53 protein-coding genes, 1 tRNA gene and 3 pseudogenes are annotated in these 55,880 nt (G+C 57.5%); 30 read left to right on the top strand and 27 right to left on the bottom strand.

The features are described 5' to 3' along the window. Positions 1–12: 12 nt before the first annotated feature. From dinB to RHIBUN_RS0125830, 3 genes are all read left to right on the top strand, one after another. A complete protein-coding gene (dinB, locus tag RHIBUN_RS0125840; protein ID WP_025661785.1) occupies positions 13–1,113 on the top strand; it encodes a DNA polymerase IV in 1,101 nt (366 codons plus the stop codon). A 93-nt stretch (positions 1,114–1,206) separates the two neighbouring features. Continuing rightward, positions 1,207–1,602, top strand: coding sequence for a hypothetical protein (locus RHIBUN_RS0125835; protein ID WP_025661784.1), 396 nt, complete (start codon positions 1,207–1,209; stop codon positions 1,600–1,602). Between the two features lie 387 nt (positions 1,603–1,989). Beyond that, on the top strand, positions 1,990–2,763 hold the full coding sequence (locus RHIBUN_RS0125830) for an SOS response-associated peptidase (RefSeq protein WP_025661783.1): 774 nt from the start codon (positions 1,990–1,992) through the stop codon (positions 2,761–2,763). Between the two features lie 436 nt (positions 2,764–3,199). Here RHIBUN_RS0125830 and RHIBUN_RS33980 read toward each other — a convergent pair. The 3 genes and pseudogenes from RHIBUN_RS33980 to RHIBUN_RS0125815 all read right to left on the bottom strand — a co-directional run bounded on the left by RHIBUN_RS33980 (position 3,200) and on the right by RHIBUN_RS0125815 (position 8,355). Then, positions 3,200–4,173: pseudogene (locus RHIBUN_RS33980) on the bottom strand (IS110 family transposase). Positions 4,174–4,327: 154 nt separating this feature from the next. Further along, positions 4,328–4,741: a L,D-transpeptidase gene (locus RHIBUN_RS33975; RefSeq protein WP_025661782.1), complete on the bottom strand. Its 414-nt coding sequence runs from the start codon at positions 4,739–4,741 to the stop codon at positions 4,328–4,330. 209 nt (positions 4,742–4,950) lie between these two features. Beyond that, complete coding sequence (locus RHIBUN_RS0125815; protein WP_025661781.1) at positions 4,951–8,355, bottom strand: autotransporter outer membrane beta-barrel domain-containing protein; 3,405 nt, start codon at positions 8,353–8,355, stop codon at positions 4,951–4,953. A gap of 645 nt (positions 8,356–9,000) precedes the next feature. On the opposite strand from RHIBUN_RS0125815, the gene RHIBUN_RS0125810 reads away from it, so the two are divergent. After that, complete coding sequence (locus RHIBUN_RS0125810; protein WP_025661780.1) at positions 9,001–9,333, top strand: hypothetical protein; 333 nt, start codon at positions 9,001–9,003, stop codon at positions 9,331–9,333. 564 nt (positions 9,334–9,897) lie between these two features. On the opposite strand, the gene RHIBUN_RS33970 is transcribed toward RHIBUN_RS0125810, so the two are convergent. Then, positions 9,898–10,095 (bottom strand): hypothetical protein, encoded by a 198-nt coding sequence (locus RHIBUN_RS33970; RefSeq protein ID WP_245271721.1) that lies wholly within the window; start codon positions 10,093–10,095, stop codon positions 9,898–9,900. A 359-nt stretch (positions 10,096–10,454) separates the two neighbouring features. On the opposite strand from RHIBUN_RS33970, the gene RHIBUN_RS0125800 reads away from it, so the two are divergent. From RHIBUN_RS0125800 to RHIBUN_RS0125780, 4 genes and pseudogenes are all read left to right on the top strand, one after another. After that, positions 10,455–10,868, top strand: coding sequence for a response regulator (locus RHIBUN_RS0125800; RefSeq protein ID WP_025661779.1), 414 nt, complete (start codon positions 10,455–10,457; stop codon positions 10,866–10,868). Between the two features lie 436 nt (positions 10,869–11,304). Further along, positions 11,305–12,221 (top strand): annotated as a pseudogene (locus RHIBUN_RS33965) (Ku protein). Positions 12,222–12,233: 12 nt separating this feature from the next. Then, a complete protein-coding gene (locus RHIBUN_RS0125785) occupies positions 12,234–13,046 on the top strand; it encodes a Ku protein (protein WP_025661778.1) in 813 nt (270 codons plus the stop codon). A 3-nt stretch (positions 13,047–13,049) separates the two neighbouring features. Further along, positions 13,050–13,313: a hypothetical protein gene (locus RHIBUN_RS0125780; RefSeq protein WP_025661777.1), complete on the top strand. Its 264-nt coding sequence runs from the start codon at positions 13,050–13,052 to the stop codon at positions 13,311–13,313. A gap of 81 nt (positions 13,314–13,394) precedes the next feature. Here RHIBUN_RS0125780 and RHIBUN_RS0125775 read toward each other — a convergent pair whose 3' ends face one another. The 5 genes and pseudogenes from RHIBUN_RS0125775 to ligD form a co-directional block, all read right to left on the bottom strand. Next, positions 13,395–13,892, bottom strand: a complete 498-nt coding sequence (locus tag RHIBUN_RS0125775) for a DUF995 domain-containing protein (protein ID WP_025661776.1) — start codon at positions 13,890–13,892, stop codon at positions 13,395–13,397. A gap of 132 nt (positions 13,893–14,024) precedes the next feature. Next, positions 14,025–15,245 (bottom strand): helix-turn-helix transcriptional regulator, encoded by a 1,221-nt coding sequence (locus tag RHIBUN_RS0125770; RefSeq protein ID WP_156932752.1) that lies wholly within the window; start codon positions 15,243–15,245, stop codon positions 14,025–14,027. A gap of 389 nt (positions 15,246–15,634) precedes the next feature. Beyond that, entirely contained in the window at positions 15,635–16,306 is a 672-nt protein-coding gene (locus RHIBUN_RS0125765) for a DUF938 domain-containing protein (RefSeq protein WP_025661774.1), read from the bottom strand. Between the two features lie 316 nt (positions 16,307–16,622). Further along, positions 16,623–17,198 (bottom strand): hypothetical protein, encoded by a 576-nt coding sequence (locus tag RHIBUN_RS0125760; protein ID WP_025661773.1) that lies wholly within the window; start codon positions 17,196–17,198, stop codon positions 16,623–16,625. Between the two features lie 545 nt (positions 17,199–17,743). Further along, positions 17,744–20,397 (bottom strand): annotated as a pseudogene (ligD, locus tag RHIBUN_RS33960) (DNA ligase D). A 408-nt stretch (positions 20,398–20,805) separates the two neighbouring features. On the opposite strand from ligD, the gene RHIBUN_RS36535 reads away from it, so the two are divergent. Then, positions 20,806–21,261, top strand: a complete 456-nt coding sequence (locus RHIBUN_RS36535; protein ID WP_025661772.1) for a hypothetical protein — start codon at positions 20,806–20,808, stop codon at positions 21,259–21,261. A gap of 848 nt (positions 21,262–22,109) precedes the next feature. Here the strand turns inward: RHIBUN_RS36535 and RHIBUN_RS0125735 are convergent. Next, positions 22,110–22,406 (bottom strand): PRC-barrel domain-containing protein, encoded by a 297-nt coding sequence (locus RHIBUN_RS0125735; RefSeq protein WP_025661770.1) that lies wholly within the window; start codon positions 22,404–22,406, stop codon positions 22,110–22,112. A gap of 270 nt (positions 22,407–22,676) precedes the next feature. Here RHIBUN_RS0125735 and RHIBUN_RS0125730 point away from each other — a divergent pair, with 270 nt between their 5' ends. Genes RHIBUN_RS0125730 through RHIBUN_RS0125705 form a run of 6 tightly spaced genes read left to right on the top strand, consistent with a single transcriptional unit; the run spans position 22,677 to position 29,787 of the window. Then, complete coding sequence (locus tag RHIBUN_RS0125730) at positions 22,677–25,670, top strand: AAA family ATPase (RefSeq protein ID WP_025661769.1); 2,994 nt, start codon at positions 22,677–22,679, stop codon at positions 25,668–25,670. 12 nt (positions 25,671–25,682) lie between these two features. Then, complete coding sequence (locus tag RHIBUN_RS0125725; protein ID WP_025661768.1) at positions 25,683–26,834, top strand: YcaO-like family protein; 1,152 nt, start codon at positions 25,683–25,685, stop codon at positions 26,832–26,834. Continuing rightward, positions 26,824–27,591 carry a TfuA-like protein gene (locus RHIBUN_RS0125720; RefSeq protein ID WP_025661767.1) on the top strand — a complete coding sequence of 256 codons (768 nt, stop codon included), beginning with the start codon at positions 26,824–26,826 and terminating at the stop codon, positions 27,589–27,591. The genes RHIBUN_RS0125725 and RHIBUN_RS0125720 overlap by 11 nt, the downstream gene beginning before the upstream one ends. A gap of 39 nt (positions 27,592–27,630) precedes the next feature. Beyond that, entirely contained in the window at positions 27,631–28,848 is a 1,218-nt protein-coding gene (locus RHIBUN_RS0125715; RefSeq protein WP_025661766.1) for a hypothetical protein, read from the top strand. 19 nt (positions 28,849–28,867) lie between these two features. Then, positions 28,868–29,350: a hypothetical protein gene (locus RHIBUN_RS0125710; protein ID WP_025661765.1), complete on the top strand. Its 483-nt coding sequence runs from the start codon at positions 28,868–28,870 to the stop codon at positions 29,348–29,350. A gap of 11 nt (positions 29,351–29,361) precedes the next feature. Continuing rightward, positions 29,362–29,787 carry a hypothetical protein gene (locus tag RHIBUN_RS0125705; RefSeq protein WP_025661764.1) on the top strand — a complete coding sequence of 142 codons (426 nt, stop codon included), beginning with the start codon at positions 29,362–29,364 and terminating at the stop codon, positions 29,785–29,787. A gap of 109 nt (positions 29,788–29,896) precedes the next feature. On the opposite strand, the gene RHIBUN_RS0125700 is transcribed toward RHIBUN_RS0125705, so the two are convergent. The 3 genes from RHIBUN_RS0125700 to RHIBUN_RS37515 form a co-directional block, all read right to left on the bottom strand. Further along, the gene (locus RHIBUN_RS0125700; RefSeq protein ID WP_025661763.1) at positions 29,897–31,045 is read right to left on the bottom strand and encodes a hypothetical protein; all 1,149 of its coding nucleotides are present in this window, start codon (positions 31,043–31,045) and stop codon (positions 29,897–29,899) included. Between the two features lie 50 nt (positions 31,046–31,095). Beyond that, a complete protein-coding gene (locus RHIBUN_RS37520; RefSeq protein ID WP_245271720.1) occupies positions 31,096–31,554 on the bottom strand; it encodes a hypothetical protein in 459 nt (152 codons plus the stop codon). A gap of 68 nt (positions 31,555–31,622) precedes the next feature. Further along, complete coding sequence (locus tag RHIBUN_RS37515; protein ID WP_245271719.1) at positions 31,623–32,255, bottom strand: hypothetical protein; 633 nt, start codon at positions 32,253–32,255, stop codon at positions 31,623–31,625. Positions 32,256–32,893: 638 nt separating this feature from the next. Between RHIBUN_RS37515 and RHIBUN_RS33950 the strand changes: the two genes are divergently transcribed. After that, entirely contained in the window at positions 32,894–33,067 is a 174-nt protein-coding gene (locus tag RHIBUN_RS33950) for a hypothetical protein (RefSeq protein WP_037217609.1), read from the top strand. A 36-nt stretch (positions 33,068–33,103) separates the two neighbouring features. Here the strand turns inward: RHIBUN_RS33950 and RHIBUN_RS0125685 are convergent, their stop codons facing one another. Continuing rightward, positions 33,104–33,928, bottom strand: coding sequence for a hypothetical protein (locus RHIBUN_RS0125685; RefSeq protein WP_025661762.1), 825 nt, complete (start codon positions 33,926–33,928; stop codon positions 33,104–33,106). A 96-nt stretch (positions 33,929–34,024) separates the two neighbouring features. Then, the gene (locus RHIBUN_RS0125680; RefSeq protein ID WP_025661761.1) at positions 34,025–34,336 is read right to left on the bottom strand and encodes a hypothetical protein; all 312 of its coding nucleotides are present in this window, start codon (positions 34,334–34,336) and stop codon (positions 34,025–34,027) included. A 596-nt stretch (positions 34,337–34,932) separates the two neighbouring features. Between RHIBUN_RS0125680 and RHIBUN_RS0125675 the strand changes: the two genes are divergently transcribed. From RHIBUN_RS0125675 to RHIBUN_RS0125635, 8 genes are all read left to right on the top strand, one after another. Then, positions 34,933–35,316: a Rap1a/Tai family immunity protein gene (locus RHIBUN_RS0125675; RefSeq protein ID WP_156932751.1), complete on the top strand. Its 384-nt coding sequence runs from the start codon at positions 34,933–34,935 to the stop codon at positions 35,314–35,316. After that, complete coding sequence (locus RHIBUN_RS0125670; RefSeq protein ID WP_025661759.1) at positions 35,313–35,840, top strand: hypothetical protein; 528 nt, start codon at positions 35,313–35,315, stop codon at positions 35,838–35,840. Before RHIBUN_RS0125675 ends, RHIBUN_RS0125670 begins: the two co-directional genes overlap by 4 nt. A 5-nt stretch (positions 35,841–35,845) precedes the next feature. Beyond that, positions 35,846–36,112, top strand: a complete 267-nt coding sequence (locus RHIBUN_RS0125665) for a hypothetical protein (protein WP_025661758.1) — start codon at positions 35,846–35,848, stop codon at positions 36,110–36,112. Between the two features lie 120 nt (positions 36,113–36,232). Next, a complete protein-coding gene (locus RHIBUN_RS0125655) occupies positions 36,233–36,445 on the top strand; it encodes a hypothetical protein (protein WP_025661757.1) in 213 nt (70 codons plus the stop codon). A 180-nt stretch (positions 36,446–36,625) separates the two neighbouring features. Beyond that, positions 36,626–37,108 (top strand): hypothetical protein, encoded by a 483-nt coding sequence (locus RHIBUN_RS34865; RefSeq protein ID WP_025661756.1) that lies wholly within the window; start codon positions 36,626–36,628, stop codon positions 37,106–37,108. Next, on the top strand, positions 37,108–37,320 hold the full coding sequence (locus tag RHIBUN_RS0125645) for a hypothetical protein (protein ID WP_025661755.1): 213 nt from the start codon (positions 37,108–37,110) through the stop codon (positions 37,318–37,320). Before RHIBUN_RS34865 ends, RHIBUN_RS0125645 begins: the two co-directional genes overlap by 1 nt. A 39-nt stretch (positions 37,321–37,359) precedes the next feature. Beyond that, positions 37,360–37,656, top strand: coding sequence for a hypothetical protein (locus RHIBUN_RS0125640; protein ID WP_025661754.1), 297 nt, complete (start codon positions 37,360–37,362; stop codon positions 37,654–37,656). Positions 37,657–37,967: 311 nt separating this feature from the next. Further along, complete coding sequence (locus RHIBUN_RS0125635; protein WP_156932750.1) at positions 37,968–38,132, top strand: hypothetical protein; 165 nt, start codon at positions 37,968–37,970, stop codon at positions 38,130–38,132. Between the two features lie 1,000 nt (positions 38,133–39,132). On the opposite strand, the gene RHIBUN_RS0125625 is transcribed toward RHIBUN_RS0125635, so the two are convergent. The 7 genes from RHIBUN_RS0125625 to RHIBUN_RS0125595 all read right to left on the bottom strand — a co-directional run bounded on the left by RHIBUN_RS0125625 (position 39,133) and on the right by RHIBUN_RS0125595 (position 45,939). Beyond that, a tRNA-Lys gene (locus RHIBUN_RS0125625) sits at positions 39,133–39,208 on the bottom strand. A 124-nt stretch (positions 39,209–39,332) separates the two neighbouring features. Then, positions 39,333–40,244: a PhzF family phenazine biosynthesis protein gene (locus RHIBUN_RS0125620; protein WP_018858636.1), complete on the bottom strand. Its 912-nt coding sequence runs from the start codon at positions 40,242–40,244 to the stop codon at positions 39,333–39,335. A gap of 68 nt (positions 40,245–40,312) precedes the next feature. Beyond that, positions 40,313–41,059, bottom strand: a complete 747-nt coding sequence (locus RHIBUN_RS0125615) for an NUDIX hydrolase (RefSeq protein ID WP_025661751.1) — start codon at positions 41,057–41,059, stop codon at positions 40,313–40,315. Next, a complete protein-coding gene (locus RHIBUN_RS0125610; protein ID WP_018858638.1) occupies positions 41,056–42,165 on the bottom strand; it encodes an endonuclease/exonuclease/phosphatase family protein in 1,110 nt (369 codons plus the stop codon). Before RHIBUN_RS0125610 ends, RHIBUN_RS0125615 begins: the two co-directional genes overlap by 4 nt. A gap of 68 nt (positions 42,166–42,233) precedes the next feature. Next, complete coding sequence (locus RHIBUN_RS0125605) at positions 42,234–43,262, bottom strand: ABC transporter ATP-binding protein (protein ID WP_025661750.1); 1,029 nt, start codon at positions 43,260–43,262, stop codon at positions 42,234–42,236. Continuing rightward, entirely contained in the window at positions 43,250–44,944 is a 1,695-nt protein-coding gene (locus tag RHIBUN_RS0125600; RefSeq protein ID WP_025661749.1) for an iron ABC transporter permease, read from the bottom strand. Before RHIBUN_RS0125600 ends, RHIBUN_RS0125605 begins: the two co-directional genes overlap by 13 nt. A gap of 17 nt (positions 44,945–44,961) precedes the next feature. Further along, complete coding sequence (locus RHIBUN_RS0125595) at positions 44,962–45,939, bottom strand: ABC transporter substrate-binding protein (RefSeq protein WP_025661748.1); 978 nt, start codon at positions 45,937–45,939, stop codon at positions 44,962–44,964. A 163-nt stretch (positions 45,940–46,102) separates the two neighbouring features. On the opposite strand from RHIBUN_RS0125595, the gene RHIBUN_RS0125590 reads away from it, so the two are divergent. Beyond that, positions 46,103–47,161: an aldo/keto reductase gene (locus RHIBUN_RS0125590; RefSeq protein WP_025661747.1), complete on the top strand. Its 1,059-nt coding sequence runs from the start codon at positions 46,103–46,105 to the stop codon at positions 47,159–47,161. A gap of 26 nt (positions 47,162–47,187) precedes the next feature. Here the strand turns inward: RHIBUN_RS0125590 and RHIBUN_RS0125585 are convergent, their stop codons facing one another. Then, the gene (locus RHIBUN_RS0125585; protein ID WP_025661746.1) at positions 47,188–48,408 is read right to left on the bottom strand and encodes a PLP-dependent aminotransferase family protein; all 1,221 of its coding nucleotides are present in this window, start codon (positions 48,406–48,408) and stop codon (positions 47,188–47,190) included. 219 nt (positions 48,409–48,627) lie between these two features. On the opposite strand from RHIBUN_RS0125585, the gene RHIBUN_RS0125580 reads away from it, so the two are divergent. Then, on the top strand, positions 48,628–49,728 hold the full coding sequence (locus tag RHIBUN_RS0125580; RefSeq protein WP_018858644.1) for a branched-chain amino acid aminotransferase: 1,101 nt from the start codon (positions 48,628–48,630) through the stop codon (positions 49,726–49,728). 223 nt (positions 49,729–49,951) lie between these two features. On the opposite strand, the gene RHIBUN_RS0125575 is transcribed toward RHIBUN_RS0125580, so the two are convergent. Then, positions 49,952–50,392 (bottom strand): YidB family protein, encoded by a 441-nt coding sequence (locus RHIBUN_RS0125575; RefSeq protein WP_025661745.1) that lies wholly within the window; start codon positions 50,390–50,392, stop codon positions 49,952–49,954. 152 nt (positions 50,393–50,544) lie between these two features. On the opposite strand from RHIBUN_RS0125575, the gene RHIBUN_RS0125570 reads away from it, so the two are divergent. Together RHIBUN_RS0125570 and RHIBUN_RS0125565 are read left to right on the top strand one after the other, a co-directional pair. Beyond that, complete coding sequence (locus tag RHIBUN_RS0125570; protein ID WP_007534948.1) at positions 50,545–50,802, top strand: GlsB/YeaQ/YmgE family stress response membrane protein; 258 nt, start codon at positions 50,545–50,547, stop codon at positions 50,800–50,802. Positions 50,803–50,893: 91 nt separating this feature from the next. Beyond that, positions 50,894–51,481 (top strand): class I SAM-dependent methyltransferase, encoded by a 588-nt coding sequence (locus RHIBUN_RS0125565; protein WP_025661744.1) that lies wholly within the window; start codon positions 50,894–50,896, stop codon positions 51,479–51,481. A 48-nt stretch (positions 51,482–51,529) separates the two neighbouring features. Here RHIBUN_RS0125565 and ilvC read toward each other — a convergent pair whose 3' ends face one another. The 3 genes from ilvC to RHIBUN_RS0125550 form a co-directional block, all read right to left on the bottom strand. Then, positions 51,530–52,549: a ketol-acid reductoisomerase gene (gene ilvC / locus RHIBUN_RS0125560; RefSeq protein WP_018858647.1), complete on the bottom strand. Its 1,020-nt coding sequence runs from the start codon at positions 52,547–52,549 to the stop codon at positions 51,530–51,532. A 45-nt stretch (positions 52,550–52,594) separates the two neighbouring features. After that, positions 52,595–53,260, bottom strand: coding sequence for a TetR/AcrR family transcriptional regulator (locus RHIBUN_RS0125555; protein WP_026371979.1), 666 nt, complete (start codon positions 53,258–53,260; stop codon positions 52,595–52,597). 126 nt (positions 53,261–53,386) lie between these two features. Further along, positions 53,387–54,292 (bottom strand): AraC family transcriptional regulator, encoded by a 906-nt coding sequence (locus RHIBUN_RS0125550; RefSeq protein ID WP_025661743.1) that lies wholly within the window; start codon positions 54,290–54,292, stop codon positions 53,387–53,389. Between the two features lie 189 nt (positions 54,293–54,481). On the opposite strand from RHIBUN_RS0125550, the gene RHIBUN_RS0125545 reads away from it, so the two are divergent. Continuing rightward, entirely contained in the window at positions 54,482–55,528 is a 1,047-nt protein-coding gene (locus RHIBUN_RS0125545; RefSeq protein ID WP_025661742.1) for an NAD(P)-dependent alcohol dehydrogenase, read from the top strand. An 86-nt stretch (positions 55,529–55,614) separates the two neighbouring features. Further along, a partial coding sequence (locus tag RHIBUN_RS33935; protein ID WP_198021174.1) for a transposase occupies positions 55,615–55,880 on the top strand: 266 nt, incomplete at its 3' end.

Raw genomic sequence — 55,880 nt, 5'->3', positions numbered from 1 at the left:
CAGAGACGCCCGATGAGTGATCCCGCTGCAAATCTGTCAATCGAGCGCCCACGCAAGATCATCCACATCGACATGGACGCCTTTTATGCGTCCGTCGAGCAGCGCGACAACCCGGACCTTCGCGGTCGTCCCGTCGCAGTCGGTGGTTCCGAGGCGCGCGGCGTGGTGGCGGCGGCCAGCTACGAGGCCCGTAAGTTCGGCGTCCATTCTGCAATGCCTTCAGTGACGGCAAAGCGCAAATGCCCCGACCTGATTTTCGTGAAGCCGCGCTTTGACGTCTATAAGGCTGTATCAGCTCAGATCAGGGAAATCTTCGCCGAATACACCCCAATCATCGAACCGCTGTCGCTCGACGAGGCCTATCTCGATGTTACAGAAAACCTGAAGGGCATGGAGATCGCGACCGAGATCGCGCTTGAAATCCGGGCGAAGATCAAGGCGACAACCAATCTCAACGCATCGGCGGGAATCTCCTACAACAAGTTTCTGGCCAAGATGGCGAGTGACCTCAACAAACCAAATGGCCAGGCGGTCATCACGCCGAAGAACGGACCAGCTTTTGTGGCGGCGCTGCCTGTCAAGAAGTTTCACGGCGTCGGTCCGGCGACGGCGGAGAAGATGCATCGTCTTGGTATCGAAACTGGAGCCGACTTACGAGAAAAGGACATAGAGTTCTTGGTCCGACACTTCGGCAAATCCGGGCCGTACTTCTTTGGTATCGCGCGTGGGATCGATGAACGTCAGGTAAAGCCGAACAGGGTACGAAAGTCCGTCGGAGCGGAGGACACGTTCGCGGAGGACCTTCACGCCTACGAGCCAGCCCTTGTAGGATTGAAGCCCTTGATCGCGAAGGTCTGGCGCTACTGCGAGACAAATCGGATCACCGGCAAAACCGTAACTCTCAAGGTGAAGTACGCCGACTTCACGCAGATCACCCGCGCTAGGACGATTGTCCACGGATTCCGATCACCACAGGAGGTTGAGGAATCCATTTGCAGTCTGTTGGGTGCCGTCTTTCCAATCAGCAAGGGGATACGGCTCCTCGGGGTGACGCTGTCTTCGCTAGAGCCGCTGGCCGACACACCCGTTGAGCAACTGGCCTTGCGTCTGTGACGTTCACCTCCTGCATCGAGGCTGTTTGATTTGACGTAACACGATACTGCGTGGTTCATATGAAAAGCAGCAGCTCGAAAGGGTCGTTACGTATTGGCCAGCGTCGAACTAAACGAAGCGCAACGGGAGATGCTGTTGCGCAGCCTGACGGAAGTGGGTTCATCGAAGCCCGTGGGCTACCTTCCACTCTATACAATTGAGAAGATCTTGCGCTCTACCCCGGAAACCCTCGCTGCTATCGCAGTCACGCGCGGGCTCGCAACGGCACAGTTTGCCGAGGCAGCTTGCTGTATAAAGAGTGGCGCGTTTTATGCGTACCACCGCGAGGCACTCGACAATCTCTTGCAAGAAAATGCTGACGCCGTCCGCATTGCGGGGCTTCCGCACGATCCTGATGACTTCGTAGCTCATATCGCTGCAATTTGGTACGCGGAGAACCACGCGGCACATCCGATCATTGTGGCTGCGTTTGGCGAGAAAGATTATTGAATTCTCGCACGCTGTTCTTGCCCTCGGCGCCCAGCAAAATCGATGTGAAAAGAAAAAAGGGCCAGCGGAAGACCGTGGCCCATAGGTGTGAAGGTAAAAAACCTCCAGAGGGGAACAGCTGCTGTGCGGAACTGGGAGGAGAAACCGCTATGTGCATCAGCTATGAGCGTTATGATCGTTTTTTGACCACTTGGAAAACATTTTTTGTGCAAAGCAGCCATGCAAATGTAAACACTAGCGATGGTAAGAGTCGTCCATCTCGGCACCGATCATAGGGGCTCATCCGGCACTGAGCTTGGAGTTCCAACGCCAATCACTTCGGAGTGCCTTGAATGTCGGCGTCGAATAGCCGACCTTCGGCCCCGGAAACAAGGAGATGACTACCGCATGTGTAATCTCTACCGCATGGACGACCGCGACTGGGTCAACAAATGGGCGCAGGACGTCGAGAGCCTGATCAACTTGATGCCCTCCTATCAGATAAACCCCGACCAATGGGCACCCATCATTCGAAACACTTCCGACGGTAGGAAACAGCTCGCCAATTGCCGATGGGGCATGCCCTCCCCAATCTATGTGCAGAGGAAGGCGGCAGAAGCTCGCGCTGAAAAGCTCAAAAAGAAGGGCGTTCCCGTCAACATGGAAGAACTCCTACGTGCGGAACCGGACGGCGGCGTCACAAACATCCGAAACTTGACTCTACCTCACTGGAAGCGATGGTTCGGCGTGGAACACCGATGCCTCGTGCCCGTCACGGCCTTTGCGGAGCCAGACCCGGCCAGCAAGGAAGAAGGCGGAAAGACGCCAAACGCATGGTTTTCTGCAAACCCCGACAGACCGGTAATGTTCTTCGCTGGTCTATGGACAGCCCAATGGAAGAGCGTCCGCAAAGTGAAGGATGGCCCGACCACGGACGACCTGTACGCGATCCTGACAACTGAACCGAACGACGTCGTCCGACCCGTACACGAAAAGGCCATGCCGGTCCTTTTGCAGGCACCGGAGGAAACCGAAGTCTGGATGCGGGCACCGTGGGAAGAAGCTAGACACCTGGCCCGACCGCTTCCGAATGACCGCATTATGATCACCTCACGGGAACCCTATGGTTCGACGATTGTGAGCAAGACTGGCGAGCGGCTCCCAGAAGCGATGGTGCTCTAGTTTCCGGTGGTCGAGGGAGGATATCGCACCCCTCGATCATGAACTCATTGCGCCGATAGCCCAATCGGAAAGGCCCATCGCGGCCGCCCCCTCGCCAATGAGACGGGACCGGAGGTGGTGTGATCGAAAAGTCGAGGAGGACTAAGAATGAGGCTTTCTGACGTTTGTAGCGGGCCGCTCCGGCTGACAGAGCGACCCGCCGATGGATACCTTGATCACTACATTGCATGAAGCGTTGCTCTCAACGTAACGGGCTCCCACAACGCAAGACTGCGGCCCAGAGTTTCGCTCGCTCAGCAAGACCATCCGTTCAATTATTCGTCGTGAATTCAGACAAGCGCCCTAAGGATTTCCTTGCCCACTATGTCGCTTGACCCAACATATGATCTGGCATCCACCTTATGACCGACTCGCGGCCATCCTGCCGTGGCGGTAATCACGCCACTTGAGTTTCAGCGTTCAAGCCGCCGGGCGCACGATATCTTCCTCCTCTTACGAGTAACGCCCAGATTATCCGTGCATTTTTGTTAGCCAATGCGACAGCGACCACTTTAAATGGCCGCCGCTTTCTTAAACGACTAAGCCACGACGTCTCACTGCCTGTCGATTTCAATCGCATAAGCTCGGTAATCGCCCCAAGGACCAAAAGCGAACGAAGCTTCGGATTTCCCATCCTCGAAATATGCCCTGTAATGCTTTTTCCTCCACTCGAATATGGCCTTGGCGTTAGACCGAGCCAGGCAGCGAAATGGCGACTCGACTTAAAAGCCCCGACATCGGAAATAGTTGACCTGATCGCCATCGCGCTTATCGGTCCCACGCCCGGAACCGTCATGAGCCGTCGCGCAGTTTCGTCATTGGCTGCTCCAGAACAGAGCGAGCAGCAGCAGGAAGACGATTTTCGGTCTGATCACGAACAATGGCAAAGAGCGTCTTCAGGCTGTCAGTTCTTGGCCTTGCAGTGAAACCGAACTCTGCCAAATGCCCACGAAGCGCGTTTATTGTCTGTGTCCTTTGCCGAACGAGCAAATCGCGAGCGCGGAAGATCAAGGCTGCCGCCTGTTGATCGGCAGTTTTGACTGGAACAAAGCGCATAGTCTTACGAGTCAGTGCCTCGTTAATTGCTTCTGCATCGTTAGCATCCGTTTTGCCACGCTTCACGAACGGCTTCACGTATTGCGCCGGTATTAAACGCACCTCGTGACCGAGGCTGGTGATCGATCGAGCCCAGTAGTGCGCCGTACTGGACGCTTCCAGCCCAACCAGACAACGGGGAAGATTCTCGAAGAATTGCATAAGTTCTGCTCGGCGAAGTCTTCTGTTGAACAATGTAACGCCGTCCGCGTCAGCACCGTGTACCTGAAAGACTTCCTTGGCGATATCCAAGCCAATTGTCGCAACCGCATTCATTAGCTTATTCTCCTCTCGATGAAATAACCTCCGTATTCTACCACCGAACAACGAATCCTTGGGACTATCCGGGGGAATGCGCTGCCGTCTGAGTCCTTGCCACAGCGTCGTTAGCATTCGCCACATGGTGCGTTTGGGAGCCATGTCAGGCGCGTTACCGGACCACCACCGGCGTGCCGACGTTTACCTTGGCGAACAGCTCGATGACATCCTCGTTGAACATGCGTATGCATCCCGAAGATGCTTCCGTTCCTATCGTCCAAGGCTCGGAGGTTCCGTGGATGCGGATGAGCGTGTCCTTTCCGTCGCTGTACAGATAAAGCGCACGTGCTCCTAACGGATTGTCGGCTCCCGGAGGTATCTGAGCGGGGATGCCGGGCGAGGCAACCTTCATGTCGTCGGTCGGGTACCACGCAGGCCAAACCGCCTTTCGTCCGACATACGCCCGCCCATTCCATGAGTATCCCGCCTTTCCAACCGCGATCCCGTAGCGCATGGCGGTTGTGGCGCTTTCGACCAGATAAAGGTGCCGATTGCTTGTGTCGACGACGACCGCGCCGGGCGGCATGCCCGTTTCGTTTCGAACACGCGTCGGCCGAAGAGAACTGTCGAACCTTGCGCGGTTCACCAGTCGCACGGGGTATGGCTCATTCGCAAACGCCGACGCCCCCTGCACCTGCGGTGGTGCGGGCTGATCTTGGCAGCCGCACAGGGGAGACACCGCTAGCAGGATCAGGGCCAGCCGGAGAAACCGCGTTGTTCGGGTTCGTCGGGAGCCTACCACTTCACCTTGAGGCCGACCCGTCCTCCCCAACTGTCGAAGTCCCCACTGCCAACGCCGAAGTTGTAATCACCGGAGGCGAAAACCGTGACATTCTGCGCGACCTCGCCCGATAATCCGATACCGACATGCCCCCAGTTGCCGCCAAGGTCGGTGTGAAATGTCACCGGATTGGCACCCGACAGGCTGGCAATCGTCGTATCGCCAGACGCGCCGAAGGAACTCCAGATGTCGGCCGAGGCAAAAGCCGTGAACCTGCGGCCGTTTTCAGTGGCCCAGTCCCTGGCGAGACGCGCACCCAGGCGGCCATAAAGCGTGTCGGTGTCGCTGTAGTTGAACTGCCCGAAGTGATCGGCGTCGTCATCAAGCGAGATGTGTTGATACACCAACTGCGCCTGGGGTTCGATAGACCATCCGTTGGTCAGGCGGAACGGACGCCCCGTTTCGACCGACGCCGCAAAGCCCCAGCCATCGGTCCCGAAGGACTCGCCAGGCAGCCGTCCCCGCCCCTCGGAATTGGTATTGGCGTCGTACCATGTCGCCTGAAGCACGCCGTCGACGTACCAACCGCTCTCATCCAGCCTGGTCCAGTAGCCTCCGAGCGAATAGCCGTCGATGTCTGCAGAGCCCGCACGCTGGCCAAAAGGCATGTCGACGTCCGACGTTATGCGACCAACTCCGACGAAGAAACCCGCAATATCCCTGGTCCCGTTGTCGTTGTCCCTGCGAAGCAGATCGGCACCGATCTCAAGACCATACATGTCGAAGTCATAAGAGGGGCCGTTATCGACGAGGCTGCGGACGGCCGCTCTTTGATTGGACTGTGAGAAGTCGACGTCGCCGGTCTCTCCGAAGACGCGCCCCCATACCGCATGTCGATATGGCTCGACGGAGTCGGCATAGGTCGAACTTTGCAAAGCCGTCGGAGTACAGCGAAAATTCTGCGCCGGGTCCTTGCACCAAATCGTTTCGGCAGGCTTAACCGGATCGGGATAGTCGATGCCAATGCGGTCGCGATAGGTTCCAATCATCCCCAGACCGAGACGGTTCGCAAGCGCGGGAAGAACGATATCCTCAGGCACTTCGTTGCGGTAGTCGGGCAGCGGATCAGGAGGTGGCGTAGGGCCCGGACCGGGTGGTTCAGGCGGAACCGGGGGTTCGGGAACCAACCCGGAGCGTAGATACCAGTTTCCGTCGGCTGCGTCGGCCCCCACGCCGTTGTGATAAAGGGTATACTCATAGGCACCGCTGGCGGCACGCGAGCCGAGCACGAACGTGTCATCAGCGGAACCCGCCTTGTTGCGCACCTCGACGACCTCGATGCCGTTCCCAGGTGTCACGGCCCCGGCGGAGGCAGGATCGACGGTGATACCTATCGATGTAGCGCCGCCTGCTCCTAGCTGGGTCTGATCGACGATCAGCATGTCGGAATAGGAATTGGTCTGGCCGCCAAGAGGAATGCCGTCATTGAGCCTGGTATTGAGAAGGAGCTGTCCGCCATCCGATATGTAGGTGCCGGAGCCGGGCGGTCCCGAGGCGGTAGGATTCGCCGTGATGACGAGGGTATTGCCGAGCGCCGTCCCGCGCAGATCGATTGTCCCGGCGTTGTCGAACGTTTCGAGGTTTACCAACTGTCCCTGGAGAAGCCCTTCCCGCGTGAAATCGTAGAAGGAGGCTTCAAGCGGTCGGCTATCGGCACCGGTCGTCGGGACATAATAGCCGGTCGGGTCCGTTGTCGCCGCTTCAGCGACAGGAGCAAGACGGACGACACCGTTGGCTTCGTTGGAGAAGGTGTCGGTGCCACCCCCGAAATCGGATATCGCGACGCGCTTCGTGTCGCGCGTTCCGTCCCCATTCGTGTCGGCGAAATTGCGGAGATCGAAAGAATTTGGCGTCAGGTTACGGAACGTCGAGCTGCCCGCGCCAAACTGGATGTATCCTGTGATAGTGCCATTGTTGATGATTGTCAGCGGAAATGTTGCGCCGGTGCCAAATCTATCCAGTCCGATGATCGCTCGATCCGACAGGGCTCCGATGGTTCCGTTGTTCGTCAATGTCGATCCGGACGTGCGTGAACCGATGGCTACACCTGCTGACGGAAGTCCGCCGGTACCAGTGTCCGTCATTCCCGCCTGCCAACCGCCGGAAATGGACCCTCCCGCTTCGTTGGTCACGTTCGAAGTGCTGCCCGACGCATACACTCCGATGCCGAACTGGCCGTTTGCCCGCACCGTGGACCCCGTGTCGACCGTGGCGGTACCGGCATTACCTGCTACGGCCTGGATACCGCTGGACTCGCGGCCATTGGTCGTAATCTGACCCGTATTCGTAATCGACAGGTTTCCATCCGTCGACGTCGCCAGGATGCCAGCGCTATTGAGGCCTTGCGTCTGGATGGAACCCGAGTTGGTCGCAGTAATGGGGCCACCGGGTCCGCCCGTGCCAGCCGCCGTGGTCATTTCGATGCCGCGACTGTTGTCGCCAGTCGTCTGGATCGGGCCGGAATTGTTGACGTTTACGGTTCCCCTGACGGCTACCGCCCGTATGCCGTCGGCCCTCGCACCTTGCGTGTTGACCGCCGCCCCCGTTGTCAGGTCCACGTTCCCAGTGGCCTGGGTGACGGCGTAGATACCCGAGTTCGGGTTTCTCGCGTTGTTTGCGCCCGCGACAGTGTTGTTGAGATTGACTGTCATTCCGGCGGCGATGTCGCCCCGGATGTTCCCGCCGCCCGCGAGTGAGTCTATGAAGATGCCATTGCCACCACTGACGTTAATGGCGCCCGTCGCGGTCATGAGGAGCGTCGCGTTGCCGCCTTGGTGCGTGGTCGTTTCGACGCCGTCGTTGTCGTCAGTTCCTGTTGCAAGGCTGTTCACGGTAAGCACGCCGCCGATGGTCGACGTGCCGCTGCCGGTTCCCTGTATATTGAGTAGAACCCCCGTGCCGAAATTGGTGGTGACGCTGTTCGTTCCCGACAACGTCAAAGTCCCGTTGCCGCCGGTAGAAGGATCGGCCAGAGCATAAATGCCGACCGAGTTGGCTCCAGTCCGCTGGTTGAACACGGTAACGTTGCTGGCGTTCAGGGATACCGTCGCACCCGCCCCTCCCTGCGCCCACGACTGGATACCGAAAGCCGTCGCTGTGCCTGGGTTGATAGTGACGGTCGATGGCCCCGTGATTGTGAGGTTCGCTGCACCCGTCGCCGCCTGGCAGAGAACGGTCGATGTGTAGTTGCCAGGGGGGTTGTTGCCGCAGGCCGCATAGACTGACGGCGTCGTGAGCAGCCAGATGATGGAGGCCAAAGAGATTGGGACCAGTACGGTACTGAGGGAAAGCGACTTGCGCAATTTTCCCAGCGATGAATGCGAACCGACATGAGGCATGTGCGAACCGACATGAGGCATGCCATTGCTCCGAGGAACCCTTGCCACAATCTGCGCACGCAGACCGTGTAGTTTCAACTCTTCTAATGCAAGCGCGATCTAACATAGTGCGAAGAGCGACATGGCAATTTGCGGTATCAGTGTGTTCCAACGGACACACATTGGTGCTTGATCAATTTGTTATTGCCTACCCGTGATCGCACCTGGGCGGGTCGTTCGCGAGACTTCCCTGGTCCTATGCGGGGAATTCAACGCAACCGCGAGAACTGTTCGAAGTCAAACGGAGGCCTCCTCCATGGGATGTGACGATGGCTTGTATATCGTCAGTCCCATTCCCGTCCTGTCGTCTTGGTGGAGTAAAATGCGTCCAACAGCTTTTGTGCAAGGGCCATTCCGAGGGGCATGTATTCCGCACTAACCAATGCAAGCCATATAGCATGTTCGGAGTGTGTAAACCGGATGCGACCGAGATGGCGAAATCCGCAGATATCGACGAGCCACTTGCTCTGACGGCGATGGGCACTCGCGCTTCGGGAGAGAGGTCTAAAATCAGCCCCCAAAGCGCCTGTACGCCCGACGCCGCCAATACCACGCATTTTAGCTGTCTGATATACGGCCGATAAAACCCTTCATGTTACAACTCTAAGAGGCTTTAGGGGGCGAGACATGAAGTTTTCAGCAGTGGTAGCATTGACTTCGGCAGCAGCATTCTTGGGATCCGGTGGCTACACCCTGCTGCCGGAATCCGTGACCGCTCCGATCAAGCGTTCATTTGTCGCACCGACACAGCCGATGATTATCGACAACGGAGTGATTCTTCAGCGAGGCACGGACTGCAACATCAAGGGCAACGTCAGCATCGATTCCGGCGAACGCATCTATCACGTACCGGGCCAGCACTACTACGAGGCTACAAAAATATCGCCTCAGTATGGAGAGCGCTGGTTCTGTTCCGAGCAAGAAGCGCGTGCGGCTGGCTGGCGTAAGGCCGGATACTAATCTCACACAGTGAATAGAACCGCTCGGTTGCGCTCGAAATACCAAGGACCGCGCCTTCGCGTCAGAAGCAGACATCCTACCGATAGGTGAAACGGTTTTTGCCCGCCCTAGCGACGGCCACGGTCGATCTTGCCCGTTCGAAGGAATTTGAAAACGTCAGCCTTCCGACACGCATTCTCGGACCCTGGAGTAGTGAGTATGGATTGAGCACTTACGCGACTCGCGCAGTGCTCCAGATGCATAGCTCTGCCTACGCTTTCGGCATAATATCACGCGTCAGCGGCAAACTTATACCACCAGCGGCCATCGGTCCCGGCATCACGGTAATTGAGAGATCGCGGTACCCGGTTTGGGTGTCATCGCGAAGGAGTTCCATCCGGTTGGTGAAGACAGAACGAGTTAGGAGGATGGACGTCCGGCGACCGCCCTCGGCACCCAAGCTGCTCTAGCTGCCAGCTAGACTGCTTCCTTCCCAAGAAAAGAGCCCCGCCACTTCCAGCGGGGCAGGTCAGGGCTCCTGAGTGTCACATCGTCGGATGTAAGCGAAGCTCAAAACGCCGTCGGCTATGCCTTGGTTCCATCTCCATTGAGATCGAGGCCTCGCGCGGCGTCGACAATATGCTTCAGCTGGCCGACGTCGCGCACGCCCTGCTGATAAAGCTCGATGGTGATTGCGCCAATGCGATCCGCCTCCTCGCTGCCAGGCTCTATGCCGAACTCGTCGCAAACAGCATAGGACTGCGTGGCACTTGCGCAGGTCATCTGAATGCAGAGGCTCATCGTGGCGAGTGAAGTTTTTGCGAGACATCACAACATCCTCCATGAAGAACATCTCGGTTGCCATCGCTAAAAGGGCCCCGCCGTGAAAGCGGGGCAAGCGTTGGGACTTAGGAAAGGTCGAGGCAAACCGCCTCTGGCCGATAAATGCGATTCCCGGCGTTTTGTTCCGGCCCTGAGTGAAGGCGTTTATCGTTCAGCCGGTTCCCGTCAACGGCGGCTCGGTAAGTCTTGACTCGTCCCTTGAACGTCGAGCCGAGAAGCCTAACTTAAGTTGCAACTAAAGTTGGCTTCTCGGCCAAAAGTCGCGTCGCTTTCGCAAGATGCAGAGAAGTGGCCGAACCATGGACCCACTGCAGCCACCCACAAGGCAAGTGATTCTCATCGTCGAGGACGAGCCCTTACAACGCATGATGGCGGTTGACCTCGTCGAAGACGCCGGATTCACAGCCGTGGAAGCGAGAGACGCCGACGAGGCCGTTCGAATTCTGGAGAGCCGCGCCGACATCTGCGTCGTCTTGACCGATATCGATATGCTCGGAAGTATGGACGGCATGATGCTGGCGGCAGCAATCCGAAATCGTTGGCCGCCCATTGAGATTATTCTCGTCTCGGGCCATGTCCGGGACTGTAAGGTAATGTTGCCGGAGCGTGGCGTCTTCTTTTCCAAGCCTTACAATAGCCGCACGTTGACCAAAACGCTCGACCGTCGGCAGAACATAGGCAGCGGCGATTGCAAGCAAGCCGACCGCGATTGAAATGGATAGCGGACTTCCAACTCCTATGGGTCCGTCAGAACGTCCAACTCGGAAATAGGTTCCCTGCGGTAGCGACGTTGAAACTATGCATTTTTTTGCGTATTTCGTAGTGTCCTGGAGCGACCCACCAGGTTCTGTGGGAACCCTCCCCGTCAGTCTGAGCTCCTCAAATCACACGGAGGAACCTGATGATGCTCATCCTGTCCAATGGAAGGGGGCGACTACATTATGATCGACCCCGAGGAAGTCGCTGCTGCCGTCCCCTGGACTGGCCATCTGCCTGCTGTCACCGATGCGGCAAACCAAGGCAGCGTTTCCATCGGAATCAATCTCTGAAGATGATTCAGTAAGTCATTGAAAAATGATTCGTTTCGAGTCGGAACGAATCACCCTGACACGTCTTTGAGTCGCGACCCATTGATTCGGAGTTGGCGTCATGGCGACAGGACATCGTGCCCAGTGGAAGGGCTTCCTCAAGTTCGGCGAAGTGAGTTGCGGTGTCGCTCTGTACACGGCCGCCAGCACATCGGAGCGCATAACCTTCAATACAATCAACAAAGCATCCGGCAACCGCGTCAACCGCGTATTCATCGACAGTGAGACCGAGGATCCGGTGCCGAAGGAGAAGCAGACCAAGGGTTTCGAGATCGACAACGGCCAGTACATCATCATCGATCCCGAGGAGGTCGCGGCGACGATCCCTGAGAGCAACAAGACGCTCGATATAGAGGCGTTCATCCCCTGCTCCGAGGTCGATGATGTCTATTTCGACAAGCCGTACTACCTCACGCCCGACAAGATGGGTGGAGACGCATTCGTTGCTCTGCGGGACGGGATGAAGAGGTCGAACGTCGCCGCTATCGCCCGTGCGGTGCTCTTCCGCCGGGTTCGAACCGTACTGATCCGTCCGCACGGCAAGGGCCTGATAGCGACGACCATGAACTACGACTACGAAGTTCGCTCATCGAAGAGGGCCTTCGAGGAGATCCCAAAGTTGGAGATCCAGGGCGAGATGCTCGACCTCGCGAAGCACATCATCGGCACCAAGAAGGGCGAGTTCAATCCGGCGACGTTCGATGACCGCTACGAGGCTGCGCTGGCCGACTTGGTGAAAGCGAAGATGGAAGGAAAGGCACTGCCAAAGCCGAAGAAGGTCGAGGTTTCCAAGCCCAACGATCTGCTGGCAGCCCTCCGAGAAAGTGCCGGACTGCTGAAGGCTGGCGCTGCCGAAGACAACAAGCCGAAACCCACTGCCGCCAACGCCAACAGGGCGCGCGTCGGGAACGCGCCATCGGCGGCGCAAGATCGAAGGCATCCTCATCCGGAACAACTCCGCGCCGCAAGGCGAGCTAGGGAGACCAAGTCATGGCACCACGCTACTATTGGAAGGGCTATCTGAAGCTATCGCTGGTCACCTGCCCCGTGGCCATGACCCCGGCGACGAGCGAAAGCGAGAAGGTTCGCTTCCACACGCTGAACAAGGACACTGGGAACCGGGTCGTCTCTCAATATATCGACTCCGTGACTGGCAAGCCGGTCACGGACAAGAACGAGGCGAAGGGCTACGCGCGTGGCGAAAACGACTACGTTATCCTGACGGACGAGGATCTGGACCGGGTGGCACTCGACACCGTGAAAACCATCGACATCGAGAAGTTCGTTCCTGCTGACAGTATCGAATGGGTCTACCTAGAGAAGCCACACTACCTGATGCCGGACGACGCAGTCGGCAACGAGGCCTTTGCCGTTATTAGGGACGCGATGAAGTCCGACAAGGTCGTCGGCGTGTCGAAGCTGGTGATGGGTCGTCGCGAACGTGCCGTCATCCTCGAACCCCGGGACGAAGGCATCGTGTTGTGGTCTCTCCGGTTCGGTGACGAGGTTCGGCCTGAGGATTCATACTTCGAGGACATCGAGGACGAAGCTGATCCTGATCTCGTCCCGCTGGTGGAGAAGCTCATCAAGCAGAAGTCGTCTCATTGGTCGCCGAACATGGTCAGTGACCCAATTCAGACAAGCCTTCTGAAGTTGATCGAGGAGAAAAAGAAGGCGCTGAAGCCCAAGAAGGCGGCGAAGGGCAAGGCTGCGGAAGCGCCTCCGAAGAGCAACGTTGTCAACATCATGGACGCTCTTCGAAAGAGCCTCGAAGCAGACCTCAAGGGCAGAAAGGCGGGATGATTCATGCATCTTCTGGAAACCAAGGTTGCTCATGAGACGACTGGGTGGCGCGTCGACTTTGTCGGCGATGCCGGGGAAGTGGTGTCTATCAAGGTCGCGGACGGTCACGCTGCGAGCGAGAACGAGGCTATCGATCGTGCGAAGGAGGTAATGGTTCAGTTGACGCCATATGGCACGCGTGGAGGCGGCCGCAGTATCAACCCCTACGATGCCGCCAGCAATGGCAACTTCGATGAGGGCGAACCGCTGCTCGATACCCATCATTAATCAGTGGTGGCTCATTTCGCCAAAGTGAGCGGGCGGTTGGACCACGACCGTTCCGCTCACTTCTGGCCTGCCGCCCCGACTCTAGTCTCCCAGCGACGCTTTCACCGTTTCCATTCGATCAGAAACCTTGTCGCCCATCTTGAAGCTATCCCTGAATTCGCAATCACACGCATCACCGGTCCATTGTCCGTTTCCTGAACCGTTCTTGTTCCAGATGACTTTGCCCACCTTGAACCAGGAGACACACGGGGCCCATTTACTGCCATCGCCAGTTTTTTTGTCACGCCAAACAACGTCATAGCAGAACTCGTTGTCCTTGACGGTCCATTTGCCTTCGGCCCAGGCCTTCTTCCCATCCTTCTTGTCTAAAATCCCGAGCACATTGCCGTCAGCCGTCCAGGTGTAGCTCGCCTTTCCCCACTTGGTGTCCCAGATGGCGGTGTTGCCAACGTAAAGTTTGGTCGTTTCCTCGGCCGTCAGTGGCTTGGCCTTTTTGGGAAGTTTCATGTTAGCCTGTACAGAGACTGACGAAGCAATAAGACCCGCACTGGCAGCAATCGCTATGAGTGCCTTTTTCATGTAATCCCTCCGTTGTTCTGATTCCCCTTTCTACTAAGCAAGGCTTGCGGTTCGCCCGGCTCTGGATGGAGGGTATTTCGAACTCCGGGCCTTCCGCATCTCCCAAATGGGATACGAAAACGGGCTCGAAAATCACGATAATCCACCGAACATTATGGTCAGCACGCGAATGAGTTCGGATTGCCGGGAAACGCCGACCTTTTGGAAGACGGATTTCAGTTGCTGCCGAGCCGTCCCCTCTGCAACTCCGAAACTTCCTGCGGCTTCCTTCAACGACTTCCCCTCAAGGAGAGAGCCGGTTAGCCGTGCTTCAGCAGGAGTAAGCCGAAACTTCTGCGAGAAGACGATGGGCGCGGGGCGACAAGCCTTCGACTCTTCGACAGTAACCGCGACCTTCGGTCCACCCCAGAAATCGGTCGCCTTGTCCCGGAACAGCCTGGTAAGGGTGACCTTCGCTGACCGACTTTGCGAGTCCGTTGTGTAAGAAAAGTGTTTGGGCTCCGCTGGCAGAACGCTGAGCATCTGCAGGAGCACTGAATTCGCGCCTGCATGACGAAGGGCGAATCTCCCGCGAGGGTTGACGCTGCAAAGATCACCTCTGTCGAGGATTGTCTGGGCAACCGCATTCGCGCGTTTCAAAGCGCAGTCGCTTCCGACCAGAAGGACGCCGATCCCGATAGCTTGGAAGATCGCAAGTTGCTCTTCCTCGCAGCCTGCCAGATGGCTGCGGGTGATATTCAACACCCGACGGAGATGCGGCTGCAATTGAGTGAGCAGGGTGGCCGCGGCCATATTGGCGCGAGGATCAACTCGTGTTGTCATGGTCGTGACTATTGTAGAGCGGGCGTCTTCGCGCAGGACGGTGATACCCACTCCAGCCTCGCATCCAATTCTTCGCATGTAGTCGTGATAAAATTCTGTTTTCCGAAGATCATCGTAGGGATACATCTGCTCCGAAATGACGCCGACACCCACTGGACGGACAGCAGCGCGTTTCATCCAAGGGTTTACGAGCGAGTAGTGCTCATTGTAGTTCCTGGCGTCTTCGTCGGATAAGCCGGAATATAGTTCAAAGCGACCCTGCTTCGCGGCCGCGTCATAGCTCAGCAACAGGGACTGTCCACCTGGAAGCGCCGCATTCAGCCTGTCGAGAAAATGCTGCCAATTCGTCTCGCCAAACAGGCAGCCGTAGAGAATATCGGTGAGCTGGGCAGGTGCTCTCTCGAAGTCAAATGCCGTGCGCCTGAGGTCCATATTTCCCCCAAGGGACGTGACGCATTCATTCTCGATATATAACCACAAGCTGCATAAAAATGGAACGGCTCTTTCCCGTGGTTTGGCGGTCGCTGTCATTCGACTTAAAGGTCGCTCCTTGGTGACAAGCTACCCTTTGGAGCACGGTGAGCTATCGAAACTCGATGAGAATTTGGCCCAAGCGAAGCCTCGCGCTTCTGCCGAAGCGATGGCCGTACACCCAAGCTCATGTCAAATAGAAAATACCAGCAGTTAATCACCGCACCGGTCGAAGCCTGAAAGCGAAGCCTCAGTTCGATCTTGCTCCCGCGACGGACAGCAGATTTCCCCGCGTCGGCTTCCGAACAATAAGCATCACACGCATGCCGGTAAAAATTGAACGCTCGGCAGGCGGCGACTGACACGCCGCGTCCTCCCATTTCTTGTCGCAGGGGCACCCGTTGGCAACTTTGTGGTCCGGCCATTTCCAGGGCTGGGACGATTGTCGTTCAGGCACTACCGCTGGAGAAAACCAGCAACATATTGTTAGTAGGCATCTCGATCGTCTCGCGGAGATTAAGTCCAGCGGCCTCACCCAATTGTTCAAGATCAGCGATATCACGCACACCCCAGGATGGGTTGCGCTCCTTTAGAGCCGCGTCGAAAGCAGCGTTCGAGGGGGCGTTGTGTACCCCGTCGCGCATGAATGGGCCATAGAGAAGTAGAAGCCCACCAGCGCGAAGCAAGCGGCCAGCTCCTGCGATCAATCCTAAGCTTGCCGCCCATGGCGCGATATGGATCATATTGATCGACACGATGGCGTCAAAATGCCCAGTTTGTTCGACGCCCCATTGTCCTGAGCACACATCAATATCCAGCGGTGCCAGCACATTATTCAGCCCAGCGAATTTGATCCAGCTGGACGTGCTGGCGCGGGCGTCGGCATCCGGATCGCTCGGCTGCCAGGTGAGGTTGGGCATTGCTCCCGCAAAACACACGCCGTGCTCGCCGGTCCCACAACCAATCTCCAGCACGGCGCCATGTGTTGGAAGGACATGTTTTAGGACCGCGAGGATCGGCGCCGAATTTCGCGCAACGGAAGGCGAGAACATGCGCTGGTCGGCGCTTACGTCGCGCTGTTCCAGCGCAACAGGCGAACGGTCCTTCTTCTCTGGGGGCATTGGGCTGAATCCCCTTTGGGCGATGTCTCCCACCTTATAGCTGAAATGATGGGACTGAAACCAAGGATTTCGGAGTTACGAAGGGGTCGTCGGCGCGTGCGTTCGGCCGAGGGCGACCGAACGTCCACTTCGCGTCAGATCACGCGCCCGCCAGGCTCAAGGTCTGCTTTCGAAAATCGGAACCCGGAAGCCAGGCCGACGGCTTTCGGCCATAGGTCGGACATAGAAGCTCGCATCGTAGAACGGCGGCATCGCGCCAGAAGCTGCCATCAACTTGAGTACTACGCGTCGGCCAGCAATTCGTCGCGCTTTTCCTTTAAGAAGTTCGTTGGCGATCGCTCCTCGCCGCGTTTCGATGCCAAACGCCGATTGCTTGAAACGCCCATGCAACTACCAGACCGTAAGCGGCGACCATCCGGAGCAGAGACTTTCCTATGAGCGTGTTAATGGAGTCGTAGGTCCGGTAACTCAGCCATCCACGATAACCATGAACTTGGTCATCAAAGCCGTCCCAAAAGACAAGGAAGACAAGCATGAGTGCCGACACCGCGATCATGGCTGACCAATCAGCTTTTGGCACGTCTGTGACAGTGCAGGCCAAGATGACAACGACGCCTGCAAGGACTGCAGTGTACAGGGATAGCATCGACCTCACCGCAAAAAGCACGCATTCCTGGCTCGTCGAGTAGTTTAGATCTTTGATCTGGTCGAACATGGTAAGGTTCTGGAACCAAAGGGCTCTAAGAAACCACATGTCCCGGAAGTGGCACACGCTGGCCGTCGGGAGGCGCCACATCAATATCCAAGTCGCGCCCGAGAAAAACGCCAGCGGCCAGAACCAAAGTCCAATTACCTTGACCCGGTAGGCTTTGGCCTCGTCGCGCTCAGTCATTTTGGTCCCCTCAACCTGTGCGAGAGGTATCGTCCGTGAATTCGACTGTCAATGACAGCATGCTATCGACTGCTTCGGGCCAAAAGCGGCCTCTCCGCCCATCATCATGTGATGGGTGCTAGCGAAATTCACCAAAAGTAGGAGTCCTCATCGGCGCATTGCTCAGGCAGCCACTCGTTCCCGAGTTCCTGCCACCAAACCGGAGCAACTACTGTAGCGTACGCATCAGGCTCGTGTTCAAAAGGTTGGCGACCCGCACGACAGCGAAGGCGCACACGCTCTGTAAACCGCATACAGAATTCTTCTTCAGACATAACCAAAAGGTATCGCTAACCGAGTTTTCCTCAAGACAGACGTATCACGAACTCCTCCATCATTCATCCGGAGAGCGGTAGGGTGTGGTGACGGTCTGAAAGCGGTATCATCCACCAAGGGCGATGACGAGAAGAAGAGCAACGTCATCAACATCATGGATGCGTTGAAGAAGTCTGTTCCGAAGGAGCTAACAACCCGCAAGGGGGGCTAACGAGAAGGTTTCTCGGTTGTCAGGTGGATCGCGTGGAGTCTCTTCCGAGCCTCTTGATCGCCTGTTCAAGCGACCGCTGTCCGTCGCAGTAATCCTGCCACGCCGTACTGCCCTTCAGCAAACCGGGCACAGTCCGCACCGTGAACCGCTTCGGATCGAGACCGGCTTTGACCTGCGTCCAGTTCAGCGGCATGGAGACTGTCGCACCTGGACGCGCACGCGGGGACAACGGTGCTACCGCCGTCGAGGTGCGGTCGTTCCGTAGGTAGTCAAGGAAGATGCGGCCGTTTCTCTGAGCCTTTGACATCTTGATCAGATAAAGGTCGGGGTTATCTCGGGCCATTTGCTGGCAGACATCGTGCGCGAAAGCCTTACCTTCGTCCCAAGTCAACTTCTTGCCCTGCGGCACCAACACCGGCGTTACGACATGAAGGCCTTTGCCGCCGGTGGTCTTGCAGAAACTGGCAAGACCAAGCTCTTCGAGCCTGTCTCGGATTTCCCGTGCACCCTCGATTACCGTCGTGAAGTCGACATCCGGCCCGGGATCTAGATCGAACACTAAGCGCCCCGGGACTTCCGGCTGATTTGGCTCGCAGTTCCATGGATGCAATTCAGTGCCACCGATCTGGGCAATAGCCGCCAGTCCTTCGACACGGTCGATTTGCAGATAGGGCTGCTTATCCCCCGAGACCTTCACTTGCTCGATGAGGTTCGATGTTCCTTTCATCGCGTGGCGCTGGAAGAACTGCTCGCCGCCCAAGCCATCGGGCGTCCTGATTATGGAGCAGGGTCGCCCCTTAATGTGATTGATGAGCCAGGGACCCACGGCTTCATAATACTGAGCCAAGTCGACTTTTGTGACTGGGTCGTCATCAAGCGCATCTGGCCACAGCGGCTTGTCTGGGCTGGAAATGAGCACGCCCATAACATCGACTTTAGCGCCCTTGCGAAACTTCGAAGGCTTTGGCATCTCCGGCATGTCCGTTTCGGGGTCCGGCACCTCCGTGGCCGCCGGTTTGGCGGGTTTTTCCGCCTCAACCTCGTCGGCTGGCTTGTCCTCTCGCAACCCCTTGAATGCGGCCTGTCTAACCTGCCCGTCGGCGGTCCAGCCAGCGAACTCGATTTCAGCGACCAGCTCTGGCTTCAGCCAGACGATGTCTGGGCTTTTCTTCGGCGCACCGATCCCCGTGAACGGCGATTTGGAAGTCTTCTTCTCTTCAAGGCGTGGAAGCAATCTGTCTAACACGCTCGCGCGGTATCCGGTACCGACGCGGCCCACGTAGACAAAGTATTCACCCCGATTGACGCCTACCAATAGCGACCGGAACTTGTCGTTCGTGGTGGCATAGGCCCCGATGACGACCTCATGCCCTGCCCGGCATCTCGATTTCCCCCAGGTCTTCGTTCTTCCGGACTCGTAAGTGGCGTCTGCTCTCTTTGAGACGATACCCTCTAGAGAGAGCTTACATGCCGATTTCAAGACCGCGTCCCCTCCGGTTTCGAAATGCTCGACAAACCTCAGACGCGGATCGTCACCGGCATCGGCGAGAAAGGTCGCTAGCCGTTGCTTCCGCTCAGTCAGTGGCAGCTCACGCAGGTCTTCGCTACCCTCGAACATGAGGTCAAAGGCGAAGTACACAAATCGTCGGTTTTCCCTTCTGAAAGCGCGGCCTGCAAAGCAGCAAAATCTGGAGCGCCGTTCTCATCAAGGGCACATATCTCGCCGTCGAGAATTGCATCTGGAAGGTTTTCGCCGGATTCGACAATCGCGGAATATTTCCGCGTCCAGGCCAGACCCTTTCGGGTCTTCAATGTCACCTTTCCGCCCTGAATGCGCATCTGGATGCGATAGCCATCGAATTTGATCTCGTGAATCCAGCCATTGGCCGAAGGCGGCCGTTCTAACGTCTCGCACAGTTGCGGAGGTACAAAGTCCGGCATGTCGGACGCCTTGGCCCGCTTTGCAGGCTGCGTACTGAATTTGGCACTGGCTTTCCGCGCATCTGCAGCTAGCCCTTCGTTGCTGTCCCAAACAGCGTCAGCCTCGACAGCGCCGCTCTTTGTCATGAAGGGTCTTGGCTTCCGCCCCTTCCCCGATGCGATTGCTTCCATCGTTCGACCGGAGGCAACGGACGTGTCGTTCTCTTCCAGAACAGCCGCGCCGTCCTCTTCTACCGAGTATTCGTCGTGATGCTTTATAAGCAGCCAGTTGTTCCGCTTTTCCCCTTCTCGTCCTCGCATCCTGACCAAGACGAAACTCCCGTGAAGACGGTCGCCCTCTAGCGCAAACTTGAAGTCACCTTTGGCGAGCGCCTGCTCCGGACTCTTGCTTCCTTCCGGCTCCCAATAGCCTCGATCCCAAAGCATGACTGTGCCGCCACCGTATTGTCCCTTCGGAATGGTGCCTTCGAAATCCCCGTAGTCGAGGGGATGATCCTCGACCTCCACGGCCAGTCGCTTGTCATGGGGATCGAGCGAGGGACCTTTTGTCACTGCCCACGATTTGAAGACCCCGTCCATTTCGAGCCGGAGATCGTAGTGAAGACGGGTGGCGTCATGTTTCTGGATGACAAACCGGCGCCTGTTTGAAGGCTTTACAGACGCTTCCCCACTTGGTTCGGGCGTCTTTTTGAAGTCACGTTTTGTGCGGTAGGTGGTAAGGTTATCGACCATGATTGATCTCGATCTCGGATGAGAGTCGAAATGCCGATCACGCATCCAAAGTTCCCAAGCCGCATTTGTCCGGAGGAATGCAAGGCCGCAAGAAACCGATCGTTGGGATTGTGAATGATAACAATTGCAACGCCGTCTTGATTGCCATTCATGGTTCCGATCATCTCCCCCATCGGTAAGATTGCAACGTCATAGGATTTCCGTTCTGAAGGTCGGGTCACGGCCGCTTAGCCGCTTAACTAGTCCCCGAGCGTGGTGAGGGAGACGGCGCGATGCCTACTTGCGGCCGCCCCCACCCTCTCCTGGCTGCCGCGCCCGTGGACCGTCGTCTAAGGCTCCGCCTAGTGCTATCGGCGTCGCCTTGCCGCCGGTTGGATTTGGTTGAGATTCTCGGAGCGACTTCAGCTGGTGTTGAGCGTTCCATTCTTCATCGCGTGCTCGCAGCAAGGATATGTAGCGACTGCGAAGCGTCACCATGTTGATCTCACCCTGCACCCATTCCTCAAGCCATGCTTGAAAGTCCAAGGACCTCTCAACGGGTATTCCCGCTTTCTCAGCTCGCCTGAAGGCTCGGGAGACGATCGCGCGGCGAGCCTCGATTTCCATATTGATCCCTCTAAAAAGTGGAAGGGGCTTGGCGGGCGCCGCCTACCGATCTTGATGGTGGGTCTAATTCAGGACAGCACTTCTCACGGAAGAATTGGACGCTATTTCAATCCCATCACCAACTGGAGACAGCTCAATGACGTCCTCCAATGGGAATCGGTACGCGGCACCACCGGCGTCGACATAGAGGTACCGGTCGTCCAGGCGCAACCCAGCGACCAGAAGATTTCGTCGATCGTCGCAGTCCATCACAGATAATACGAACACGTGCGTACTCAATCCGATGTTGATTGAATTATCTTGAATAAATATTGATTAACGTATCCATAACTACATGAAACAAATACTTTTTTATATTTATATTTGTATTTTTTAATTTTTACTTATACTCACAAAGGTCGGTGTAGTCCTCCTGAGCAAACTCCTCACTTGCCCGCCCCCGAGCGGGTATTTTTTTACAGCCGAAGTGTTGGCCTGGGGACAATAGGTGCCCCCAATCTTACGCACGCGGCAACAGCCAACCCACAAGTCTAACTTGCAATCGGTCATGTTTTGAGTATGCTTCTCGCCGAGTGACACAACCAATAGGAGGCGTGCAATGGCAGAATTCTTTATCTCGCACGCCACCGTGGCCTGAGATTTCACTTCCCTGGGACAGCAGTAAGGTCTGTCTAAATTTCAAGCTGATATCTTAAGCGGACTGGCGGTTCGCGCGGAGTGTGTCGGACAGACTCCTCCGCTTATCATCTCCATGCTTGAAGAAGGCGCGGCTGAAATGTCGCGATCCATCATGAGAACAATTGGAACGACGGGCGTCGACGAAACGTCTCGTCCAACGGTACGACCACGCTCAGCGGCGATTGGATCTTCGGCTTCGATCTTCGGGTTGATCGCCATCCTCATTGGCCTGAACCGACAAATCGACAAGACCACCATGCTATCCGACTGGCTCAGGAAGGATATTGGTAGCCTGTAGCACAACGTCGAGCGACCTCGGGGTGACAACCCTGAGGTCGCGTTAAGCTTCCGACCGCGCGAGACTGGAACAGAAATCTCACCTACCTGACAGATGCCAGCTATACGCGGCGAGGTTCCGGCCGTGGTAGTCAATCTTTGTGCTCAGGCATCGCTTTTAGCTGATCCTCAGTCCAGCCGGTCACAGCATGGACTTCGCCGTCCTCATCCCGCATGAAATCCAAATCGCTGATCGGGACCGATACCGGTTTCGCACCGATACCAAGGAAACCGCCCACGTCGATCACAACGGTCGCATTGGTACCGGCCCCATGCACATGATCCACGCTGCCAACCTTGTCATCGTCGGCGCCGTAAACAGATGCACCTTCAAGCGTAGCAGCGGTAAGTTCATCGGATGTCAGTCGAACGTGGTTTGTATGGTCCATGCCAGGCTCCTTTTGTTGAAACAGAGCAACCCGTCCTTGGGGTGTTTGTTCCAACGCCTCGCCTCGTTCAAGACCAATCGCCCCGTGCAGGCGCTTCGCAAAATCAGTCGATGACGTACTTGGCCTGCCGCATCTCTACAGCCCTCTTTCTTGCAACGTGCTCGCTCCACTACCGGCTCAATTAATAATTTAGTAAAGGTACTTAAAGCTTGCATCAAAGCAACAAATCGGCTGTCCTTGCATGGCTTCTCTGATGCTGGGCGAGCCATCATGAAGACCCTAGACGCGCGATTTCGGTTCTCAGGCGAGCGGCGGCAGGTAACTGCCCTCTTCTACGATATAGTTGGATCGACAGAGCTTCTTCTGAAGAGCGACCCAGAAGAATTCTTCCGCTCCGTTTCGGCCCTTCATCAAAACGCAGAAACGATCATAACGAGGCATGGCGGCTTTCTTCATCAGCGCCTTGGCGACGGTGGCTGCTGTTTTTTTGGATACCCCGAACAAGCCGAAGATGCTGCCGAAAGCGCAGTTCAGTCCTCGCTGGAATTGATCGAGCTTAGCGCCAAACCCAAAACAAAAGCCCGTCTCTCCTTCAAGCTGCGCATCGGAGTTGCGACGAGCCTCGTCGTGTTTTCCTCAGAAGGTAACGAGATTATAGGCACAGCGCCCATTCTGGCCGCCCGTCTGCAGGCGGAGGCCGATCCGAATTCTGTGTTGGTCGCTGACTCAACTTTCCAACTAACCCGCAGCAAATTTCAATATAGCTTGTTGAGAGAGGCTAAACTCAAAGGTTTTGACGACCCTATTGGCCTTTGGCGACCCCAAGGCCGGTTGGATGAGTCGCGTGGAGGAGTGCTGCCGCTGGACCTGAACAGGCCCATCAGGGGCCGAGAAAAGGAGCTGACGGCACTCTCTAAAGCTTGGGACGCAGCCTGCGGGGGTAACGGGAGCGCGATAGCGCTAGTCGGTGAAGCAGGCATAGGTAAGTCGAAACTAGTCCGCGAGTTTGCGGATCGATTGGCGAAGACTCAGCATGATATCGTTGTGTTTCAGTGCAATAGGCGCCTGGAGAGCCAACCGCTGCATCCGTTCGTCGCCTTTCTTGAGGCCGTGGTGGGAACCACTGTTCTGAGGAATGGGGACGGGGCAGCTTTCATAGCGGCTCTCCGGTCAACTGGCAGGGAGTTAAGCGAGGCCCCGGCGGCCACGATCCTTTCTTTCACCGCTGAGCAAAAATCTGGCAACCCAGGACAAATTCGTACGACCGATCTGTCCGGCCGGGCATTCCGACAGGAGGTCGTCGAAGCTGCTGCTCAGCTGTTGACGTGTAAATCGACCGGCACCCCAACGCTTCTGGTATTTGAAGATGTTCATTGGGCCGATGGGATGACCGTTGAGCTGATGGATCGCCTTGGTTCGCTAGCTCACAAGCTCCCAGTTCTTATATTGCAAACTTCACGAATACGGAGATCACTGGCAGCCACGACCGAAATAGAACTCACTGGCTTGGCTGCGCCTGCAGTCCGGGATCTGGTGGCCTCAATTTGGGGTGACCTTCCCCCGACGGGACTGTCGGACTTCATTCTCGACCAGTGCGACGGGATGCCCCTCTACGCTGAGGAACTGACCGATTTCTTCCGGGGACGGCACGCACTGGGCAAGGGAACGTCGGAATGGAGGGGACTGCTACTCGATGGTGGCGTGACTTCTCTCAACGATCTGCTGTCGGCGAGACTAGCGTCAACTGGCGCCGCTCGAAAGGTCGCCCAGTTCGCTAGCGTTATCGGTCGTGAATTCAGCATCCCCCTGCTCACATATGTTCTTGAGGAAACAAGTCACCAGGCAGTCGATGTCCATATCGAGCGGCTGCTTTCGCAAGGCATCATCGAACCAATGCCTACGGCTCCCCGGACTTATCAGTTTCGCCATGTTCTGATGCAGGAAGCTGCATATGGGAGCCTCCTGAAAAGTGATCGGCGACGAATACACCGGCGGATTGCTGACTTATTGATCGAAGAACGAACCCCAAGCTTGCCTGCAGCGATAGCTGCCTGGCAGTGCGCCGAGGCTGGCCTGCATGGTGCCGCTGCCAGGTTCGCGTTAGCAGCGGCGGAGGCCAGCGTGCTTCGATCGGCAATGCACGAAGCCAATGTTTCCCTCACAATCTGCGCCGAAGCGATAAACAACGTTTCTTCTCGCGAAGCCGATCGCACGGACCTCACATTGGACCTGCTCAAGCTCCAAGGAGTGGTTGCCACAGCCCTAGAAGGCGAAGGCTCCGAGATTGCGCGACGGATCTATTCGCGAGCGACACAGCTATTGCGAAAGCAGCCTGCCGCCATTCGTGAGAGACATTTTCCTTTGTATTGGGGCTGGTGGTTCACCGCACCGAACATCCAGACCCAACAATCTCGCGCACGGATCCTTGTGGAGGACATGCAAGCTGTCGACGACCAAGAAACAAAGCTTCAGTCGTACCACTGCGGGTGGGCTACTAGCTTCCACGCAGGTGAACACAACTTCTGTCTCGACTGCGTCGCGAAAGGCCTAGAGCTATACGATTCTTACCGGGCGGTCCGGAACCGGCCCTTCTTTGGTGGACACGACGCCAAGGTTTGTGGGCTCGGCGAGAGTGCCCTTTCTCTCCTGCTTCTCAACGAGATCGACGCGAGCGAGACTGCAATCCAACAGTGTTTGGATTGGGCCAATTCGACCGAACATGTCGGGAGCATCGTTCATGGGCTGTACTACGCGATCGTACTTCGTCGGTGCCAGGGACGGTACGATGATGTCTATGCATTAGGGGAGAAGATGCTGACGCTAGCTGAAGAGCATGGCCTGGCAGCAAGTCAAGCACGGGCCAACATGTACTGTGGGTGGTCGGAGCTAATGACGTCCTCCGACGGAAAAGGAGGCAAGCGCTTTGAAGAAGCCCTTCAGCTTCAACAGCAACTTGGAACTGACGACAATTTCTCCATGCACAGCGACATGCATGCACAGGTTCTTCGAAAGCTCGGCCGAAATGACGAGGCGCTCGTAACCCTACAAAATGCTATCGATGTCGGGCGTAGCAGCGGCCAGCTCTTTTGGCTCGCTGAGTTGTACTGTCACAGCGCGAAACTGAAGCATGGCTTAGGCGAAAGGCCATCGTCGATCAAAAGGGATCTGGCAAACGCAATTAGGATAGCCGAAGGTCAGAAAGCCACCTGGCTTGCAGAAAAAGCGAGGCACGAGTTGGACGTTTTTTCCGACATGATCGGGTAGTGGAGGCACGGACTGGACGGAGAGCTGCTGGATATCGTCTTTGATGCTCAATTTCGAGCACTGCCCGACCCGTGGCAGACAGCGAAGACAATTTTATCTCGTAAATCAGAATTTGGTATCACCAGATTGGGCTCCGTTACCAATCTGGATTGGATAGGAATCCCAGTTGTTCAAGCAGTCCGCCCCCAATCTTTGTCCGTGACCGTGAGCCAAGGCAAAGGGCTGACCACTCCCTTGGCCGCGATCTCGGCACTGATGGAATCCCTTGAAGGTTGGGCATCAGAACGCATCGATCCGTGCTCAATTTTCACCGCGCCCTTCCGCGAAAGCAATAAACGAGGGCTTTGGTCGCACCTTGGATTCAGAGATAGCGACGAAACGCTGAGTTGGATCGATGGGGTGGACTTGTTCTCGGGCCGGAAAACCCCGGTCCCGCTGGGCCTCGTGGATACAGTGTACACGATGCCTTCGCCTCACCCAGGGTGGGTTCCGCGCGACACCACAGGCCTCGCCGCTAGCACGAGCATCCAACACGCCGTCAGTCATGCCTGCTTAGAGCTTTTGGAACGTCATGCACGCTGTACGGCTCTCAAGACTCCGCATTTTTTCGACCGTTTTCAGATTGATACGCGTTCCGTGACTGAAGGCGTTCCCGGGGAAATAGTCCGCAAGCTCCATACAGCGGGTTTCGTGGTTGGCATTTGGCGGATTCCAACTCAGCACGAATTTCCAATCTACTGGGTTCATATCATGGAGAACGCGGAAAGGGCGCCGTTTGCTCCTCTGCCCGCTGAGGGATTTGGGTGTGCCTTCACCCACGATGGTGCGCTGGCCAGTGCCCTTCTTGAATCCTGTCAGTCGAGGTTAGGAGTCATTTCAGCAGCCCGAGAAGATGTCAGGACCGATCTCTACGGCTATCCAGATGCTTCCGAGCTGGCGGGTTGGCGGACGCAGTTAGCAAGGGGCGACCGGACGTATCAGGCAGACGCAGACAATGGCCCTGCGAGAGATCCGATCAGGCGGATATTAACTGCTTTGCAACTCGCTGGTGCCCAAGCGGCTATTCTCGTCCACCTCCACTCCGATGAGCAAATTCCGCTTCATGTGGTGAAAGTAATAGCTCCCCCATTGGAAACCAATCCGGAGTTCGACCTTGCGCAATGATGTGGTGGTTTTCCTTGGCCCAACCATCAGCGCCGCAGAGGCGTCGCAGCATCTCGACGCGCACTATCTCCCTCCAGCAGGATGTGGAGATGTTGTTCGAGCGGTAGTTGATTATGCTCCTTCCACAATCGCCTTGATCGACGGAGCTTTTGCCCAATCACCAGCGGTGCGCCATCAGGAAATCCTTTGGGCGATGTCGAAAGGTATACGGCTATACGGTGCAGCGAGCATGGGCGCCCTGCGCGCGGCCGAGCTGGCGCAATTCGGCATGATGGGCCATGGTCTGATCTTCAGATGGTATCGGAGAAACGTTCTGGCCGACGACGCAGACGTAACGGTGCCCATGGCTCCCCCGGAAATGGGTTCCAAAGGGATAGGCGAAGCGCTGTTCGATATAAGGATGACGCTGAAACGAGCTGAGCGTGAAGGCCTCATAGACAGGAGAGTTCGCCTGCAACTTGAGGAGCTATCACGTTCCCTTCACTTCATGACCAGAAGTTTCCGAAAGCTGATGTTGATTGCTGAGGCAAACCTTAGGGACATTGATCAGCTTGCCGGTTTAAAGGAATGGGTCAGCCATAGATTCGTAAACCAAAAAAGAACTGATGCCGTTGGTTTACTCAATTATCTCAGTACCATCGCCCCTAAGACAGCACCCTCACCAACCAGCCGCGATTTTACACTTACAGAGGCATTTGCTTACGATATGGATTACTACAATCTGTCGGACGCAATCTTGTCAAAAGGCGCGTTGTAGTGGTACGTTACTTTATCGCTTAGTTTAGGGCAATGAGCGGTGGGGGCGGCGTTGGATGCTATTACACATCCAGGAGACGCAGATGGGGCAGCTTTCGCGCCGTCCCTGGGAACCCGATTCCTCATTTTTCCGCAGCCGCCATTTATTCCAGGGTATGAAAAACCTGAGGTAGTGTGGATCGGAGCTTCTGCGGGTCCAATTCTCGGTGGGCCATCGGATAGCCGGATGTACGTGGCAGATCCGATAGAGCCGAAAATACCTTACGCCTTGCCACGCCTTCCCCCTTATCGGGGATTTTTGCAGCCTCCGGTAGAACCCGGACCCGATGGGCATTTTGATCACATCGGTCCCGGATCCCCGGGGTTCCTTTCTACACACAGCTATGCGTGTGCACGACGCGTTCTTGATATCTGTGAAAGCTACGTTGGACACTCAATCGCTTGGTTTTTTGAACCAACGGTGGAGCGGCTAGAGATAATTCCCCGCATTCAACATTGGGAGAACGCCCAGTCCGGGTTCGGCTTCCTCGAACTCGGCGAGAGCGAGCCGGAAAACGCAACATCATGCTTTGCGCTGAATTTTGATGCGATAGCCCACGAGATGGGCCATCTCATTTTGCTAAGCGAACTCGGAATACTTGAGGGCGATGGACGCGGATGCGATTTCTTCGCCTATCATGAATCCATAGCGGATTTCATATCTTTGCTCGGGCTACTTCAATTCGACACCGCTGTTGATCGGCTACTCCGTCGAACGAGGGGCAACCTTCTCCTACACAACGAACTCGACCGGTTCGCAGAATTGAGCGATGAGAAGCAGCTTCGATCGTTCAATAATTCACTCAAGATGGGTGACGTCAGCAATGAAGTTCACGATCAATCGAAGCCTTTCGCAGCCGCGCTCTTCGATTGTTTGATTGAGGTCTATCAATCGCTTCTTTTCGAACACGGCTTATCTGATCTGAATCCGAAGCGCTTTTCAAATCTGCGGCAACAATTGGCGCCTGCACTCATAGACGAGGCGTTGCGGACGTCCGGATCATCCTACGAACTGCACCACTTCGCCATCAAGGCCGCCCTTGAAGAGGCACGAGATATCGTCGGGGCAGCTGTCATGCGCTCATGGGATTACCTCGAACCGGACAGCGTCACATTCGGAGGCGCCGCAGAGGCTTTTCTCGCAGCCAGCTATCGGGGACGTGGCATCGCTTACATTAACCAACTTGAAGATTGCATGAGGTGGCGTGAAATTCTTTGACATTTATAGGGAGACATCGATGAGCTGTAATGACGACATCCCAGCACCAGCGACAGAACGCTACGTAGCTGATGCTCTGATACTTTATGGCGTGAAGTTAAACGAGAGAAATGGCTTTGCCAGTTTCGACATTGGCGAAGACGACGATAGCACAGTCAGGTTGCAGTTATTTCAAGGGAAGACCGAGTGTACGGCAGACCAGTATTCAGTCGTGCTTGCCTATGGGTATGCTTTCGAAGGCCATTGTTACCGATTTGATACAAATCGAGTTTTTCTAATCCGGAAAGAGGCGCCGAAGGAGGCCGTCGGGTGTGGTTTTGAGGGCTTGGGCTACAAAATGTGGCGAATTCGATCATCAACCGAGCTACTTGAATTAGCTACGAACTTCGGCGACGCGAGGTCGTTGATTCTTGATGCAAATCTACCGGGGAAAAGATCTCCAAGTTCCTACGCAATCACCCTTAGGATGGCGCACCGTGACGGTCGTCTCAACCGCGATTGATGGAGAGTATGATGAGCTTAGGCGTAAAAATAGTCGTTCCGGGTCAATGGAGCCAATTTTCGATATTCGATGTAGATGGCAGCGCTGATTGCGAAGATGGGGCCGGGAAAAAAATCAAGAACCGGGACGTCACTAACGTAACATTCGACGTCACTATTGACGGACAGGCACCAGATGATCCAGGCGAAGTTGAAGTAAGCGGGCTTGCTCCGGGTAGCAACGCAAAGACGGTCAAGTCATACCCTGTTACCAAAAGGGGCGGAGTTATAACCTTCCCAACCGATGGGGTCGTTTATCCGATCCTAACTACGCTTGAGATGATCCATGCAACTCCCGACTTTGATACATTTGTCATTGAAGTGGGAAATAGGTTCAGGGCGCTGGCACCGCAAGGCAAGCCTTCTAGGTCGGCAAAAAAAGGTGACCATCAAGAGTGAAGGAGCCCGCCTCCCTCCGTGGCCTCGATGAATTGGGCCCCGGCTGACCCCTTGAAGAGAATGTTCGGCCAACCACCGCTCGGGAGGCTGCCATTCACCGATGCGGTCTTCACTTTCGAAAGGTCGGTTCCGAAAGCAACATCTCAAGGATGGTTTCCATCGTTTGGAGATAAAGCTTAACCTCACGAGCTTCTGACTGGTTTGGGCTATGTGCCCGCCCTGTAAGCTTGTCGTGGATGGCCTCCAACAGATCGCCCGCTCTTTCTAAGATAATGAGATCGCCAGAAGATGAGCCACCACCTTCGCGTTTCGCGAGGGCGTGTTTTATTCTCATACGCCTTGTGATCCCGTTTCGGCTGTCCTTAGCGGGCGTGAAACCAGGTTTTCCTCTTATTTCCTCATCTGGAGCCAGTGCGTGCAGGACTTGGGAAATCAATTCCCGCCCTGAATGAGCGGCTTGTCGTGTCGCGTCTTCGCGTCGATCTAGAAGGGCGTTCCACGCACCTCGCCGCAAGGCTTGTAGCTGCGAACCCAGCGACTGAAGCCGGAGATCCAGCTCGCTCGTCCCCCCTCGCCGCAACGCCTCATGTCCGGCCTCGGTTATTCGCAGCCAGTTTTCTGGATCTGATAGATCCTCGTACGTTGGTTCGAGCAACCGGCTAGCCAGAAGTTCTTCCAAAGCGCTGGCTGCCTTAGCACGCTCGTTTGTTTCCAAACGACGCCCAAGCTCCGCTTCCAGTCCGCCCGATTGGTGCGGCCGCCCCAGCACGTTGATCTTGTGTGCCACGCGGTTTTTGGCAAAGTGCCCCAGTATGGCCAGACCGAAGTCCTCATGCGTCTCTGCGGGTTCACTTCGGGCCGCAGCTCTGAGCTTGAGGGTTAGGATAGAGTTCTCCTGCGCCCCCGCGACCGTTTCTTCCAATGCCGCCTCCAAACCCAGCCCAGAATGATACCTTCCCTCGCGAGAAAATATGCGCAAAACCTTGGTTTTGATGTCACCGAACTCGGCAAGTAGCATCGCCTCATGGGCGGCTGCTCCAGTTGGATCATTTTCCAGAACTACACGGACAGCTTCGTTGGAGGCGGATATAGCAGCCTCGGCGCAGCTCTCCATGATGAGCATCGAATGCCTTGAACTGCCTGTACGCCCCGCACCGCTCGCTTCCATGTCTTTCAGGTGAATGGCTCGGCGGAGAGCATCCCAGTGTGCCTCGATGGCAAATTGCACGGTACTCCGGATATCATCGGACTTGCCCATCTTGGTCCCCTGAGCAGGCCGTTACCGGCTTGCGTGTCTGAATGGCGCCGCTAGCGCCCGTTCGAGTTGGCATCGCAGGCGTGCCACTGCATCTGATAGCCATACTCGTTCTTGTGGCCATAGCACCAACCGACCCGATCCAGCTTAGCGTCAAGCTCCGAACGCCGGTCACAAGCCCGCTTAGTTTTCGCGCTATCAGGTTGCGTACTGCCGCGACACTCGCCGTTTTCGTCATGCCACTGCCGGATCAATCGAACTGGTGTCTTCTCACCCTTGTCAGTCGTGATTACCTTACTGGATTCGGCCTCAATCCGCTGTGTCATGGGATTCCAGGTCATGCTGAATGAGGCGATGCCGGAGGAAGTCCGCTTACGCGCAGGTGCCAGAGCGAACCACTCGACTTCACCGGACACCTCGCAGGTGATAGCGCAGGTCACCGTCTCCGATCCGGGACGAACGCTGTAGGCGCGGTTCGGCCATCGATCGGCGAAGGTGTTCTTTTCAGCCATAACCTCATCGAGAGAGACGGACTTCCCGTAGTAATCCACATGGTCGCAGTATGAACGCCGCATGAAGCTCAATGCCGACCCATTTTCGGCTGACCAAGCGTTGTGATAGCGCTCCACGAATTCCAAGGTTTGCTTCCGACTATCCGGAAGCGAGGCTGATGCTTGCTCTTCGGGAGGCGCTGAGGGCGGCGGAGGAGCAGGAGCTGGACCATCCTTCTTTGCGATGTCCAGCCCACCCACGGGCGCGTAATCTTGTACTGCGCCATTTCACTTGACGTCAGATAGCGCATGTCGTCGCTTCCGACCGAGAGACTGATCTGGAGCAGGTCTGCACTTACGCCCATCTCTCCAAGGTATTTGATGATCTCGGCCGTCATTGCCTGCACGACTGCGACTGCGGTATTGCTGTCGAAACCGGCAGCCGCCGAGAAGCTCGATTGATGAACGCCTATCGATCCCGCCTCGGCGATTCTGCTCACGCCCCCCACGAACGCCAAAGCACAGGCAGACGCGCATTCAGATGACCGGAGCTGCAGGGTGTTCGCGCCCAATGCCCTGATCATTCGTCCGAACTTGATGGCAGCAACCACGTTGCCGCCTTTCGATTGGAAAGTGATGAATGCGGGCTTTGACTGCAAATACTCGGTAACTAGCCCGGAAGGATCGTCTGATTGCTCGAACTCGCCCTTTACGATCAGCACCGTCTTGTCACCAGACAGAGACAATTGCTCATAGGTAATCTGGGATGCACACTCTCTGCAGCCAAAAGCAGTGAATACAAAAGACCGATCGAAACGGCCTACCGCATGGCTACCCCCAACTCACCTACTCACGCGCAAAGAGAAGTCTAAAGCAGAAAGGTTTCTCGTCAGCAAACGCATAAGCGAGGATCAGTCACCATTTATTGTGTTTCCCAGGGTACATCTAAAAGCTGTGCTTACGGCAAAATTGCTCGAACTGAGTTTGGAAAGTGGTCAGGTTTCTCTCTTTTATAATGTGCGTTTGCGTCGCTGCTCTGCTGGTTCTGAACTACGGTGTTGGAAACGCAACGAACTTCCCGTGCTCCGGCCGTAAAGGCGGGGTCAATCATTGCCAGGGCTCAACGTTCATATGCAATGACGGCTCAGTGAGCGCCAGTAAGCGGAACTGCCAAGCCGAGATGGGCGGCGCGGCGTTACTGGGCGCAGGAACTTCTGAAATGGCCCCAAGCCTCACGGGCTCCTGCGACTGCGACAGCGGATCGTATTGTATTGGGCCGCGCGGAGGCCACTTCTGTTTAACAAACTCTGGTAAGAAGAGTTATCTTAGGCAGTGAGTGGGATAGGAAGGAGAGAGGATGATGGCTAAATCAGCACAAGACGTTTTTGCCGAAACCATGACTCCCGAGATGATAGAGGCATCCGACTTACGGGCCAAGGAATTGCTGGAAGAATATGGCACTCCAAAGCTTCGGAAAGCAATCGACCCGACTCGGGAGCGTATTACGAAGAAGATGAGTAAGAAGCAGGTTTAAGTGGCGCGGTGAAGCGGACGTCCCTATGGTGCTCGCTCATTTCCATTTCGCTGCCCACTGCCGAAGCTCAAACTTCGCCTTTTCGGGCCACGATTTCACTGCCGGAGCGACCTTGATCTTCTGGCCAGACGGTTTCCAAGCTAGGTAGACGGTCCTGGAAGCGAGATCGGCGACAACTACGGCTTCTTGATCCCCACACATGTGCCGCGAACACGTTGTTCCTACGAAAAAATCGCCTTTAAACTCCCCAGAGCCCACTCCAAGCAGGATATCGTTGACCAACGCTTTATCCGACCCCGCCAGTCGGTTGATCTGATCGGCCACCTCAGCGTAGTCAAGCAAGCCTGACGGATGCGTCACCGAACGTTCCCGCAGTTGGTCCCAGCCCTTCGATGTGTCGGCGACGAAGCTTTCACCCTGGACCTCCTTGAAGCCCGATGCGGTTGTCCACTCCCACTTTTGCCCTGGTTCATTCGGCGTCGCTCGGGTTGAGAGGGTGAGCATTCCGGCCGAGGGCACTACCGTGACGGGAAAGCAGGTATCCAATGGTCCATCAATACGTGGATTATGCCCATCGGGGAACGAGATCACAAAAGGCGACCCCTCACACGCGTTGCCCCCGGCCGACGAGGTGCCGACAGCCACAGCCGTTCCTTCGATGACGTGCATTTCGTCTATGTCGACGTAATAGTTCTTGAGGACCTCTCGGTCGTCGATCTGAAGGCTGTCTTGGCTGTCGGCACCCTTCAAGATGACGACATGGTGGCCGAACAGCTGCATGTCGAGGCTGGCGGCATAGGTGTGGCCGGATGCATAAACCCAAGCCATCAGTGCGATCGTGAGTATTCTTCCCCGAACCATTTTTCCCTCTCGCCCTCAAGCCCAATCCCACAGGGGAAGCGTATTCTGACCTTCTGCCAGCATCGACGTCACCACACAGAGACATATTCTGGCAACTCAGTCGATGGCGTAGTCAGCCTGCCGTATTTCTAGCTTTGTACCGCTCTCGGAAACAATTCTGAGCGTCCTGATCAAATCAGTCGCATGAAGGAGCGCGGCTGTACGTTGTTCCCCTCCCACATTCCCGATTTCGTTTGCCATGTCATACAATTCGACGACAGCATCGCGCGGAGTTCCACTTCCAGGAATGCCAACTCCTTCTCGAAGCTCACGGATCGTCACGATCGACCGAACGTCACTGTCTGTAAGCCTCTGGATTTCGTTGGCTGCCCGAAGCAGTTCTGCGATCAGCTCAGACACACTGTTCATTGAACTATCATGGGTTTTCAGTAACGCCGCGCTCCAGTTTGGCAACCCAACCGCGAGTAAGACCCCTGCTGAGGCAACGATTGGAGATCGCCACCTGTTCCCGCAGGAACCGACAGTCCTCTAGTAGCGTGAGGATCGTAGCTCTCACGTCTCCATCATGCCAAGCGAGGGCAAGGTCAACGGGATCAATTGGTTCAATGGAATTGCGTTCGGCAAGCATGTTCGCTCCGACATCTGTTCGGTAGGACACCGCGTTTTTTCAGGTCAGGCTCATTTACCCGGACGCTGCTGTCGCCATTCGCCCGCTCCGGCTAACCCCGGCACTCTGCAACAATAGCCACGCGGGCGAGTCGGGACAATGCACGTCTGTGGAAGAGAGCCTGCGCGATGCGCTGCAAAGAATGACTGAACCCGCGTGCTTTTGCGGTCACCACGAGGACATCGCGCCCTCTCCGCCCGGCACCTTGGCAGCTCCTACAAACAATTGGCTAGATAGCGCAAGCGACCGAGCGAAACATCGCTTATCTGCCAATACGAAAAGCGTGAACGCCGAGACCGGGGTTGCCGGTCACACGCATTGAGCATGGCGTGTCTTGATGATGGCTGCTCTCATATTGGGAAACACCGCAATGAAAAAGCTGGCATTCGCGGCTTTGACCGCGCTCCTAACCGCATCGTCATGCTTTGCCGAAGTTCGTTCCTACCAGAATGGCAATGAACTGTTGGCGGATTGCACGAGCAACAAACATCCCGAGCGCAGAGCGTTTTGCATCGGCTACGCTGAGGGTGTGGTGGACTCCTTGGAACTCACCCGCCAATTCACAGGCGTCGGGACTTGCGTACGCCTTGGCGTCACGGGCGGCCAAATCATGGATGTTATCAAGTACTTGCGGGAGCATCCCGAGACACGCGACAACGGCGCCGCCGGGCTTGTTGTCTCGGCCGTAGCTGCTTCTTTTTGCCCGGGAGACGACGCATGAAAACGCTGATCTCCATCGGCTTGGTGGTGGCCATTCTCCTTGCTGGATCCGTTGCCCTTCCGTGTGTCTTGGGCCGGGCCGAGGCGACACAAATGTTCAGATCCACCAAGCTAGAGATTTCGGCCAAATGCACCGCCACGGAGCAAAGCGACTCAGACGCATATGGCCGGATTGCCTACTGTTTGGGAAAGGAAACAGAGACTGGGGCCAACGTGCAGGATTTCGGAGTCGAGGCGAGCCAGCCGGGTTGGCCCCCCACTGAATCTGGCAAATCCGGCACCGCTACGTTCGCGATGAAATTCAGAAGCTACCTAGCCTTCTTGGCAAAAACAAAGATGCCTGGCAGCACGATCAGAAATAACAGGGCATCGACCACGATGGTTACCCCCATCAGTGGCGGCAAGTGTGCGCATTACAAGTGTTCGAGGACAAGGGGCGAGTTGGTGGCTTTTAGCATCAACTTTGACGCGACCGAGCATAGCAGGTTTTTGGCAATGCTCGCGGATGCAGCAAACGTGGAGTGAAAGTAGTGGTTACCTATGTAAATTCGCATAACGGCCACCGCCGCAAGCTTGGGAAATTCACCCCATTCCTAGGGGCGCTGTTCTTCGGCCCGGTGTATTTTCTGGCCAAGGGCGTGTGGCCTGCGTTCCTGATTATGGCGACTGTTTATGCCCCGCTCGTGCAGGTGTGGCCATTCTTGCTGTTCATCCAACTCATTGTTGCGTTCTTTGCCGCGGTAATCGTTCGGCGGCATCACATAAGCCGGGGCTTTATGCCCGAGGTGATCGCATGAAAGCGGACTTGCGGGGGTGCACCGCTGAGGCACTCGGCGAATATGGAATTGCTGCTTTGGGCATCGGCCCTGCAGCGTTCACCGATTACTCAGGCGACCAATTAGAGGAGACTGGTTCCGATGGCCCCGAGTGACCTATCGGCGTGGCTGATTGACGTGTTCGACACCACCGACATGGAGGAAGTAAGCCGGGTGATTGTTGAACTAATAGGCCACAACCCTTTCCAGGATGGCACCCGCATGACACCCGCCGCAGCGTGGGAACTCATGGAGGATCTCAAGAGGACCGTGGAGGCTGAGGAGAGAAACATTGACTGCTACGTCATCCACTAGGCGGCGGGCGTCTTCGCCCTTGTCATGGCCGCGTGCCCATCCGAGAGCGGGACTCCCCCAAGGTGTCAGACACCAACATGGCAGGTTACCGGATTCAAATTGCACGGGCACCCACAACTCGCTTCGGCCGCGTGGCACCGGCACGCGGCTTAATAGCACCCCCACACCCCAGGAACTGATATGAGACATTCACACCATTTGACGCCCGAGCAACGCACGCGCAATTCATGGGGTTCCATGCATGACCGTTGTTACAGCGCCAACACAGCCAACTTTGAACACTATGGTGGCCGGGGCATCATCGTATGCCCGCGGTGGCACCGAAACAATCCCCTCGGCTACTACAACTTTGTTGCCGACATGGGCCTGCGGCCGGAAGGCATGACCCTCGACCGGAAAAACGGCGATGGCAACTATGAACCAAGCAATTGTCAATGGGCAACCAAGTCCACCCAAGCATCCACCCAACGCCATTGCACGACGGGTGCCCGCCCCAAACTCACCCGCGATGAAATCCGCGAAATCTATGTTTCCGAGGAACGGCAGGTCGATCTTGCCGCCCGTTTCGGCGTGTCTTGCGGAAGTATCGAACGGATTTGGAAAGACAAGGGTCACACCGAACACACCCATGATTTGATGCGCCCGCTCAAAAGGCGCAAGTGATGGATTTTAGAGTCGAAATCGTGCCGGTCAAGTTCGCCAGAAGCGGGCGTACCATCAACACCATTCACGTGTACTTCGAGGGTGGGTTTATCGGCTCGGCCAACCAACCTCGGGCGGCCGCAAATATGTTGACGGACCGCAACGTGCCACTTGCCGACGCTCTGGCTGCAATCGATCGAGCAAGGGCTACGTACAAGGAAAAAGGCTCCTAAGAGGGAGCCCAAGTAATCACCTTACAAGAGAGAGTTCTAATGTGCCGCAGAACAAAGCTGATATCCATTTCGCTCGGTCTCGCCCTTGGTGCGGCCTCCGTCGCCCATGCCGGATGCACCGACTACGGCAACGGTGACTCCACCTGCTATGACTGGCAAAGCGGCAACCGCTACAGCATTCACCGCGACGACAATGGCGACATGACAATGAGGGGTTCCAACCTCGGCACGGGCTCCACCTGGCGGCAAACTTATGATGCTGACACGGGTCGCACCCGGGGCTACGACTCTGACGGCAATTTCTGGAGCTGCTCAAAGAGCGGCGTTTGCTACTAAAGCATGCGTGAACCGTGGCGGAAGAGCGAAATCATGACGTCAGGATCAACTTCTCAGTGAGCAAGAGCTGGTTCGAGAACTCACGTCGCGCTTTGACAGGTGCTACTCGACTGAACAAGAGCCTGATCATCGCGGTGGCTTAAGCGGAGCCAACGCCTGCATAAGAGCGTTTTGGTGCATTCCCGGCAGCACCAAGACCTTCAATCAGCGGTCCGGGACCTCAAGAACAAGATTTAGCCAGAGTGCCTAAATGTACGAGGATTTTCGGTATGGAGTGCCCTTTGCCAAGTGCCTACAAAGATCGATTTTTTGTGTCTCGCAGACCAGACGATACGTTTGCCGTGATTGATCGCAACACCGGCTACCCGGCGGATGTTGGTGTGACGTCGATCAAGCTGTTACAGGACGAAGCCGAGGAACTCGCGATGCGGCTGAACAGTGGCGCCTTCGCTGGCCTCTCAAAGAGTAAGGAATGATCCTATCCCACTGACGCATGACCTCGCCAAGCGTCATGCTGCCTTCCAGAAATTTCGGAGCGCAAAGCAGAGCCAAATGTGTGTGGTGGAAACCAGGAGCTGTTTAGCATCAATGAGACGCGCAAAGCGGCGCCCTGGGCGCTGTCGCAATTTTTGATGAAATGCGTGGCGCATGCGCCAATCGCCCCAAGGAGCGCTCTAAGCCGATGTCCGGGGCGAATTTTCGACGAGCGTTTTGCTTCGGCTGGGACAGCGAAGGCCTTCGAGCGTGCGATTTGGTTGGCAACCTCGCAGGCATCATCGAGAAATCGGGACAATTGCCTACGAAGTTGTTCGCGCTCCTGCTGCATAACGACAGGGCCGACATGGCCATCGATCTCGGCCTTGTGGACTTCAATCGCTTCGTCCGATGGCGTGGAAACGCCCCTCTCCTCGGCGAGTGCATAGAACTCCTCATGGGTCAGTTTCATGATCCATGCCGCCTGCCTGTCAGACATTTGGCCGCGCTCCACAGCGACAAGATTTCGTCTTGGCCTTCGCGGGTAGTGCTGTCGATGCTGTAAGGATACTGGGCTGGCATGCTGGTGGCCCTTCAAAGGATATCATGGCGACCTTTTCAACATTCGATCCCAACACCCCGCTCTTGAGCCATTGATCACAAAAGCAACGGCAGGAAACAGCAACTATTTTACCATCGCTGGAGACGGCGCCAAGGGAGAGCCCAAACTTTTGCCGCCCATAGATGCTTGGGGTGACGAATCTGATCAAAGAAGGTGAGAATTCCAAAACCAAGAGACCGTCGCAAACTCGGCACAACAGTCGACGCTATTGTTCCCGGAAGATGTCAACATATCGATGTCAGCGACAGCCGACTGTTCTTCGGGATTTTCTCGGGAATCTTCGCTCCAGTCGAGATATCACTGGACATTTTTCGTTGCGAAGTTGACCGGAAATTCTTTTGTGAAAATCAGCAGTCCCCTTGAACAATCAAGGGGATGGCTGGTGGGTGATGTAGGGCTCGAACCTACGACCCGCTGATTAAGAGTCAGCTGCTCTACCAACTGAGCTAATCACCCGTAACCGCCGTGTTGCGCGGTGTGAGGGGGCGTATAAACAGGATCGTTCGGCTTGTCTAGCGCCTGCCTGAAAATTCTTTGGTTAAATGCGAAGATTTTTGCGCATGGCTGAAATGCAATGAAATCAAAGGTCCAGCGTTCCGCTTGCGATGCGCACAGCCTGCCCGCCGATCCGGGCATTTGAGATCGTTCCGCCTTCAACATCCATGTGCAGATGAATGAAGGATGGCCGGCCCATTTCCACGCCCTGCTCGATCGTCATGCCATGGTGCCCGTCCGTCAGACGGTCGAAATAGTGAATGGTGCCGGAGAGCGCGGCGGCAGCCGACCCGGTCGCAGGGTCCTCCACGATCCCCATGCCGCTCGCAAACATCCGCGCATGGAATTTCGCCACATGGTTCACGCCGCCCCGGCAGTAGATATAGGCCGAGGCAAGCGCGCCATCCACGAAGGGAACGGTCTCTTCCCAAAGTTGCGGGTCGAACTCCATGTGCTGCGCGGCGCCGACGTCGTGCACCGGCACCATCAGGTACGGCACGCCGGCGCTCCACAACGACGGTACGTGGTTCTCAAAGCCGATCTCGGTCGTCTTCAACGACAAAGCATTGGCGATTCCAAGCTTGTCGAGCGGCATCGTGATCTGCTGCGACTTCCGCGGCAGGTCGAACTCGGCAAAACTCGCCTCGCCTTCCCGCAGGCGAACGGCGCAACGCACCGGTCCGACATTTTCCTCCAGCACCGAAACGAGATCGATGCTCGAGCCGCCATGCGCCTGCTCGGCGAGAGCGATCGCCGTTCCAACGGTCGGATGCCCTGCAAAGGGAAGCTCCCGCCCGGGCGTGAAGATGCGGATTCTCGCCGTGTAAGCGGGATTACCTGACGGCTGCACGAAGACCGTTTCCGAGAGGCTCATTTCCTTGGCGATCGCCTGCATGGCGTCATCGCTCAAATCGTCACCATCGAAGATAACGGCGAGCGGATTTCCGGCGAGCTTGCGGTCGGTGAACACGTCATAGACGCTGTAGCTTCGCCCCACATCGGCCTCCTGATGGTCTCGATCCTCGTTTCGCCAACCTGCCCGACCGGACGACCGAGCGCAAGGCGTTAAGCGCCGCGCCGTTCCCGGAAGTACCAGTCGATGACGGGCAGCATCGCAATATTGTAGGGGTGTGCCTTCGGGTCGGCCGAACGTATAGCAACCGCGCCGGCAATCTCCTTGTCGTCGGCAACCAGCATGTGTGCGTGGATCTTCTCTATCATGTCATCGGCGGTCAGGTCGAAGCGGAAGAGACGCAGCACAGTCACCGTGCGCCTGACATGGCTCGCGTAGTAGCGATCGCCGGCCTTGGCCTCGTTGAGGTCAAGCCCCGTCTCCTCCATCACCTCGCGACGCATATTGCCTTCGACGTCGCAACGACCTTCGCTGACGTCCTCTGGTTCGAGGGAACCGGCAGCGAAATAGACCTGGCCGGGATTGGCCGTATGGCTCCCCATGCGGATAGCCACCAGCGCGCCGTCCGAGGTTTCGAGGACCGGATAGGCGAACAGATGGATGCCGCCTTGCCGGCTCGGTTGGCGGCGCCACCACATGAATGTAGAAAACGGGATGACATGGCCCTCGCCTGCTATGCCGGCATCGGTTAGAGCCAGCCGCTCCTGAAAGACCATGCGGCCGTCGAACAGCGCCGGGTTTGCGGCCGTTTCCTTCGCCCAGTTCTCCCGGATCGCCTCGCGCTCCGCGACATAGAAGGAATGGTCCCCGGCGAGAACGCGAAGGTCCAGCCCAGCAATCGGAAATACGGTCTGCTCCGGCGGCCAGCCGGCGAAATCCTCGGAGAAATGCAGGTTCATATCAAATCCAGTGTCATGACAACGGGGCAATGGTCGGAGGCCTTTGGCCGGTCCCAGCCGGTGCGAGGATAACGCTCGACCTCCTGGCCGGGCGGGAAGGCCGTGCGGTAAGGCTGTCCATGTCGAACGATCTCCGGCAGGCGTCCGACATTCGTTCTGGCGAGCGCCTTCGAGAGCCAGATGTAGTCGAGCTGACACAGCCATTGCTCTTCGGGTCCACGGGCATGGTAGAGCGTCCAGCGGTCGAGCGGATCACGGCGGCGCACGACATTCTCCAAAAAGCCGTCGCGACTGAAGACGTCGAGCGCGCTGATGCTCTCGACCTGATGCTCGAAGCGGTAGCCCGTTTGGCGGCGCCCGATGACGTCGACGCGCTCCTGATAATCGTTCATGTCACCACATATAACGAACCTCTTGTCATCGGTATGACCGTGAAAGCGGTCCTCGATGATACGGCGAACCGCCAGCGCCTCGGCCCGCCGGATCGGCATGGTGCCGAGCCTGCTGTCGACGCCATTCGTGCGCGGCCCGTCCATCGACTTGAAATGGACCACGTAGAGCGACAGCGCGACGCCACCGATCTCGAGCTCCAGTTCCAGGCAGTCGCGCTTGAAGATCTTGTCGTCGATGCGGTTGGTCAGCGCCAATTGGTCGTTGAAAAGCCCCAGATCGCGATAGGTGAGCATTGCATGGCTCTTGATCTGCTTGAGCTCGATCTTCTGCCCGTCACGTGTCTCTTCCCGCATCAGGACTGCGACGTCGATCCCGCGGCTGTCGTTGCCCTCGACGAGATATTTTTGCCGGTAACCGTTGCCGACCATCCTGAAGAGATAGCCGTATTCGAAGGCTTGCAACGCCTCCATGTTGTCGACTTCCTGCAGGCAGAGAATGTCGGCGTCGGCGTCGGCAATCGCGAGCGCCGTCATCTGTCGGGTATCGTCGGTGGAAGCGATCACCCGCGCCTGCTCGAGCTGCTGGTAGACGCCTTCACTGCGCACTTCGAAAAGCTTGATGACCCGGTCTTGGCGCAACTGGTTGCGGAAGCCGGTAAAGTCGAAACGCGTCATGAGGTTTTCGACGTTGAAAGTGGCAATGCGAAGCGACATCGAACATTTCCAATTGGCGTTATGCCATTAGTAGTGGCTAAGCCCCGCTTCGGAAAGACGTTTCGCGATCAGAGACGCCAGGCGGCGCGCGCAATGACCCACACGCTTTCGCCGACCCGCAAGCGCTCACGGTTGAATGCGCGAAGCACCTGTCCGTCACCAAGCAGCAACTTCACGGCGTAGCGTTCGCCTTCGTAGAGGATCGACTCGACGCGCGCTGGAACGCCCTCACCAACAATCAAGACGTCTTCCTGGCGCACCAACACATCCACTCTCGGCTGGTGCCTCGCCTCGTGAGACAGCATGGGCTCGAGAGCGTTCCAATCGAGAAGCCTGATGTCACCAACCGGAGATGAAAGCGAGAGGATCGCACCGCGACCGATCAGCCCACCGACCAGCCGGCCCTCTGGCCGGGCGTAGATCTCCGCAGGCGGCGCAGCCTGCAGAAGGCGGCCCTCGGACATGACCGCAACATCAGTCGCAAGGGCCATCGCCTCGCTCTGATCGTGCGTCACATAAACCATGGTCGCTCCGGAGCGCTGGTGGAATTCGCGGAACGTTTCCTCCATCTCTTGCTTCAGGTGCCGGTCGAGATTGGCGAGCGGCTCGTCGAGCAGCACGACATCAGGTGACGAGACAAGGCAGCGGGCCAATGCCACGCGCTGTCGCTGGCCGCCGGAGAGATCGGCGGGACGCCGCTCGGCATGGTCGGCGAGCCTCACCGTCGCCAGTGCCTCCCGGACCTTCTGTCTGTAGGACTCGCCGGAGATGCCGCGCACTTTCAGAGGATAGCCGACATTGTCTGCGACGCTCATATGCGGCCACAGCGCATAGGATTGGAACACCATTGCCATGTTGCGCCGTTCCGGTGGTAGCGACCTCGAGGCGTCTGCAAGCAGCCGCTCGCCAAGATGGATAGAGCCGTCGGTTGGCGCCTCGAAACCGGCGATCATGCGCAGAACAGTTGTCTTGCCGCAGCCAGACGGTCCGAGCAGCGCCAGGAAGCCGCCATGCCGCACTTTCAGGGAGAAGTCGGCGACCGCCGCGCGCCCGGTACCGAAGTCCTTGGCAAGATGGTTGAGGATCAGTTCCGCCACGGTACGACTCCTCTCGGCAGGCGTTTTGCCATCAATTCCAGGAGAAGCATCATGAAGACGACCATAAGAACGACGAGCACGGAGAGCGCCGACGCGAGATCGGAACTACCGCTGTCGTCGAGATTGTAGATGGCGACGCCAAGCGTCTGCGTCCCGGCCGACCACAAAAGCGCGGAAATAGTCAGCTCATTGCAAGCGATCAGGAAGACCAGGATCACCGACGCGCCGGCAGCGGGCGCGATCAAGGGCACTATGATGTCGGCGAGCCGCCGGAAGAAGCCCGCTCCCGAAAGCCTTGCCGCCTCCTCCAGTGCCGGATCGAGCTGATGAAACGCACTGACGACAGGCTTCAGGCTAACGGCAAAGAAACTGGAGAGGTAGGCGATCAGAATGATCCAAATCGTTCCGTAGAGCGTCACATGCAGGATCGGAAGCGGTGCGGCAAACACCAGAATGAAGCACACGGCCATGACGATGCCGGGCAGCGAATAGGGAATCTCGATCAGGCTCGAAACGATCCGGCCCAGCAGGTCCTTCCGTCGGGTCAACGCGTAAGTCGTCAGCACGGTCACCAGGAGGAGACATAGCGCCGTCCCCGCCGCGAGAGAGAGCGAATTGGCGAAAGCCGTACGCGTGACCGCCTGACGGAAGAGAATTTCGTAGAAGGCGCTTGCCGACAGGGTCTTGAAGGTCAACGGCACGCCATAGGCCGGCACGAGTGCACCAGCGAGGAGAGCGAAGAATGGCGCTACCAGCATGACGAAGATGCAGAGCCAGAGCAGCGGCTGCAAAAGGAGCTTCCAGCGCCCCACCTCGAAGGCCGCGGTCGCGCCCGAAAGCCCGAGGACGCGGTAGTCGCGTCCGCGCAGGGCGCGATCCTGAATGGCAAGCCCGGCAACGGAAATGATCGCGATCAGTGCCGAAAGCACTGCAACGTCGCCGAAAGTACGGCTCGTAAAGGCGGAGAACTTAGTGAAGATAAGTGTCGGAAGCGTGTAGATCGAGGCGGGTATGCCGAGAATGGCGGGAATGCCGAAGTTGCCTGTACAGGATACGAAAGAGATTGCGGCACCGGCAATGATGCCCGGCAACGAAAGCGGCAGGATGATATCGCGGAAGACCCGAAAGCTGCCCGCCCCAGCAAGACGCGCCGCCTCGACACCATCGCGAGGCAACGCCATCAGGCCTGCACGGAGGGCGAGATAAACGAGCGGCGCGTGCTGTACTCCGTAGAGCAGCGAAATGCCCCCGACCGAATAAAGCGGCTGCGGCGATCCAAGCGGAGGCGCAAGGTGCAACGCCTTCAGCAGTGGGCTTGACGGCCCGGACATCTGCACCCAGGCAAGCGCCGTCACCTGTGGCGGGATCATCATCGGCAGGATGAACAGGAAGCTTAGCGCTCCCTTGCCGCTGATATCCGTCAGCGTCAGCAGGAACGCGAAGGCGCAGCCGATGGCAAGCGAGATCAGTGTGCCAAGAACGGCCGTGGCGAGCGTGTAGTAGGTTGCCGACCAAAGGGCAGGATCGCTGAGCACCGCGCCGACGCCGCCCTTTGCGAGCGCCGCAATGCCTGTCATCGCGAGCCGCGCTAGCGGCAGCACGCTAAGTATCAGGACAATGATAACGACAAAAGGAAACAGCCAAGCAGGCTGGCTGTTTCCAGGACGAACATATCCGCGCATCTGCTTTCCGGCGGCGATCAGTTCGAGCCGTAAATGCCGGAAAAGGTCTTGAGGTCCTGATCGGTAGTCTTCAGCGCCTCCGCGGCATTGACTGGCAGCACCTTGATGCTGTCACGAGCCGGGAAGCCTTCCGGCAGCTTCATGCCGTTGCGGGCGGGGATATAGCCGAGCTTGAGGAAGCCTTCCTGCCCCTTTTCAGAGAGCACGTAATCGACGAATTTCTTCGCCGCATCGGCATTCTTCGAACTTGCGAGAATACCGACCGGCTCCGTGACGGCGGAGGCGCCTTCCGTCGGGAAGACGAATGCGACCGGCGCGCCCTTAGCCTTTTCGCGGATCGGCATGTAGTCGACGATCATGCCGAAGGCTTTTTCACCCGAGGCAACCGACTTGAGCACAGCACCGTTTCCACCTGCGGCGGTCGCGCCATTGGCGGCAAGATCCTTGTAGAAATCCCAGCCGAGGCTGCTGACGCCGGCCAGCGTCTGCGCATGAATGAGGGCTGCACCCGACGTCAAGGGGCTCGGCATGGTCACGAGACCCTTGGCTTCAGCCTTCGTCAGGTCCTTCCAGCTGGTCGGCTTGAACGCGGCAGAGCTGTTGTAGACGATGCCTGTCGTGATCAGCTTGGTCGAATAGTAGTAGCCGTCACCGTCGTAGAGTGCCGCGTCGTAGCTGGCAGCTTCCGGCGACTTGTAGGCGAGCAGTTTGCCGGCTTCCTTCAGACGCTCGAGCGTCACCGTGTCGGCGATCAGCAGGACGTCGGCGACGGGATTGCCGGCCTCGATCTCCGCCTGCAGCTTCGCCATGATCTTGGGCGTGCCATCGCGCACCCAGTCTACCTTGACGTCCGGATTGGCTGCCATGAAGCCATCCACGGTTGCCTGCGCGTCCTCGTTCGGCTGGCTCGTATAGAGGACGAGATTGGCGGCGGAGGCTGGGATTGCAAGCAAGCTCGCTGCGAGTAGCGCGGCGGCGGAAACGATCGTCTTCATGATTGGTCCTCGGTGGTGGGAGACCCGTTCCTTAGCCATCGCGGATAACATGATTGTGACAGTCGGCTTCGGTACCAAGACGTCGGACATCTGCCCTTGACCCACCTTCCCCGCCCCTATCTTCTACCGCACCTTTTGACTTGTGCATTTTGGAGGAGCGCAAATGGAATACCGGCTTCTTGGCCGTTCTGGCCTGAAGATTTCGACCTTGACGATGGGCACCATGACATTCGGTGGCCAAGGCTGGGCAAAGATGGTTGGCGATCTCGGCGTTACCGAGGCACGCAGGCTTGTCGACCTGTGCATAGACGCCGGCGTCAACCTGATCGACACTGCCGACGTCTACTCGCAGGGTGTTTGCGAGGAAATCCTCGGCGAGATCATCGGCGGGCCGCGCAAGGACGGCGTTCTCATCGCCACCAAGGCGCGCTTTCGCATGGGAGACGGCCCGAACGACACCGGCCTGTCGCGCTATCACTTGATCGGCGCCTGCGAGGCCAGCCTGCGGCGCATGAAGACTGACGTCATCGACCTCTACCAGCTTCACGAGTGGGACGGGCAGACGCCACTGGAGGAAACCATGGAGGCGCTCGATACACTCGTGCGCCAGGGCAAGGTCCGCTATGTCGGCTGCTCCAATTTCTCCGGTTGGCATATCATGAAGGCGCTCGGCGTCAGCGAGAGGGAAAAGCGGGAGCGGTTCGTCAGCCAGCAGATCCACTACACGCTCGAAGCACGCGATGCGGAATATGAACTCCTTCCGATCAGCATCGACCAGGGCCTCGGTGTCCTCGTCTGGAGCCCGCTTGCTGCCGGCCTGCTTTCGGGCAAGCATCGACGCAACCGGGCAGCACCTGAGGGTTCGCGGCAGTTCTCAGGCTGGACCGAGCCGCCGATCCGCGATGAAAACCGCCTCTGGAATATCGTGGAAACGCTGGTGGCGATCGCCGATGAGCGCGGTGTCTCGGCAGCCCAGGTGGCGCTTGCCTGGCTGATCGGCCGCAAGGCGGTCACGTCTGTCATCATCGGAGGGCGCACCGAAGCCCAGTTCAAGGACAATCTCGCCGCGGCCGAGCTGAAGCTGACCGAGCAGGAGCGCAGTCGACTGGACGCGGTCAGCCTGCCGCCCGTGCTCTATCCGTATTGGCACCAGCTGAACACGGCCAGCGACCGGCTGAGTGAGGCGGACCTCGAATTGCTCGGCCCACACCTCAATCGATAGTTGGCTCTGAAGAGGTCGGCGGCTGATCAGCCGCCGATTTCACCGGCGATCAACGCACCAAGGCGGCTGATCCCCTCCTCGATCATTTGATCGTTCGCGCAGGAGAAGCTGACGCGGAAGGTGTTCTCACCCGAACCATCGGCGAAGAAGGCCTTGCCCGGGACGAAGGCGACGTTGGCCGTTTCCAGCGACTTGGCTAGCAGCTTCGCGCCATCCATGCCATCAGGCAGCGTCACCCAGATGAACATGCCGCCTTCGGGCTTCGTCCAGCTCGTGCCTGCAGGCATGTACTTCTCAAGCGCCGCCAGCATGACATTGCGGCGGTGACTATAAACCGACTTGATCTTGGCGACCTGTGCATCGAAACCGCGTTCCGCGACATGCGCGATCGCCATCTGATTGATCGTCGAGGAGTGCAGGTCAGCCGCCTGTTTCATCAGAACAAGCTTGCGGATAACGGGAGCGTTGGCGACGATGAAGCCAACGCGCAGGCCCGGCGCAAGCGTCTTCGAGAAGCTGCCGCAGTAGATCGTGCGGGTATCGTTGATGTGCCCCTTCTTCGCGATCTCCGTCGCCAGAATCGGCGCGATCGGCGTTCCATCGTAGCGGAGTGATTGATACGCGGCATCTTCGATGACTGCGATATCGAGTTCCTCTGCCAGGGCAAGAACCTTCTCTCGTCCAGCCTGATCGACAGTCTCGCCCGTCGGATTGGCAAAGTCGGCCGAGAGATAGGCGAACTTCACCTTGCCGCCCGCGCTCGCGGCCTGCGCCTTGTAGGAATCAGGCGTGCGGTTGCCGTTCGGCGTCAATTGATCGTAGGCCGGCTCATAGGCATTGAAGGCCTGGAGCGCACCGAGGTAGGTCGGCCAGGTGACCAGCGCCGTGTCATTAGGCGAGAGGAAAAGCTTGCCGAGATAATCCAAGCCCTGCTGCGAGCCAGAAACGATGAAGACGTTATCGAGTTCGCAAGGGATGCCGATGGCGGCCATCTGCTTGACCAGCCATTCGCGGAGCGGCTTGTAGCCCTCGCTGACCGAATACTGCAGCGCCGAGTTCACGGCCGAGCTATCGAAGATATCGACGTAGGCCGCCTTGAATACCTGATCGGGGAAAAGCGCCGGATCCGGAATACCACCGGCAAAGGAAATAATATCTGGGCGGTCAAGAAGCTTCAGAAGCTCGCGGATCTCCGAAGCACGCATACGGGAAGAACGCGTCGCGAATATGCTTTCCCAATTCAGCATGGGCATTTCCTCGTAATTTTTTGTCTTTAGGCGACAGAACCACGCAACAAATAATAAGTCAACATTACTGACCTATTTGTTTGCTACCATGACAATTTTGGGAAGCGAAGGTCACTTCCGTGATCAGAAGCCAGAACTGGCTAAAATCGATCTTTTCAAGACCCACTCCGTGGCAGTAGTGTCGCCGCCACTATCAAATATGCTATGAAGGTGCCAGCAATGCCCGCGTCGTCGAACACTCCTGAAATCAAGATCGAATTCCACACGTCGCCGGTCTCGGACGCCGACCGAATTCAGGCCCTGGAGTCGCCCGGCTTTGGCAAGGTCTTTACGGATCATATGGTTCTGGCTCGATGGACTCCTGACAAAGGGTGGCACAATGCGAAGGTAACGCCCAGGCGGCCCTTGGAACTCGATCCTGCCAGCGCGGTGTTGCACTACGCGCAAGAAATCTTTGAGGGCATGAAAGCCTACAGGGCGGACGATGGTCGCATTCTGCTCTTCCGGCCTGAAGAGAACGCCCGCCGCTTCGCCCAGTCAGCCATCCGCATGGCGATGCCTCCCGTGCCGGACGAACTTTTCCTGAAGGCGGTGGAAGAACTCGTCCGTGTTGATAAGGACTGGATTCCATCGGGCGACGCCAGCCTGTATCTTCGCCCCTTCATGTTCGCCAACGAGGCATTCCTGGGTGTTCGTCCGGCTCAGGAATATATCTTCTGCATTATCGCTTCTCCGGTCGGCGCCTACTTCAAAGGTGGAGCAAAAGCGGTCTCCCTATGGGTCGAGACCGAATACACTCGGGCGGCCAACGGCGGTACCGGTGCTGCAAAATGCGGAGGAAACTACGCCGCAAGCCTCATCGCGCAGGCCGAGGCCTCGAAGAGGAATTGCGATCAGGTCGTCTTTCTCGATGCGGCAGAGCACCGCTGGGTCGAGGAACTCGGCGGGATGAACGTATTCTTCGTGATGAACGACGGATCCGTCGTCACGCCACCGCTCGGCGGCACGATCCTGCCGGGCATCACCCGCGCCTCGGTTATCGTTCTCGCCGAAGAAAAGGGCTTGCGCGTCGAGCAGCGCCCCTACTCGTTCGCGGAATGGCAGGCCGATGCCGTCAGTGGCAAGCTCGTGGAAGCCTTCGCTTGCGGCACTGCAGCGGTACTCGCGGGCATCGGCCTGGTGCGACACGCTGGTGGCGAATTCCTGATCGGAGACGGGCAGACCGGGAAGCTGACCACCGAGCTGCGCCAGGAGCTGGTCGGCCTGCAGAAGGGCGTGACGAACGATGAGCGTGGCTGGACACGCCGCATCCTGGTCTGAGGTCAGCGGCCGCAAGTAGTCGGCCCAGCAATTCAGAAAACTCGAAAACCGGGCAACGCCCGGTTTTTTTGTGGCCGGACCAGAGGAAGAGCGCAGAGAGGCGCGAGGCTTCGGCCGGTCGCAAAATCATCAGGGGCGGCATGGAAAAAACACTCGTTCGCCCCGCTTCCGACCGGGAAACGGGGCGAGTCTTCTCCGATACTGCAGCTCGATCGTACCGCGCTCAGGAACGGAACAGGGAGGCGATCTGCTCTTGTGTCGGCAGTTGGCCTCTGGGTGTCAGCTTGTCGACCACTCCGGGCAGGACTGTCGAAAGTTGATTCAGGAGTTCTTGCTCACTGATTCCCGCCTGGCGTGCGAGATCGCTGATCGTCTTCGACCCAAGCGCATCGTTGAGGCTGCCCGGCGCGATCGGTTTGTTCTGTCCGGGCTGGACCCAGGAATCCACCGTATCGCCCTGCCCGGCCTCCGTCAGCTTGCCGAGAAGACCGCCGAGCCCACCAAGAAGCCCGCCGTCACCAGCTTGGGGATTAGCCTGCTGAGCTGCTGGATCCGTCTGGCTGCCTCCAGCACCAAGAAGCTTTCCCACTAGTAACGCGCCAAGCGCGACCATGATCGGCTTCGAGATACTTCCGCCCGGAACGGCGTCATCAAAGATACCCATGACATCCTCCTTTTCGGTTGCTTCAATTCATTGAACAACAACTGTAGAATGAAAGAACAAGGTTCTCGCGAACCTTGAATTCCCCGACGAGCTATTTAGCTTAAACGGGAAGATGGTCTGAATATTCAACCAATCAAGGAGGGGAATGGCAGATGTCTGTTATCGGGTGGATTATCCTTGGATTGATCGCAGGATTCATCGGCAGCAAGATTGTGAACAAGTCGGGCGCAGGCATGCTGATGGACATCGTCCTCGGCATTGTCGGAGCGATCGTCGGTGGCGTCATCTTCAGCTTCTTCGGCGCATCCGGCATAACGGGCTTCAATATCTACAGCCTCGTTGTCGCCGTCATCGGCGCGGTCGTGGTTCTTTGGCTGTACCACGCCATCAGCGGGCGCCGTTCCATCTAGCTCGCTCTTTTATATCGACGGAATGAGCGCCGCCTCAAAGGCGGCGACCTTATGCGTGTAACTCCGGCCTTGGGTCATTGGGCGAACGATCATGGCAGACGAGAGTACATCTTCATTCTATGACGACAACGCGGCCACCTATGCTTCGCGGCAACGCACGCTGCCGGTTCGACGCCTAGACGCTTTTCTGTTGATGCTGCCGCCAGGTGCAGCCATCCTCGATCTGGGATGCGGCGGCGGACAGGACAGCGCCTACATGCTGTCAAAGGGCTTCGATGTCACGCCAACGGACGGATCGCCGGCGATCGCGGAGCAGGCCGAAACCTTTCTTGAGCGTCCCGTCGCGGTGTTGCGCTTCGATGATCTGGACGAAGAGGAAGCCTTCGACGGCGTCTGGGCCGAGGCCAGCCTGCTGCATGTCCCCCGGGCAGACCTCCCTGATGTGCTGGAACGGATCCGCACGGCGCTGCGGCCCGGCGGCGTCTTTCACGCCACCTTCAAGGCGGGCGAGGCCGAGGGGCACGACGGCTTCGGTCGCTACTACAACTATCCGTCGGCGGAACTGCTTTCGGAAATGCTGAGCAATGGCGGCTGGCACAACATTGTGATCAGCGAAGGCGATGGGACCGGCTACGACGGAAAGCCGACCCGCTGGCTTGCGGTACGGACGCAAAAATAAGGCCGGAGCTTTCGCCCCGGCCCTGCTGACTCAGCAGTGTGAAACCGCTTAGTTGACGGACTTGTCGACCAGCTTGTTCTTGCCGATCCAAGGCATCATGCCGCGCAGCTTCGCGCCGACTTCTTCGATCTGGTGGCTGTCGTTCATGCGGCGGATGCCCTTGAAGCGCGAACCCCCTGCCTTGTACTCCTGCATCCAGTCGGACGTGAACTTGCCGGTCTGGATGTCGTGCAGGACGCGCTTCATTTCAGCCTTGGTTTCAGCCGTGATGATGCGCGGGCCGGTGACGTATTCGCCCCACTCGGCCGTGTTCGAGATCGAGTAGTTCATGTTGGCGATACCGCCTTCATAGATCAGGTCGACGATCAGCTTCACTTCGTGCAGGCACTCGAAGTAGGCCATTTCAGGCGCATAGCCGGCTTCGACCAGCGTTTCGAAACCAGCACGGATCAGTTCGACGAGACCGCCGCAGAGAACGACCTGTTCGCCGAAGAGGTCGGTTTCGCACTCTTCGCGGAAGTTGGTTTCGATGATGCCCGAACGACCGCCGCCAACGCCGCAAGCGTAGGAGAGAGCGAGTTCGAGAGCGTTGCCGGAAGCGTTCTGGTGAACGGCAACGAGGCAGGGAACGCCGCCGCCCTTCTGGTATTCGCCGCGAACCGTATGGCCCGGGCCCTTCGGCGCGATCATGACGACGTCGAGCGACGCCTTCGGCTCGATCAGGCCGAAGTGAACGTTGAGGCCGTGTGCGAAGGCGATTGCAGCGCCGTCACGGATGTTGCCGGCGATTTCGCCCTTGTAGATGTCGGCCTGCAGCTCATCAGGCGTTGCCATCATGATCAGGTCGCCCCACTTGGCAGCGTCGGCAACGGTCATGACCTTGAAGCCGTCGGCTTCTGCCTTCTTGATGGTTGCCGAGCCAGCCTTGAGAGCGATCGCCACGTTGGCATGGCCGCTGTCCTTGAGGTTCAGCGCGTGCGCACGGCCCTGGGAGCCGTAGCCGACGATGACGACGTTCTTCGACTTGATGAGGTTGAGATCTGCATCACGATCGTAATAGACGCGCATTTGAATTTCCTTCCCTTTGCTTGTCCTGTGACTTGTAAGAGGGGATCAGCCGACGAGCGGCATCTCCGCCAAAACCTTTTCCGTGCCATAGAGGCGCAGGAAGGCGGAAACCGCCCTCTCCGCCTGACGCGCGGTATCCTTGAGACCCGGCTCGCCGAGCAGCATGCGAACATGCAGATCGGAAACGATCAGGCCATAAAGCGTGTGATATGCCTCGTCGGCATCATGGAAGCGCAGCAGCCCAGCGCGCTTGCCGGAATCGATCAGCCCCATGGCGCGGCGATCGATCTGACGGCGACCCCGCTCCAGAAGCAGCTTGCCGAGCTTGGAGCCGTCGCGATGCGACTGGCCGATGGCGAGACGGTTGAGCGCCAGCGAGACATCGCCGGCGAGAACTTCAAGCAAATCCTTTGAGAAGATGACGAGGTGGTCGTGGAGGCTCGCCGACGTCAGCCGCTCGCCATTGCGCTCGAAGGTGCGCACCTTGCTCGCCTGATAGGCGATCATCGCGGACAGCAGGCCGTCGCGGTCGCCAAACCACTTGTACAGGCTTTCCTTGGAGCAGTTCGCCGCGCGCGCAACGCCCGATGTCGTCAGCGCCTTCTCGCCGCCATCGACGAGCAGCTGCAATGCCTGCTCCAGGACGGCGTTTTGGCGCGGCGAAAACTCGCTGGGCTCCAAATTATCGACGGACACGGCCTCACTCCCAATAGTACCGTACGGTACGGTTCGCAGGCTTTATGCTGCAAACCACTGTGCGCGTCAAGCGGCATGGCACGAAAATTTCAGCGTCCTTGTGCGCTATAGGCGCGACCGTCGCTGCCTACAGCGCACTACTCAGGCGTCGTCAGAAGGCTCGCGTGCCGCCTCGACGTCTCTCACCGGGGACATGCCGTAGACGCGGCTGTATTCGCGGCTGAACTGCGACGGGCTCTGATAGCCGACGCGATGCCCTGCCGTCCCGGCATCCAGCCGCTCGATCAGCATTAGACGCCGCGCCTCATGCAATCGCAACTGCTTCTGGTATTGCACCGGCGTGATCGCGGTGATCGACTTGAAATGGTGATGGAAGGACGACACGCTCATGTTGACCTGCTCCGCGAGATCCTCGATGCGCAGCGGCTGGGCAAAGTTTTGCCGCAACCATGCGATGGCGCGTGCAATGCGGTTGCCGTGACTGTCGGCGACCGCAATATTGATCAGCCGGCCACCGTCCGGGCCGGTAAGAACCCGATATAGAATCTCCTGCTCTATCAGCGGCGCCATCGCCGCGATGTCCTTTGGACTATCGAGCAAACGTAGCAGTCGCACTGCCGCGTCCAAGAGCTCGGGCGTCGCGACATTCACGACGATCCCGCGTCCTCCAACGGGCGCGGTTGGCCGCGGAATTTCGGCGCGGCTCAAGAGATCGAGAACCTTCTCGCTGTTGATGGCGAGCGTCAGGCAGAAATGCGGAACCTCGGGGCTTGCCTCCACCACTCGCCATGTCACCGGCAGGTCGAGCGATGTCAGCAGGTAGTCGCCAGGCCCGTAATTGATGACGTCGGTGCCGAGGCGCAGGCTCTTGGCGCCTTGGATAACAAGGGCGATGCAAGGGCGGTAGCTGCCGTGGCAGGGGGCGCTTGGTGAAGTGCGCCGACTTATCCCCACGCTTTCGATCGCGGTCCTGCACTCCCCGTCGTCGCCGAGATGGCGCGCGGCAATGGAGACGATTTCCTGATAGGGATTGAACGGCAGAGTCATACGAGCGAACCCTTTATGTATCGCCTCGGAGAGATGCGCACTATGTAGGACAGCTTTGCTCCCGCGAAAATAGGCCCGCCTGTCACTTTTGCAGGATCGTGCAAGAAGCTCGGAGTATCGCTCTAACGCATCGACATCGATCCGGTGCATGGTCTGGCATCACCTCAGCAACCCGAAAGGAAGTCTTAGATGGCCATTGCAAAAGGCTATGCTGCCACCGACGCGTCCAAGCCGCTTACGCCCTTCACCTTCGAGCGCCGCGAACCCAATGCCGATGACGTCGTGATCGACATCAAGTTCGCCGGCATCTGCCATTCGGACATCCACACCGTCCGCAACGAATGGAAGAATGCGGTCTATCCGATCGTGCCGGGCCACGAGATCGCCGGCATCGTCTCGGCCGTCGGCTCGGCCGTCACCAGATTCAAGGCCGGCGACCGTGTCGGCGTTGGCTGCTTCGTCGACAGCTGCGTCGGCTGTGCAGCCCGCGACCTCGACCGCGAACAATATATGCCCGGCCTGGTCGGCACCTACAACGACTTCGAAGCCGATGGCAAGACGCGCACTCAAGGCGGTTACTCCGACTCGATCGTCGTCAAGGAAGGTTACGTCATGTCCATTCCGGACAACCTTCCGCTCGACGCCTCGGCCCCGCTGCTCTGCGCCGGCATCACGCTCTACTCGCCGCTGCGTCACTGGAATGCCGGACCAGGCAAGAAGGTCGCAATCGTCGGCATGGGCGGCCTCGGTCACATGGGCGTCAAGCTCGGCGCGGCCATGGGTGCTGACATCACCGTCCTCTCGCAGAGCCTTTCCAAGAAGGAAGACGGCCTCAAGCTCGGTGCCAAGGAATACTATGCGACCAGCGACGAGGAGACGTTCAAGAAGCTTGCCGGTACATTTGACCTGATCATCTGCACGGTCAGCGCCGAGATCGATTGGAACGCTTATCTTGGCCTTCTGAAGGTGGACGGAGCATTTGTGGTCGTCGGCATCCCGGAAAACGCGATCCCGGTTCATGCATTTTCGCTGGTCCCGGGCCGCAAGAGCATTTCCGGCTCGATGATCGGCTCAATCAAGGAAACCCAGGAAATGCTGGACTTCTGCGGCAAGCACAACATCGTCTCCGAGATCGAGACGATCAACATCCAGCAGGTCAACGAGGCCTATGAACGCGTTCTGAAGAGCGACGTTCGTTACCGCTTCGTCATCGACATCGCCTCGCTGGCAGCTTGATAATGGGAAAGGGCGGCCTTGAGCCGCCCTCCTCAGATTGCTGACAAACCCCTGGCACCGTCTGGGGGTTTGTGATTCATTGGGACATGTTGAAGAAACCTGCCCCCACCCAGACGACTCTTGAGATGGTGACGCTCGACAGTCTGGTGCCGAAGGATCACCTGCTGCGCAAGATCGACGCGGTGATCGACTTTTCCTTCATCCATGATCGTGTTGCGGGGCTTTATTGCGCCGACAACGGCCGCCCGCCGCTCGATCCGACCTTGATGTTCAAGGCGCTGTTCATCGGTTATCTCTATGGCGTGCGCTCGGAGCGTCAGTTGGTGCGCGAGATCGAGGTCAACGTCGCCTA

This window comes from Rhizobium sp. IBUN (assembly GCF_000510625.1).
Taxonomy (GTDB): domain Bacteria; phylum Pseudomonadota; class Alphaproteobacteria; order Rhizobiales; family Rhizobiaceae; genus Rhizobium; species Rhizobium altiplani.
This window is presented reverse-complemented; position numbering and strand designations above follow the sequence as displayed.

What these genes read in the sequence shown, in the direction of transcription:
- dinB (WP_025661785.1), top strand. Translation starts at nt 13, where the DNA reads ATGAGTGATCCCGCTGCAAATCTGTCAATCGAGCGCCCACGCAAGATC.
- RHIBUN_RS0125830 (WP_025661783.1), top strand. Translation starts at nt 1,990, where the DNA reads ATGTGTAATCTCTACCGCATGGACGACCGCGACTGGGTCAACAAATGG.
- RHIBUN_RS33975 (WP_025661782.1), bottom strand. Translation starts at nt 4,741, where the DNA reads ATGCCGCCCGGCGCGGTCGTCGTCGACACAAGCAATCGGCACCTTTAT.
- RHIBUN_RS0125815 (WP_025661781.1), bottom strand. Translation starts at nt 8,355, where the DNA reads ATGCCTCATGTCGGTTCGCACATGCCTCATGTCGGTTCGCATTCATCG.
- RHIBUN_RS0125810 (WP_025661780.1), top strand. Translation starts at nt 9,001, where the DNA reads ATGAAGTTTTCAGCAGTGGTAGCATTGACTTCGGCAGCAGCATTCTTG.
- RHIBUN_RS33970 (WP_245271721.1), bottom strand. Translation starts at nt 10,095, where the DNA reads ATGACCTGCGCAAGTGCCACGCAGTCCTATGCTGTTTGCGACGAGTTC.
- RHIBUN_RS0125800 (WP_025661779.1), top strand. Translation starts at nt 10,455, where the DNA reads ATGGACCCACTGCAGCCACCCACAAGGCAAGTGATTCTCATCGTCGAG.
- RHIBUN_RS0125785 (WP_025661778.1), top strand. Translation starts at nt 12,234, where the DNA reads ATGGCACCACGCTACTATTGGAAGGGCTATCTGAAGCTATCGCTGGTC.
- RHIBUN_RS0125780 (WP_025661777.1), top strand. Translation starts at nt 13,050, where the DNA reads ATGCATCTTCTGGAAACCAAGGTTGCTCATGAGACGACTGGGTGGCGC.
- RHIBUN_RS0125775 (WP_025661776.1), bottom strand. Translation starts at nt 13,892, where the DNA reads ATGAAAAAGGCACTCATAGCGATTGCTGCCAGTGCGGGTCTTATTGCT.
- RHIBUN_RS0125770 (WP_156932752.1), bottom strand. Translation starts at nt 15,245, where the DNA reads ATGACAGCGACCGCCAAACCACGGGAAAGAGCCGTTCCATTTTTATGC.
- RHIBUN_RS0125765 (WP_025661774.1), bottom strand. Translation starts at nt 16,306, where the DNA reads ATGCCCCCAGAGAAGAAGGACCGTTCGCCTGTTGCGCTGGAACAGCGC.
- RHIBUN_RS0125760 (WP_025661773.1), bottom strand. Translation starts at nt 17,198, where the DNA reads ATGACTGAGCGCGACGAGGCCAAAGCCTACCGGGTCAAGGTAATTGGA.
- RHIBUN_RS0125735 (WP_025661770.1), bottom strand. Translation starts at nt 22,406, where the DNA reads ATGGACCATACAAACCACGTTCGACTGACATCCGATGAACTTACCGCT.
- RHIBUN_RS0125730 (WP_025661769.1), top strand. Translation starts at nt 22,677, where the DNA reads ATGAAGACCCTAGACGCGCGATTTCGGTTCTCAGGCGAGCGGCGGCAG.
- RHIBUN_RS0125710 (WP_025661765.1), top strand. Translation starts at nt 28,868, where the DNA reads ATGAGCTGTAATGACGACATCCCAGCACCAGCGACAGAACGCTACGTA.
- RHIBUN_RS0125705 (WP_025661764.1), top strand. Translation starts at nt 29,362, where the DNA reads ATGAGCTTAGGCGTAAAAATAGTCGTTCCGGGTCAATGGAGCCAATTT.
- RHIBUN_RS0125700 (WP_025661763.1), bottom strand. Translation starts at nt 31,045, where the DNA reads ATGGGCAAGTCCGATGATATCCGGAGTACCGTGCAATTTGCCATCGAG.
- RHIBUN_RS37520 (WP_245271720.1), bottom strand. Translation starts at nt 31,554, where the DNA reads ATGGCTGAAAAGAACACCTTCGCCGATCGATGGCCGAACCGCGCCTAC.
- RHIBUN_RS33950 (WP_037217609.1), top strand. Translation starts at nt 32,894, where the DNA reads ATGGCTAAATCAGCACAAGACGTTTTTGCCGAAACCATGACTCCCGAG.
- RHIBUN_RS0125685 (WP_025661762.1), bottom strand. Translation starts at nt 33,928, where the DNA reads ATGGTTCGGGGAAGAATACTCACGATCGCACTGATGGCTTGGGTTTAT.
- RHIBUN_RS0125680 (WP_025661761.1), bottom strand. Translation starts at nt 34,336, where the DNA reads ATGAACAGTGTGTCTGAGCTGATCGCAGAACTGCTTCGGGCAGCCAAC.
- RHIBUN_RS0125675 (WP_156932751.1), top strand. Translation starts at nt 34,933, where the DNA reads ATGATGGCTGCTCTCATATTGGGAAACACCGCAATGAAAAAGCTGGCA.
- RHIBUN_RS0125670 (WP_025661759.1), top strand. Translation starts at nt 35,313, where the DNA reads ATGAAAACGCTGATCTCCATCGGCTTGGTGGTGGCCATTCTCCTTGCT.
- RHIBUN_RS0125655 (WP_025661757.1), top strand. Translation starts at nt 36,233, where the DNA reads ATGGCCCCGAGTGACCTATCGGCGTGGCTGATTGACGTGTTCGACACC.
- RHIBUN_RS34865 (WP_025661756.1), top strand. Translation starts at nt 36,626, where the DNA reads ATGAGACATTCACACCATTTGACGCCCGAGCAACGCACGCGCAATTCA.
- RHIBUN_RS0125645 (WP_025661755.1), top strand. Translation starts at nt 37,108, where the DNA reads ATGGATTTTAGAGTCGAAATCGTGCCGGTCAAGTTCGCCAGAAGCGGG.
- RHIBUN_RS0125640 (WP_025661754.1), top strand. Translation starts at nt 37,360, where the DNA reads ATGTGCCGCAGAACAAAGCTGATATCCATTTCGCTCGGTCTCGCCCTT.
- RHIBUN_RS0125615 (WP_025661751.1), bottom strand. Translation starts at nt 41,059, where the DNA reads ATGAACCTGCATTTCTCCGAGGATTTCGCCGGCTGGCCGCCGGAGCAG.
- RHIBUN_RS0125610 (WP_018858638.1), bottom strand. Translation starts at nt 42,165, where the DNA reads ATGTCGCTTCGCATTGCCACTTTCAACGTCGAAAACCTCATGACGCGT.
- RHIBUN_RS0125600 (WP_025661749.1), bottom strand. Translation starts at nt 44,944, where the DNA reads ATGCGCGGATATGTTCGTCCTGGAAACAGCCAGCCTGCTTGGCTGTTT.
- RHIBUN_RS0125595 (WP_025661748.1), bottom strand. Translation starts at nt 45,939, where the DNA reads ATGAAGACGATCGTTTCCGCCGCCGCGCTACTCGCAGCGAGCTTGCTT.
- RHIBUN_RS0125590 (WP_025661747.1), top strand. Translation starts at nt 46,103, where the DNA reads ATGGAATACCGGCTTCTTGGCCGTTCTGGCCTGAAGATTTCGACCTTG.
- RHIBUN_RS0125585 (WP_025661746.1), bottom strand. Translation starts at nt 48,408, where the DNA reads ATGCTGAATTGGGAAAGCATATTCGCGACGCGTTCTTCCCGTATGCGT.
- RHIBUN_RS0125580 (WP_018858644.1), top strand. Translation starts at nt 48,628, where the DNA reads ATGCCCGCGTCGTCGAACACTCCTGAAATCAAGATCGAATTCCACACG.
- RHIBUN_RS0125575 (WP_025661745.1), bottom strand. Translation starts at nt 50,392, where the DNA reads ATGGGTATCTTTGATGACGCCGTTCCGGGCGGAAGTATCTCGAAGCCG.
- RHIBUN_RS0125570 (WP_007534948.1), top strand. Translation starts at nt 50,545, where the DNA reads ATGTCTGTTATCGGGTGGATTATCCTTGGATTGATCGCAGGATTCATC.
- RHIBUN_RS0125565 (WP_025661744.1), top strand. Translation starts at nt 50,894, where the DNA reads ATGGCAGACGAGAGTACATCTTCATTCTATGACGACAACGCGGCCACC.
- ilvC (WP_018858647.1), bottom strand. Translation starts at nt 52,549, where the DNA reads ATGCGCGTCTATTACGATCGTGATGCAGATCTCAACCTCATCAAGTCG.
- RHIBUN_RS0125550 (WP_025661743.1), bottom strand. Translation starts at nt 54,292, where the DNA reads ATGACTCTGCCGTTCAATCCCTATCAGGAAATCGTCTCCATTGCCGCG.
- RHIBUN_RS0125545 (WP_025661742.1), top strand. Translation starts at nt 54,482, where the DNA reads ATGGCCATTGCAAAAGGCTATGCTGCCACCGACGCGTCCAAGCCGCTT.